Raw genomic sequence first — 55,197 nt, 5'->3', positions numbered from 1 at the left:
GATCATGATGAGCCCGATCATGGCGCAGCTCTCGGCCGCCTGCCGCGCCGCCTCGATCAGCCCCCGCAGCGTGAGCGTGCGCTGCGCAAAGCCGATGATCATCGAGACGACGACGCCCACGGTGGCGGCCTCGGTCGGAGAGGCGATCCCGCCATACATCGAGCCGATGACCCCCGCGATCAGCAGCAGGAGCGGGCCGAGATCCTTCAGCGCCACCATCTTCTCGCGCAGGCTGGTGCGCGCGGGCGTCTCGCCGAGCAGCGCCGGGTTGAGCCACGAGCGGATCGCGAGATAGCCCATGTAGGCGCCCGCCAGCATCAGCCCCGGCACGATGCCGGCGATGAAGAGCCGCAGGATCGACTCCTCGGCCATCACCCCGTAGATGATCATGATGGTCGAGGGCGGGATCAGGAAGCCCAGCGTGCCCGCCCCGGCCAGGCTGCCGGTCACCAGATCGCGGTTGTAGCCGCGGTCGATCAGCTCCTTGGCGGTGATGCGCCCGACGGTGGCCGTCGTGGCCGCCGACGAGCCGCAGACCGAGGCGAACATGGTGCAGCCCAGCACCGTCAGGTGCGTCAGCCGTCCCGGCACCCGGCGCAGCCAGGGCGACAGCCCCGAGAACAGCGCCTCCGAGATCCGGGTGCGGAAAAGGATCTCGGCCATCAGGATGAAGAGCGGCAGGGCGAGCAGCTCGGGCGAGACCACAACGTTGTAGGTCTGCTGGGCGAGCAGCTTCAGGCCCGGCATGTTGGGCCGGAAGAGGGCGAGCAGGCCCGCTCCGGTGCCGATGAGGCCCATCCCGATCCAGAGGCCGCTGCCCAGAAGCAGCGTGATCAGTCCGAGCAGGGTGGCGATGACCTTTCCCATCCGGCGCTCCTAGTCCAGGCCCGGGCCGACCGAGACCGCCTCGCCGCGCAGCAGCCGCAGGATCTGCGCCAGGCATTGCAGGGTGAGGAGGGCCGCGCCGGTGGCGAGGGCCGCCTGCGGATAGACGAGCGGAACGCGAAACGAGGTCGCCGCGGTCGAGCCGCGCTGGCCCGAGAGCCAGGCCATCTCGGCCAGCGCCCAGGTCAGATAGACGCAGATCCCGAGACCCACGAGGCAGGCGGCGAACTCCAGAACCCGCGCCACGGCGCGCGGCAGCGCCTCGAGCATGGCCGTGACGCGGACGTGGCTGCCGCCCTTGAGGGCGCTTCCGCTGGCCAGCAGGAAGCAGGTCCCCATGAAATAGCCCGCAAGGTCCCAGGAGAAGTGGATGGAATGGCTGAAGAGGTTGCGCGACAGGATCTCGGCCGCGATGAGGCCTAGGATGCCCAGCAGGCTGAGAGCGCCGAGATAGCCTCCGACATCGGTCAGCGCGTCGATGGCCGCCAGCGTCCTTCGGAAGCGGTGGGAGGAGGGAGATGTCATGGTGCTGTGCCGTCCGACGAAGGGAGGAGGGCCCGGAAACCGGGGCGTGTGCGGCCGGACCCCTTGGCCCGGCCGGTCGGAGCCACTCAGTCGCGCAGCGTGAGATAGGCGTCGATCACCGGCGCGGCCTCGGGCACGCGGGCCTTGAAGGCCTCCCAGAGCGGCAGGGCCTTTTCCATCAGCGCCGCCGACAGTTCGGGCGAAGGCGCCGTGATCTCGACGCCGTTCTCGCGCAGGGTGGCAAGCTTCTTGTCGTCCTCGGCGCGGCTGTTGAGCCAGAACTGGCCCTCGAGGTTGGCCGCCGTCTCCTCGATCGCGGCCTGAGTCTCGGCGGGCAGCGCGTTCCAGGCATCGAGGTTCACCGACATGATGTTCGACGAGGCCTGCCAGTTGAAGGTGCTCATGTGCTTGGTGAATTCCCAGAAGGCGCCGTCCACCCCCGAGGAGGAGGAGGTCGTCACGCCCTTGATCGTCCCTGCCGCCAGCGAGGGCACGACCTCGCCCCAGGGCATCTGGATCGGGGTGGCCCCGAGCGCGCCGAAGAAGTCGTTGCCGTTCGAATCGACGACACGGATGGTCAGGCCCTTCAGATCCTCGACCGTGTTGATGGGGTTGGGCGCGAAGACGGCCTGTCCCGGCCACGGCACCATGTAGAGGATCTTCTGGTTCATCCCCGCGGCAACCTCGTCCAGCTTGGGCCGGTAGAACTTGTGCAGGAGCGCCAGCTCGGACATCGAAGGGGCGAGGAAGGGCAGGGTCTCGATGCCCAGCACCGGCGCCTCGCCCACCTGCTGGTTGAGCAGGATCTCGGCGATCGGCACCAGACCGTCCCGAACCGCCGCCATGCCCTCCGGTCCCTTGATGCCGAGCGCGCCGCCGGAATGGACCGTGATCTCCACCTCGCCGTCGGTGGCCTCGCGCACCGCATCCGCGAAGGCCATCGCGTTCTGGGTGTGGAAGTTGCCCTCGGGCCAGACGATCGACATGTCCCACTGGGTCTGGGCCGAAGCCGAGGTTGCGGCGACCGATGCGGCAAAGGCCGCGATGACAGTGATACGTCCCTGATTCATGATCTCCCTTTCCGGGGTTTGGTTTGGTCGGATTGTCCTTGAGATTTCGGTATACCAACTGTATCCGTTTTATGAAGCCGCGTCGCCGGATCTGTCAACAGTCGGTACCGGAGCGCCTGAAGAAACATCCGATATGCAGGAAAAAGCGCGGAAATTGCGCAGATCAGGGGTGGGAATGGCCGGAAAGATCGATCTGAACTGCGACATGGGCGAGAGCTTTGGCGCCTATGTGATCGGCGACGACGCCGGGATGCTGGAGCTTGTCACCTCGGCCAACATCGCCTGCGGCTTCCACGCCGGCGATCCGGTGGTGATGCGTCGCACGATCCGCATGGCGAAGGAAAAGGGCGTGTCCGTCGGGGCGCATCCCTCGTTCGCCGACCTCTATGGGTTCGGGCGGCGGCGGATCTCGGGTGAGCGGCCCGAGGATCTCGAGACCCAGCTGATCTTCCAGATCCTCGCGCTTCAGGGCATGGCCGCTCTGGAAGGCCATCCGATGACCCATGTGAAGACCCACGGCGCGCTCGGCAACATGGCGGCGGTCGATCCCGATCTGGCCGCGCTCTGCGTCCGCGCGATCCAGGCGGTGGATCCCGGTCTGATCTTCGTGACGCTTCCCTATTCGGAAACCCATCGGGCGGCCGAGAAGGCGCGCCTGCCGGTCGCCGTCGAGATCTACGCCGACCGCACCTACACCGATCAGGGCGAGCTGACGCCGCGCGGCCAGCCGGGGGCGGTGATCCACGACCCCGAACAGAGCCTCGAGCAGGTGCTCGAGATGGTGGTCAACGGCCATATCCCGACGACGGGCGGCAAGCGCCTGCCGGTTGCCCCCGACACGCTCTGCATCCATGGCGACACCGCCGGCGCGGTCGGGATCGCCCGCCGCCTGCGCGGTGCGCTTGAAGAGAACGGCATCCGGATCGAGCCCTTCGCCCGCCCATGAAAGGCGGACCGCGGGGCCTCTTGCGCCCCCGCGTGCCCTGTCCAGTGACGCACCCCCACCCATGGCGCCGCGGCCGGACACCGCCGCCCGACCACAATCCGAGGAGAGAGACCATGGCCGAACGGATTCACCGCCACACCCGCGGCGTCTATATCATCGCGGCGACGCCCTTCACCGATCAGGGCGCCATCGACCACGAAAGCCTCCGCCGGCTCGTCGATTTCTACATTGGCCACGGGGTCAGCGGCCTCACCATCCTGGGCATGATGGGCGAGGCGAACAAGATGACGGGCGATGAACGCCGGTCCGTCATCGACACGGTGCTCGAGCGCACGGGCGACCTGCCGGTGGTGGTGGGGGTGTCGGACGCGGGTCTCGGCAATCTGGCCGATCTTGCCCATTATGCGATGGACGAGGGCGCGGCGGGCGTGATGGTCGCGCCGGCCGCCGGCCCCGCGCGCGAGGACCGGATCGAGACCTACTTCCACGCCGTCTGCGAGGCGCTGGGGCGCGAGGTGCCCATCTGCTTCCAGGACTTCCCTCTGGCGACGGGGCTGCCGGTCTCGTCGGGCCTTATCCGCCGTCTGTCGCAGGAGCGGGCGCAGATCGTCATGCTCAAGCACGAGGACTGGCCGGGGCTGACCAAGATCACCCAGCTCCGCCGGCACGAGGAGGCGCCGAACGTGGCCCGGCTCTCCATCCTCACCGGCAACGGAGGGCTCTATCTGCCGCAAGAGCTTCAGCGGGGCGCCGACGGGGCCATGACCGGCTTTGCCTATCCCGAGGCGCTCGTGCAGACGGTGGCGCTGCACCACGCGGGCAAGGTCGATGAGGCCGAGGATCTCTTCGATCGCTACATTCCGATCCTGCGGCATGAGCAGCAGCCCGGATTCGGCCTTGCGGTGCGCAAATATGTGCTGATGAAGCGCGGGGCGATCGCGTCGGCCGCAACCCGCGCACCGGGGCCGAAGCTGTCGCCGGTGGACGCGGCCGAGGTCGATCGGCTGATGGCGCGCCTCGAGGTGCGCCTGTCGTAGGCTTGGCCTGCGGCCGCGGGACGTGCCGGCCGGGCGGGGCTTCACCCGGCCGGCGCGCTGGTCAAGGGTTGGGAAAGCGCCAGCCGGCGCGGCGCGGAACCCGCACGGCCAGCATCGGCATCAGCAGCGGCGAGCGGAACCGGCGCAGATCCAGCGCCTCGTGCACGCCCACCGTGGTCTGTCCGAAGACCGTCGTCTCGACCATCGCGCGTGAGTAGAAGGGCGCGTCCAGCATCGACATGACCTGCCTTGGCTGCGTGCCCGGATCGGCGGGCGTGTGGCGCTCGACCAGCCAGCGCGAGCGGGCGAAGCGGGTCTGGGGCGGCGGCTGGAGCAGGCGGGCGCGCCCATCGGCCGTGACGTGAAGGCCCAGATCCAGCCGCGAGCCGTCGCGCCGCGTCGCGTCGTAGAAGCAGGCCGCGCCATCGGCCACCGGATAGCGGCCCCAAGTCCAGAACTGGAAATCAGCCTCCAGCGCCGCGCTGCCGAAGTTCGCGTCGAAATAGCCGTGGCCGTGCCAGCGGTGGCCCTGCGTCAGATCGACCTCGATCCGGGCCGTGGGCGCGAAGGGGCGCCAGATGTGCGAGCCGTCGTCCTTCAGCGTGACCTCGACCTCGGTGACCGCCGAGGGCGTCAGCACGATCCGCCCCTTGACCGGCGAGACCAGCGGCGGCGAGGAGATCTCGTTCACCTCGACGATGAGCTGGGTGCCGGTCCAGTGCATCCGGCTCGGGCCGACCGTCAGCGTGTCCTTCGACTGGCGCAGGGCCGCCCGCCCGCGGTCGGTCATGGTGAAGCGGCCGCCGGGCCCGTAGGTGGCCACGTTGATGCAGCAGTTGTTCTGCGGCTCGCGCCGGCCCGACCAGCGATACCAGGGCGAGAAGACCGAGCCGATGAAGCCGATCACCGACAGCGCGCGGGTGCCGTCGTCGGATACGCCGTCGAGATACCACCAGGCGTAGCCGTCGGGGGCTACCTCGATCGCGAAGCAAGGTCCGTCACGATCGCCTCGGCCGCGTGCCGTCCGGAGAGGGCCGCCATCGGCACGCCCGCCCCCGGATGCGCCCCGCCCCCCGCCAGCCACAGGCCCGGCAGGGCCGTCCGCGCCAGCGGACGCTTGAGCGAGGCCAGCGCCCCGTGCGGGCTCAGCCCGTAGATCGAACCCTGCGACCCCGGGAACAGCTTCGCAAATCCCGCGGGCGGCGTCAGGTTCGCCTCGCCCGGCACCGGGTCGAAGGTCAGTCCGAACTGTCTCAGTCGGTCGAAGGTTCGGCTGCGGCATTGCGCAAAATCCTCGGGTCTGGCGGGTCGGCCGGGCGGCCCGTTCATGATGATCTCGAAACGCTCGGGTCCGTCGGGAACCTGCCCGCCCGCGCGGTCCTCGGCGCAGATGTAGAGTGTCGCATCCTCGGGCATCTGTCCTGCGGCGATCGGTCCGAACTCGCGCCGCGGATCGTCGGCGAAGAAGACGTTGTGGTGGACGAGCGGCTGGCCCTCGGCGCGGGCGGCGTAGGACCAGACCCAGGCCGAGAGGCTGCGGGGGTGGATGCGGTCCTCGGGCACGGCATCCTTGGGCCCATCGCCGAGAAGACCCGCAAGAAGCGCCGCGGGATCGCCGTTGAAGACGACATGATCGGCGTGCAGAGAATGGCCATCGGCCAGCTGGACGCCCGAGGCGCGGCCCTTCTGGCGCAGGATGCGCGCGACCGGGGCATTGTAGCGGATCGTCACGCCCTGATCCTCGGCCAGCCGGGCCAGCGCGAGGGCAAGCCGGTGCATCCCGCCCTCGACCGCCCAGACGCCCTGCGCCTCGGCGGCCCAGATCAGGGCCAGCACGCCGGGCGAGGCGTAGGGCGTGCCGCCGACATAGGTCGCATACCGCCCGAACAGCTGCCGGAGTCGCGGGTCGCGGAAGCACAGCCTCAGCAGCCGGTCGAGGGTCATGCCGGGCAGCAGGGCGGGCCAGATCCCGGGTTCCTTCAAGGCGGCCCGCGCGATGGCCCGCGTGTCCGGTTTGGCCGCCCGCATCATGGGCCGGTCGAAAGCGTCATAAAGCCGCGCCGAAAGCTCATGGAAGCGGCGGAAGCGCTCGCCCTCGGGCGTGCCGGCGAAGGCGGCAACCGCCTCGACATTCGCCTCGAGGTCGGTCGTGAGGTCGAGCGTGCTGCCGTCCAGCCACCAGTGCCGCGCCAGAAGCGGTTGGGGGAGAAGGGTCAGGTGATCATCGAGCTTCTGCCCGCAACTCTCGAATATGTCGTCAAAAACGCTCCGAAGGGTCAGGACGGTCGGGCCCGCGTCCACCGGACCTGCGACGCTGGGAAGGGCGCGCATGCGCCCCCCCGGCGCGTCCCGCGCCTCGACCAGCGTCACCTCGCACCCGGCCCGCGCAAGACGGATGGCGGACGCCAATCCGCCCATCCCGGCACCGACCACCACCACCTTCGGCACAATCTGTCTCATGTCCGGGATTGTTGACACCCCGATGCAGGCTGTCCAGTATCAAAGACAGAGCGGTGTAAGAAAAAGTTTACACCTGTGGAGTCGGCGGCACGGTGGCCGCCCCTGGGCGCACTGACTGCGCCAGAGTTGTCCTTGTGAGGCACAAGATGGCGTTTGAACAGCGGATTGAAGCGGCAATGGCGGCGGCGATCGCGCGTGGGCAGGGCTCCGAGGCGCCCTCGAAGCTCGCCTCGGCGCTCGATTATGCGGTGACACCGGGAGGGGCGCGCATCCGCCCGACGCTCCTGCTGAGCGTGGCGACGGCCTGTGGCGACGACCGCCCGGCGCTGTCGGATGCGGCGGCGGTCGCGCTGGAACTGATCCACTGCGCGAGCCTCGTGCATGACGATCTGCCCTGCTTCGACGACGCCGAGATCCGGCGCGGCAAGCCCACCACCCACCGCGCCTATTCCGAGCCGCTGGCGATCCTGACCGGCGACAGCCTGATCGTGATGGGCTTCGAGGTGCTGGCGCGCGCGGCCGGAGACCAGCCGCAGCGCGCGCTGCAGCTTGTGACGGCGCTTGCGGTGCGGACGGGGATGCCCATGGGCATCTGTGCGGGCCAGGGCTGGGAGAGCGAAAGCCAGATCAACCTCTCGGCCTACCACCGGGCCAAGACGGGGGCGCTTTTCATCGCCGCGACCCAGATGGGCGCCATTGCCGCCGGCTACGAGGCCGAGCCCTGGGAAGAACTCGGCGCGCGCATCGGTGAGGCCTTCCAGGTCGCCGATGACCTGCGCGATGCGCTGTGCGATGCCGATACGCTGGGCAAGCCCGCGGGACAGGACGAGATCCACCACCGGCCGAACGCGGTGCGGGAATATGGCGTCGAGGGCGCGACCAAGCGGCTGAAGGACATCCTCGGCGGCGCGATCGCCTCGATCCCCTCCTGCCCGGGAGAGGCGATGCTGGCCGAGATGGTCCGCCGCTATGCGGTGAAGATCGTGCCCGCGCAGGTCGCAAGCCGCGTCTGACGGAATGGCCGCCCTGTTCGGCGACGCGCCTTGACGGAAAGGAACGACATGAGCGCCCTCAGACCCTCCGCCCGCGGGGGGCTCCGCCTGTCCCGGCTGGGCCTGCGCCTTGCGGGCTCCCGTCGCTTCCAGCTGATCGCCGAGCGTGTGCCGTTCCTGCGCCACATCGGCCGGCGCGAGGGGGATGAGCTGTTCGACATCGTCGCGGGCTTCGTCCATTCGCAGGTCCTGTTCGCGCTGGTCGAGTTGCGGGTGCTGCATATGGTGGCCGACGGCCCGCAGCCGGTGCCGGTGCTGGCCGCGAAGGCCGGCCTGCCGGTCGAGCGGATGCAGTTGCTGCTGCAGGGGGGCGCGGCGCTCAAGCTGCTGCGGCGGCTGCGCGACGGGCGCTTCGATCTCGCGGTGCGGGGCGCGGCCTTCCTGGCGGTGCCGGGGCTCGAGTCGATGGTTGGCCATCATGGCGTGCTCTACCGCGATCTGGCCGATCCGGTGGCCTTCCTGCGCGGCGAGACCGAGCCGGAACTGGCGCGCTTCTGGCCCTATGTCTTCGGCGCGGCCGGAGCGACCGATCCCGAGGTGACGGCGAAATATTCGCGCCTGATGACCGAGAGTCAGGGCCTCGTGGCCGAGGATGCGCTGCGGCTTGTCGATCTGATGGGGGTCCGGCGGCTGATGGATGTGGGAGGCGGCACCGGGGCCTTCCTGGCCGCGGTGGGCCGCGCCTATCCGCTGATGGAGCTGATGCTCTTCGATCTGCCGGTGGTGGTCGAGGCGGCGCCCGCGCGGTTGAATGCGGCGGGGCTGGCGGGCCGCTTCAGCGTGCACGGCGGCAGTTTCCGCGACGACCCTCTGCCGGTGGGGGCGGATGCGATCAGCCTCGTGCGCGTGCTGTTCGATCACTCGGACGAGACGGTGAAACTGCTTCTGGCCAGGGTCCGCGAGGCGCTGCCACCGGAGGGGCGCGTGATCATCGCCGAGGCCATGTCGGGCGGCGCTACGCCGCACCGGGAGACCGACACCTACATGGCCTTCTACACCGCCGCGATGGGGACGGGGCGCACGCGCTCGGCGGCCGAGATCGCCCAACTTCTCACGCAGCAAGGTTTCGCCGGCGTCAAGATCTTCCCCGGCTTCCGGCCCTATGTGACCAGCGCCGTGACCGCGGTGCGGCCTTCGGACGCCTCCTGACCGAGGATCCGTGCAAATCGGACGCAGGGGGGGACTGTCCAATTAAGTTGACACTCACCCATGTCCCATTAAAGTTACACCTGAAGCGTCGATATAGGCCCATGAGTCCCTCTGCACGAGGTCGGGTGGCCGGAAGAGCGCGGGGGAAAACGCTGTGAGAACGACCGCCGTCATCCTGTCGGGTCCCCGGGACCTGGGTCTTCAATCCATCCAGTTGAACATGCCCGCGCCCGGCGACATCGTGGTTGAAATTACCCATTCGGGAATTTCGACCGGCACCGAGAAGCTGTTCTACACCGGGCAGATGCCGCCTTTCCCGGGCATGGGCTATCCGCTGGTTCCGGGCTACGAGGCCGCGGGCGAGGTGGTCGAGGCCGCCCCCGACACCGGCTTCAAGCCGGGCGACCGGGTGTTCGTGCCGGGTTCGAACTGCTTTGCCCCGACCGAGGCCGGCCCGATCCGCGGCCTCTTCGGTGCGGCGACCAAGCGGCTGATCACGCCCGCCCATCGCGCGGTTCGCATCGACCCGGCGCTCGAGGCCGAGGGCGCGCTCCTGGCGCTGGCCGCTACCGCCCGCCATGCGCTCGCCGGGCTGAACAACGTGCTGCCCGACCTGATCGTGGGCCACGGCACGCTGGGGCGGTTGCTCGCGCGGCTGACCATCGCCGCTGGCGGCGAGCCTCCGGTGGTCTGGGAGACCAAGCCCGAGCGCAGGAAGCACGCGCAGGGCTATGAGGTCATCGACCCGGCCACCGATCCCCGGCGCGACTACCAGTCGATCTATGATGCCTCGGGCGATCCGAAGCTCATCGACACGCTGGTGATGCGGCTCGCCAAGGGTGGCGAGATCGTCCTTGCCGGCTTCTACACCGAACCCGTCGCCTTCACCTTCGTGCCCGCCTTCATGAAGGAAGCCCGAATCCGCATCGCTGCCGAGTGGCAGCCCGAGGACATGGTGGCCACCCGCGCGCTGATCGAGAGCGGGGCGCTTTCGCTTGCCAACCTGATCACCCACACCCGCCCCGCGTCGGAGGCGCCCGAGGCCTATGCAACGGCCTTCAACGACCCCGACTGCCTGAAGATGATCCTGGATTGGAGAGCCACCGCATGACGGACGCACCCACCCTCAAAGAGTTCGATCAGCGGCTGCGCGACGAAGCGGCGGAAGAGCCGACGCTGGAAGTGCCGCAAGGCGAGCCGAAGAAGAAGACCCAGGTCATCGCGATCTACGGCAAGGGCGGCATCGGCAAGTCGTTCACGCTCGCGAACCTCAGCTACATGATGGCGCAGCTCGGCAAGCGCGTGCTGCTGATCGGCTGCGACCCGAAGTCCGACACGACCTCGCTGCTCTTCGGCGGCAAGGCCTGCCCCACGATCATCGAGACCTCGGCCAAAAAGAAACTGGCCGGCGAAGAGGTGAAGATCGGCGACGTCTGCTTCAAGCGCGGCGGCGTCTTCGCGATGGAACTGGGCGGGCCGGAAGTGGGCCGCGGCTGCGGCGGGCGCGGCATCATCCACGGCTTCGAGCTGCTGGAAAAGCTCGGGTTCCATGACTGGGACTTTGATTATGTGCTGCTGGACTTCCTCGGCGACGTGGTCTGCGGCGGCTTCGGCCTGCCGATCGCCCGCGACATGGCGCAGAAGGTGATCCTTGTCGGCTCGAACGATCTGCAGTCGCTCTATGTGACGAACAACGTCTGCTCGGCGGTGGAGTATTTCCGCAAGATGGGCGGCAATGTGGGCGTCGCGGGCCTTGTGATCAACAAGGACGACGGCACCGGCGAGGCGCAGGCCTTTGCCAAGGCGGTCGATATCCCGATCCTCGCCACCATCCCGGCCGATGAGGAACTGCGCCGCAAGTCCGCGAACTACCAGATCGTCGCGATCCCGGACACCAAATGGGGTCCGCTGTTCGAGGGGCTGGCCAATGCGGTGGGCGAGGCGCTGCCGATCCGGCCGAAACCGCTGACCCAGGATGGCCTTCTGGATCTCTTTACGCCGGAAGCGGTGGGGGCGGACTTCGTGCTCGACCCCGCGACCGACGCGGACATGCGCGGCAAGAACTTCGCGCCGAAGAAGTCGCTGGAAGTGGTCTACGACGATGCTTGATCTGGCCGGTCTCGCGCGCCTCGACGAGGCGCTCCAGCAATTCGCGAAGCGCGAAAAGCGCGCGACGAGGAAGCAATGACGGACTCCGCACCGACCGGCGCCCCCGAAGGCATGGGCTGCCATTCGGCGGCCGACATGGCCGCCGCCGCCAGTGCCGCGGGCAACGCCGAACTGATGGACCGCTTCAAGGCCGACTATCCGGTCGGCCCCCACGACAAGCCGCAAAGCATGTGCCCGGCCTTCGGGTCACTCCGCACCGGCCTTCGGATGCGGCGGGTGGGCACGATCATCTCGGGCTCGGCCTGCTGCACCTATGGGCTGTCGTTCGTGTCGCACTTCTACGGCGCGCGGCGCTCGATCGGCTATGTGCCGTTCAACTCCGAGTCGCTGGTGACCGGCAAGCTCTTCGAGGACATCCGCGAGGCGGTGCACGAGATGGCCGACCCCGAACGCTATGACGCGATTGTGGTGACGAACCTCTGCGTGCCGACCGCCTCGGGCGTGCCGCTGCGGCTGTTGCCCTCCGAGATCAACGGGGTGCGGATCGTCGGCATCGACGTGCCCGGTTTCGGTGTGCCGACCCATGCGGAAGCCAAGGACGTGCTGGCGGGGGCGATGCTGAAATACGCCCGTGCCGAGGTCGAGGCCGGCCCGGTTCAGGCCCCGGTCTCCGGTCGGTCCGACCGTCCGACCGTGGCGCTGCTGGGCGAGATGTTCCCGGCCGACCCGGTGATGATCGGAGCGCTTCTGGCGCCCCTGGGCCTCGCGGCCGGTCCCGTGGTTCCCTGCCGCGACTGGCGCGAGCTTTACGCCGCGCTCGACTCGGGCGTGGCCGCCGCGATCCACCCGTTCTACACGGCCTCCGTCCGCGAGTTTCAGGCCGCCGGCCGCGCCATCGTCGGCTCGGCCCCGGTGGGGCATGACGGGACGGCCGACTGGCTGGCCAACATCGGCCGGGCCTATGGCATCGCGCCCGAACGGGTGGCTGCCGCGCAGAACGCCTTCCTGCCCGCGATCAAGGGCGCGCTGGCTGGTGCGCCGATCAATGGGCGGATCACGCTCTCGGGCTATGAGGGCTCGGAACTGATCGTGGCTCGCCTTCTGATCGAAAGCGGCGCGGATGTGCCGTATGTCGGCACCGCCGCGGGCAAGACGCCGTGGAGTGCCGCCGACCGCGAGTGGCTGGAATCGAAGGGCGTGGTGGTGAAATACCGCGCCTCGCTCGAGGACGACCTGGCCGCGATGGAGGGCTTCGAGCCCGACCTCGCCATCGGCACGACGCCCGTGGTGCAGAAGGCAAAGGCGATGGGCCTGCCGTCGCTCTACTTCACCAACCTGATCTCGGCGCGGCCGCTGATGGGGCCGGCGGGGGCGGGCAGCCTTGCGCAGGTGATCAACGCCGCCATCGGCAACCGCGAGCGCATGGCGAAGATGAAGGCCTTCTTCAAGGGCGTGGGCGAGGGCGACACCTCCGGCATCTGGGAGGGCGCGCCGAACCTGCGGCCCGACTTCCGCGCCGCCCACCAGAAGAAGCTCGACAAGGCCGCCAAGGCCGCCAAGGCCGAGGAGATGATCTGATGCTCGTGCAGGATCATGACAGGGCAGGGGGCTACTGGGGCGCCGTCTACGCCTTCTGCGCCGTGAAGGGCCTGCAGGTGGTCATCGACGGCCCGGTGGGCTGCGAGAACCTGCCGGTGACCTCGGTGCTGCACTACACCGACGCGCTGCCGCCGCACGAGTTGCCGATCGTGGTGACCGGCCTCGGCGAGGGCGAGATGAGCGAGGGCACCGAGGAATCGATGCGCCGCGCCTGGAAGGTGCTCGACCCGGCGTTGCCCGCGGTCGTGGTCACGGGGTCGATCGCCGAGATGATCGGCGGCGGCGTGACGCCGCAGGGCACGAACATCCAGCGCTTCCTGCCCCGCACCATCGACGAGGATCAGTGGGAATGCGCCGACCGCGCGATGACCTGGATCTTCACCGAGTTCGGGATGACCAAGGGTCGCATGCCGCCTGAGGCGAAGCGGCCCGAAGGCGCGAAGCCGCGGGTGAACATCCTCGGGCCGATGTATGGCACCTTCAACATGGCCTCCGATCTGCATGAGATTCGCAGGCTGGTCGAAGGGATCGGCGCCGAAGTGAACATGGTGATGCCCTTGGGCGCGCATCTCGCCGAGATGCGACACTTGGTCAATGCCGACGCCAACATCGTCATGTACCGCGAATTCGGCCGTGGACTGGCCGAGGTTCTGGGCAAACCCTACCTCCAGGCGCCGATCGGGGTGGAAAGCACCACCGCCTTCCTGCGCTCGCTGGGAGAGATTCTGGGCCTCGATCCCGAGCCCTTCATCGAGCGCGAGAAGCATTCGACGCTGAAACCCGTGTGGGACCTGTGGCGCAGTGTCACGCAGGATTTCTTCGGGACGGCCAATTTCGGCATCGTGGCGACCGAAACCTATGCAAGGGGCATCCGAAACTACCTGGAAGGGGATCTCGGCCTGCCCTGCGCCTTTGCCATCGCCCGAAAGAGGGGCGCCAAGACCGATAACGAGGCGGTCCGCGGGCTGATCCGCCAGCACCGTCCGCTGGTCCTGATGGGGTCGATCAACGAGAAGATTTACCTTGCGGAACTCAAGGCCGGCCACGGCCCGCAACCCTCTTTCATTGCAGCCTCTTTCCCGGGTGCGGCGATCCGGCGCGCTACCGGAACGCCCGTTATGGGATATGCAGGTGCTACGTGGTTACTGCAGGAAGTTTGCAACGCCCTGTTCGACGCCCTGTTCCACATCCTGCCCCTCGGGACGGAGATGGACAGCGCGGCCGCCACACCGACAACACTGCGCCGCGACTTCCCCTGGGATGCCGATGCGCAAGCGGCCCTGGACCGCATCGTAGAGGAGCATCCGGTTCTGACCCGGATCAGCGCCGCGCGGGCTTTGCGCGACGCCGCCGAGAAGGCTGCCCTCGATGCCGGTGCCGAGCGGGTCGTGAGAGAAACGGTCGAAGCCCTGCGTGGGCCGGGCTTCGGCGAGAGGAAGGGAGAGAACCAATGAGCGATCATGCCGTCAACACGCCGGTCCATGCCGCCAGGGCCCACGGGCACCGAGCACCGCGTGCCGAGTTCTATGTCTACTTCGCCGTCATTCTGCTGGGCGCCTTCCCGGTGGCCTTCGTGAGCTGGATCGTCTCGGCGATCCGCCACGGTCGCCTGCCGAAGCGCGGCCCCTTCGCGTCCGCCTGGTTCGATGCCAAGGCGATCACGCCGCTGATTTTCCGCGCCTGACCCCGGTCAGGACGCGACACGCCATTCGTCGTCCCCGCAGGGGCCGGCGGATTAATCGGGAGGGCATGGTGCCTTACCGTAACCCACGCCACCAGCATGTGGCGTCAGTCTTACGATCCGGAGGATAGCATGGCTGATAAATCCGACCTGGGCTACACAGGTCTTACGGACGAGCAGGCGCAGGAATTGCACTCCGTCTACATGAGCGGTCTTTGGCTGTTCAGCGCGGTGGCGATCGTCGCTCACCTCGCTGTGTACATCTGGCGTCCGTGGTTCTGAGGAGAACAAGATCATGGCTAAGTTCTACAAAATTTGGATGATCTTCGACCCCCGCCGCGTGTTCGTGGCTCAGGGCGTGTTCCTGTTCCTGCTCGCGGTGATGATCCACCTCATCCTGCTCAGCACCCCCAGCTACAACTGGCTGGAAATCTCTGCCGCGAAGTACAACCGCGTCGCCGTCGCCGAGTAATCGGGCCGGCCCTCCGTCGCGGGCGGCACCCACCGCCCGCGACGATTCCAAGGTTCAGCCATTGAGACGGCTCCACCATGCGCGCAAGCGCCGGTCGGGCCGACTGCAAGCGGAGAGGGAAGCATGGCACTGCTCAGCTTCGAGCGAAAATATCGCGTGCCGGGGGGCACGCTGGTCGGCGGAAACCTGTTCGACTTCTGGGTCGGCCCTTTCTACGTCGGCTTCTTCGGGGTAGCGACGTTCTTCTTCGCCGCCCTGGGCACACTCCTGATTGCCTGGAGCGCCGTACTTCAGGGTACCTGGAACCCCCAACTCATCTCTGTCTACCCGCCGGCCCTCGAGTACGGTCTGGGAGGTGCACCCCTCGCAGAAGGCGGGCTCTGGCAGATCATCACGATCTGCGCCACTGGTGCCTTCGTCAGCTGGGCGCTGCGCGAAGTCGAAATCTGCCGTAAGCTCGGCATCGGGTATCACATTCCCTTTGCCTTCGCGTTCGCCATCCTGGCCTATCTGACGCTGGTGCTCTTCCGCCCGGTGATGATGGGCGCCTGGGGCTATGCGTTCCCCTACGGGATCTGGACGCACCTCGACTGGGTGTCGAACACGGGCTACACCTACGGCAACTTCCACTACAACCCTGCTCACATGATCGCCATCACGTTCTTCTTCACGAACGCGCTGGCACTGGCGCTGCATGGCGCCCTGGTCCTGTCCGCCGCCAACCCCGAGAAGGGCAAGGAAATGCGGACCCCGGACCATGAGGACACGTTCTTCCGCGATCTGGTCGGCTATTCGATCGGGACGCTCGGGATCCACCGTCTCGGCCTGCTGCTCTCGCTCAGCGCCGTGTTCTTCAGCGCCGTCTGCATGATCATCTCCGGTACGATCTGGTTCGATGAATGGGCGACCTGGTGGCTGTGGTGGGTTGAACTGCCCTGGTGGGCCAACATCCCGGGAGGCGTCAATGGCTGAGTATCAGAACATCTTCACCCAGGTGCAGGTCCGCGGACCGGCTGACCTGGGGATGACGGAGGACGTCAACCTTGCCAACCGTTCGGGCGTGGGTCCCTTCTCGACCCTCATCGGCTGGTTCGGCAACGCCCAGCTCGGCCCGATCTACCTCGGCAGCCTCGGCGTCCTGTCCCTGTTCTCGGGCTTCCTGTGGTTCTTCACCATCGGGATCTGGTTCTGGTATCAAGCGGGGTGGAACCCGGCCGTGTTCATGCGCGACCTGTTCTACTTCTCGCTCGAGCCGCCAGCGCCGGAATACGGCCTCTCCTTCGCGGCTCCGCTGAAGGAAGGCGGGCTCTGGCTGATCGCCTCGTTCTTCATGTTCGTGTCGGTCTGGGCCTGGTGGGGTCGGGTCTATCTGCGGGCGCAAGCCCTCGGCATGGGCAAGCACACCGCCTGGGCGTTCCTCTCGGCCATCTGGCTCTGGATGGTGCTGGGCTTCATCCGTCCGATCATGATGGGCTCCTGGTCCGAGGCGGTTCCCTACGGGATCTTCTCGCACCTCGACTGGACGAACAACTTCTCGCTCGTCCACGGGAACCTGTTCTACAACCCCTTCCACGGTCTCTCGATCGCCTTCCTCTACGGTTCGGCCCTGCTCTTCGCGATGCACGGTGCGACCATCCTCGCGGTCTCCCGCTTCGGCGGCGAGCGCGAGCTGGAGCAGATCGCCGACCGCGGGACGGCGGCGGAGCGGGCGGCCCTCTTCTGGCGCTGGACCATGGGCTTCAACGCCACGATGGAAGGCATCCACCGCTGGGCCATCTGGATGGCGGTCCTCGTGACCCTCACCGGCGGCATCGGCATCCTGCTCTCGGGCACCGTCGTGGACAACTGGTACGTCTGGGGCCAGAACCACGGCATGGCGCCGCTGAACTGAGGAGCGATCACAATGGCTGACAAGACCATCTTCGACGATCACCTCAAAACCAATCCGAAGACCAACCTTCGCCTCTGGGTCGCTTTCCAGATGATGAAGGGTGCGGGTTGGGCCGGGGCCGTCTTCTTCGGGACCCTCCTGATGATCGGCTTCTTCCGGGTGCTCGGCCGGGCGCTCCCCATCGACGAGAACCCCGCTCCGGCGCCGAACCTGACCGGCGCCCTGGAGACCGGGATCGAGCTGATCAAGCATCTCGTCTGAGAACGGTCACGGGGCAGGGCGGCGCCAGGCCGCCCGCCCCTCCAAATCCGGGCCATATCGCCGGCCCGGGTCCGGGGCGACACCACAGCCCGGTTCCCTTCCTGTTGGCGACAGGGACCTGGTGCCGTGTGGAAGACCGCACGGCACCCTTTTGACATTCGGGAGGCTTCAATGACCAATCCCACCCCGCGACCCGAAACGCCGCTTTTGGATCGCGTGTGCTGCCCGGCCGACATGAAGGCGCTGAACGACGCCGAACTGGAGCGGCTGGCCGACGAAGTGCGTTCCGAGGTGATTTCGGTCGTTGCCGAGACGGGAGGACATCTGGGGTCCTCGCTGGGGGTGGTCGAGCTGACCGTGGCGTTGCACGCCGTCTTCAACACGCCCACCGACAAGCTGATCTGGGACGTGGGCCACCAGTGCTATCCCCACAAGATCCTGACCGGCCGGCGCGAGCAGATGCGCACCCTGCGCCAGAAGGGCGGGCTGTCGGGTTTCACCAAGCGGTCCGAGTCCGACTATGACCCGTTTGGCGCCGCCCATTCCTCGACCTCGATCTCGGCCGCGCTCGGCTTCGCCATGGGGCGCGAACTGGGCCAGCCGGTCGGCGACACGATCGCCGTGATCGGCGACGGCTCGATCACCGCGGGCATGGCCTACGAGGCGCTGAACCACGCCGGGCACCTGAACAAGCGGCTGTTCGTGATCCTGAACGACAATGACATGAGCATCGCTCCGCCCGTCGGGGCGCTCGCGCGTTACCTCGTGAACCTCTCGTCCAAGGCGCCCTTCGCGACGCTGCGGGCCGCGGCCGACGGAATCGAATCCGCATTGCCCGGCCCGCTCCGCGACGGGGCACGCCGGGCGCGGCAACTGGTGACGGGCATGCCCGGAGGCGGCACGCTCTTCGAGGAGCTGGGCTTCACCTATGTCGGCCCCATCGACGGGCACGACATGCCCTCGCTCTTGCAGACGCTGCGGGCGGCGCGGGCGCGCACGACGGGGCCGGTGCTGATCCATGTCGTGACGAGGAAGGGCAAGGGCTACGCCCCTGCCGAGAACGCCCCCGACAAGTATCATGGGGTCAACAAGTTCGACCCCGTCACGGGCGAGCAGAAGAAGTCGGTCGCGAACGCGCCCAACTACACCAAGGTCTTCGGCACCACCCTGACCGATGAGGCCGCCCGCGATCCGCGGATCGTGGCGATCACCGCCGCCATGCCCTCGGGCACGGGGGTGGACATCATGCAGAAGCGGTTCCCCAACCGGGTCTTCGACGTGGGCATCGCCGAGCAGCACGCTGTGACCTTCGCCGCCGGCCTCGCCGGTGCGGGGATGAAGCCCTTCTGCGCGATCTATTCCTCGTTCCTGCAGCGGGGCTATGACCAGATCGCGCATGACGTGGCGCTGCAGAACCTGCCCGTCCGCTTCGTGATCGACCGGGCGGGGCTCGTGGGCGCCGATGGCGCGACCCATGCCGGCGCCTTCGACGTGGGCTTCCTGACCACCCTGCCGAACCTGACGGTGATGGCGGCCGCCGACGAGGCGGAACTCGTCCACATGATCGCGACCGCCGTGGCCTTCGACGAGGGGCCGATCGCCTTCCGCTTCCCGCGCGGCGAGGGGGTGGGTGTCGAGATGCCCGAGCGCGGCACCGTACTGGAACCCGGCCGTGGCCGGGTGGTGCGCGAGGGGACGGATGTGGCGATCCTCTCCTTCGGCGCGCATCTGCACGAGGCGTTGCAGGCGGCGAAGCTGCTTGAGGCCGAGGGGGTGAGCGTGACCGTGGCCGACGCCCGCTTCTCGCGGCCGCTCGATACGGGCCTGATCGACCAGCTCGTGCGCCATCACCCGGCGCTGGTGACGGTGGAGCAGGGGGCGATGGGCGGCTTCGGCGCCCATGTCATGCACTACCTCGCCAATTCGGGCGGCTTTGACGGGGGCCTCGCGCTCCGGGTGATGACCTTGCCCGACCGCTTCATCGAGCAGGCGAGCCCCGAGGACATGTACGCCGATGCGGGCCTCCGGGCCGAGGATATCGCGGCCACCGCGCGGAGCGCGCTCGCAAGGGGGCGCGTGATGCCGCTGCGGCAGACGGCGAAGCCGCGGGCGCTCTGACATCGGGGCGCTGGCCGGCGGGTCAGCGCCCCGCCAGCCGGTGGCCGAGGCTCGCCAGCCAGGAGGGCGGGCCGCCGGCCTCTTCCTGCCGGTCCGCGGCCTCGAGCAGGCGATACATCCCCCGCACGCCCAGCCAGCGCAGCGGCTCAGGCTCCCACCGGCGGACGCGGCGGTTGACCCACGGCAGCCGCGTCAGCGCCGTGTCGCGCCCGAGCGCGAGGTCGGCCAGCGTGCGCCCCGCGAGGTTCGAGGTCGAGACGCCCACACCCACATAGCCGCCCGCCCAGCCGATCCCCGTCGCGGGATCGAGGCCCACCGTCGCGCACCAGTCGCGCGGCACACCCAGCACCCCGCCCCAGGCATGGTCGATCCGCGCCCCGGCCGCGGCAGGGAAATGCCGCTTCAGACGCTGGAGGAGGTGGGCCACGGTGACGGCTTCGGCCTCGCCGCGCGCGTCGATGCGCGAGGCCATGCGATAGGCCCGCCCGCGGGCGCCGACCGCGATGCGCCCCTCGCGCGTGCGCTGGCAGTAGCAATAGGCGTTGGCCATGTCGCCGAGGATCTCGGCGCCCTCCCAGCCGATCCGGTCCCAGACCTCGGGCGGCAGCGGCTCGGTCACGATCTGCGCCGAGTTGAGCGGCAGCCACTCGCGCTTCAGGCCGGGCAGGGTGGCGGTGAAGCCTTCGGTCGCGCGCAGGATGACTTGCGCCTGCACCGTGCCCTGCCGCGTCTCGACCCGGCCGGGCGCGATGCCCAGCACCTCGGTGCCCTCGGCGATCCGCACGCCGCGCCGTTCGGCGGCCGCGGCCAGCCCGCGCACGAGTTTGGCCGGCTGCACCCGTGCGACACCGCCCACCACCATCGCCCCTTCCGCATTCGGGATGCGGACACGCCGCGCGAGCGCATCGGCCTCGAGGAAGCTCACCCGCTCCTCGCCCCAAGCCTGGCGGTGGCGCACTTCGGCCTCGGCCCGCGCCCGCTGCGCGGGCGTCACCGCCACCATCAGCTCGTCGGTCCGATGGATGTCGGCGTCGATTCCCTCCGCTTCGGCCATGCGGATCACCTCGTCCACCGTGCCGCTCATGGCGGATACCATGGCGCGCACGCCCTCGGCCGTTCCGGTCGAGAGGTAGCGGTCGTGGTTCCAGGCGAAGCTGCCGGTCAGCCAGCCGCCGTTGCGCCCCGAGGCGCCGAAGCCCGCGAACTCCTTCTCGACCACCAGCACGTCAAGCTCAGGCGCCTGCTCCTTCAGATAGAGCGCGGCCCAGAGCCCGGTGTAGCCCGCGCCCACGATGCAGACATCGGCGCGCGTGTCTCCGGGCAGGGGCGGGCGCCGCGCGGGAAGGCCGCCGAGATCGGCGAACCAGAAGGAAACGTCGCCGTTTCGGACGGGAGAGGAGGTCATGCGGGGGGCTCCGGCGCTGTGGCCCGGGCAGATTGGCGCGGCCCCGCCCCGGAGGCAAGTTCGTGTGATGCGCGCCACTCTGTGGATAAACCGCCGCCGGCCTCTGTTGCCGCGCCCGCGCATCTGTGGCAAGACGAAGAGGAGTATGGCTGACGGAAGAGCTTGGCAGATGACGGATTTTGCGACGCGGCGCATGATGATGGTGGATACGCAGATTCGCCCCTCGGATGTGACGAAGTTCCCGATCATCGATGCGATGCTGACCGTGCCGCGCGAGGTCTATGTGCCGCGGGCCCTGCGGGAAGTCGCCTACATGAGCGAGAATGTGGTGGTGGCGCCGAACCGGGTGCTGCTCGAGCCGCGGACCTTCGCGAAACTTCTCGATACGCTGAATATCCAGCCGGTGGAATCGGTTCTCGATGTGGGCTGCGGGCTGGGCTATTCCTGCGCCGTGATCGCGCGGCTGGCCGAAGCCGTCGTGGGCCTCGAAGAGGATGAGCAACTCGCCGCCGAGGCGCAGCGCACCCTCTCGGCCGAGGGCGTGGACAATGCCGCGGTCATCGTGGGCCCCCTGACCAGCGGGGCCGGACGGCACGGACCCTATGACGTCATCACGGTCGAAGGCGCGGTCGAGACGGTGCCGAAGTCGCTTCTCGACCAGATCAAGGAAGGCGGCCGGATCGGCTGCATCTTCATGGAGGGGCCGCTCGGCGTCGCGCGGATCGGCTACAAGGTGGATGGGGCCATCACCTGGCGCCCGGTCTTCAATGCAAGTGCCCCGGTCCTGCCGGGATTCGAGGTCAAGCGCGATTTTGCGCTCTGAGGCAATTGGTTCAAAACAAGATTTTATAAGACAGTGGAGATGGGAATGCGAAAGATCAGATTGTGGGCAGCGGCGACCTGCTCGGCTCTGGCGGTGATGGCGTCCGCGGCCCAGGCGGAAACGCTGGCCGATGCCCTCATCTCCGCCTACCGCAACAGCAACCTGCTCGAGCAGAACCGGGCGCTCCTGCGGGCCACGGACGAGGATGTGGCCATCGCGGTCGCGGCCCTGCGTCCGGTCGTGCAGTTCGTGGCGGAATCGACCTACAGCTTTCAGCGTGTGAGGGATAACCTCACTGTAGGAGGACCCGCGCAGCGCTTCAATGTCGAGGATCTCAACTCGTCGATCGCGCTGACGGCCTCGATGACGCTCTATGATTTCGGCCGCAACGCACTGGCGGTCGAGGCCGCGAAGGAATCCGTGCTCGCCACGCGCGAGGCGCTGCTGCAGGTCGAGCAGAACGTGCTTCTCGATGCGGTGGATGCCTATGTCCGCGTGCAGCTGGCGCAGTCCATCGTGAACCTCCGCCGCAACAACCTCGGCCTGATCGAACAGGAACTCCAGGCCGCGGAGGATCGGTTCGAGGTGGGCGAGGTGACGCGCACGGACGTGTCGCAGGCGCAGGCGGCCCTTGCCGCCTCGCGCTCGGACCTGACGTCGGCCGAGGGCGATCTCGTCGTTGCGCGCGAAGCCTACAAGGCGGCGGTGGGGCGGTATCCGGGCGATCTCGCCCCGCGTCCGACGCCGCCGCGCACGGCCGCCTCTGTCGAGGCCGCGCGTCAGGTGGCGCTGCGCACCCATCCGCAGGTCCGGCAGGCCCAGCGTCAGGTGGCCGCCGCGGATCTCAACGTGGCGCGTGCCAAGGCTGCGATGAAGCCCACCATCAATGGCGAGGCGCGGGTCGGCCTCAACGACGAAGGCCGCGAGTCGGCGGCCGTCGGTCTCGCCCTTCGCCACACGCTCTATGCCGGGGGCGAGTTGTCGGCGCTCTTCCGTCAGTCTCTTGCCAACCGCGATGCGCAGAAGGCGAATCTCCTGCAGGTCGGTGTGAACATCGCGCAGAACGTGGGCAACGCCTGGTCGACCGTGCAGGTCGCCACTGCCGCCATCGCGGCCGGGGACGAGGAAGTGCGCGCCGCCCGGACCGCCTTCGAGGGCGTGCGCGAAGAGGCGACCCTGGGTGCGCGGACGACGCTCGACGTGCTGAACGCCGAGCAGGACCTGCTGGATGCGCAGGCCGACCGGCTCACGGCCGAGGCGCAGCGCTATGTCGGCATCTACCAGGTGCTCGCCTCGATGGGCCTGCTGACGGTCGAACACCTGAACCTCGGCATCCCGACCTATGACCCGGCGGCCTATTACAACGCCGTCAAGAACGCTCCCGCGACCAGCGCGCAGGGCAAGCGGCTCGACCGCGTGCTTCAGTCGATCGGCCGGAACTGAGGGACCGCAGAGAGGGAAGACGGGCCGGCTTGTCCGGCCCTTTTTCATTGGGATCAATCCCGACGATCGGCGCACGGATAGCGCCGCCTTGCCGGTCTGGAACTTGTGCGCAGCGCGCCGCCGACCTAAGGTGGGGCGTGACCTACCACCGGGGGACAGGATGTCGGAGCGCATGACCAACGTGGATTATGGGGATGTCCTGTCGTCGATCCGCCGCCTCGTGGCGGAGGGGTCAGAGGCAACTCCCGCCGCGGCAACGCCCGATCCTCTTGTGCTGACGCCTGCGCTCCGGGTCGTGCCCGCGGCGGACCCCGTTCCCCCCGCACCCTTCATGGAGGCCGAGGAGGGGTGGCTTCCCGAGGGGCAGGCCGCTTTTGAAACATCCTCGACGGTGGTCAGTTTCGGACCGGCCGCTCTCGCAGCCCCGAGGGACGAGCCCTCCGCCGAGGAGCCTCCGGTCCGGCCCGAAGAGGCCTTGCCCGAGGTGTCGGCAGAGCCCGAGGTCCCGCAGGCGCTGGACGAGGAGCATCTGCGCGAGATCGTCCGCGCGGTGCTTCGTGACGAGCTTCACGGGCCGATGGGCGAGCGCATCACCCGCAACATCCGCAAGCTGGTGCGTGCCGAGATTCACCGCGCCATCCTCACGCGCGATCCCTTCGACGGCTGATCGGGCCGGCACCGTCTTTCGCACCCGCGTGCCAAATGGAAAACGCGCCCCGAGGGGCGCGCCATCCTTGCGTGACGTCTCAGGCGGGGTTCAGGCCGCTTCGGCCTGATCCAGCTCGAGGGCATGACGCCGCTCGCTCTCTTCGCGCGACAGCGCGACCGAGGTGCGGATGCCCTTGCTGACGAATTCCATCAGTCCCTTCACGACCCGCTCGTTGGGGTCGATCCCGGCACAGGACAGCACTTCGCGCCCGTCGCGCGAGCGCGCCCAGCGGGCGATCTGCTCCGGCCCGTTGCCATACTTCTTGTCGTCCGCGATGGCATCATCCAGCGCGGCCAGCACCACGGCAGCGAACAACTTGCGGGCACGTTGTCCCTGTTCGAAGTTGAAAGCGGTGCTGTCAATGAAATCGGCCATGAGTTTGTCCTGTTCTTGCTCTTTTCTCTTGTGGCGTCCGGCGAATATGCATACCGAGGCGCGATTCGGCATCCCCGGTTTGGAATGCCTGCCATGCACTCAGATCAAGTCTCGTCCCGAAAGCCATCCTGTCCAGAGGCATTGCCGCCCGGCCCGGCCGCATATATAGCGTTCGGCCACAGCCGATCAAGCGCGCCGGGATGAGCCATGCCAAAGATTAACGGAAACGAGATCAAGCCGGGATTCATCCTTGAGCATGACGGGGGGCTGTGGGCGGCCGTAAAGGTCAACCACGTCAAGCCCGGCAAGGGCGGCGCCTTCGCGCAGGTCGAGCTGAAGAACCTGCGCGACGGGCGCAAGCTGAACGAACGGTTCCGCTCGGAGGACAAGGTCGAGCGGACCGAGCTGGAGAACAAGGACCAGCAGTTCCTCTATGAAAGCGACGGACGGCTGATCTTCATGGACGCCGAAACCTACGAGCAGGTCGAGATCGACGCCGAGCTTCTGGGCGAGCGGCGCCCCTTCCTGCAGGACGGCATGGTGGCGACGGTCAACTACTACGGCGACGAGGCGCTCAACGTGACGCTGCCCCCCAAGGTCCGGTGCCGCGTCGTCGAGACCGAGCCGGTGGTCAAGGGCCAGACCGCGGCCAACAGCTACAAGCCCGCCATCCTCGACAACGGAATGCGGATCATGGTGCCGCCCTTCATCGGCGCCGACGAGGAGATCCTCGTCCACACCGAACTGATGGAATATTCCGAGCGCGTCTGAGGCAAGGGCCCCGGCCGGCCGGTTCAGGTCTCCGCGCTGTCGAGAGCCAGAACCGCCTCGCCCGCCCGCATCTCGCCTGCGGCGCGGTCATGGCGGACAAAGGCGATGGCGCGGTCGCCCGAGCGGGTGAAGAGCGTGCCGACCGGCTTGCCGTCCGCCGTGATCTCGGCGCCGAAGGGCGCGTCGCCCGAAATCGAGACCCGCACGAGGCCCTTGCGCAACTCGGTCTTGTGCTTCATCCGCGCGGTGACTTCCTGCCCCACATAGCAGCCTTTGCGGAAATCGACGCCGTGCAGGCGCTCGAAGCCGGACTCGAGGATGTAGCTGTCGTCCGGGATCAGCTCGAGCCCGCTCTCGGGGATGACCTGGGCCACACGGATCGCGTCCCAGTCGATCGAGGGGGCATCGCCGGTCAGGCCGTAGCCGCGCCAGCCGAGGTCGGGGTGGCGCGGATCGGGCAGGGCGCCCGTCGGTGGCTCGCCCAGGCCGCGCACGACCGGCAGATCCAGAGGCGCGATCTGCACGTCGGCGCGCAGCTTGTACATGCCGAGCCGGCGGAACGTGGCCTCGGCCAGCCGGTCGGAGATGTCGATGAAGAGCCGCCCGGCCAGGCGGACGATGAAGAAGTCCGCCAGATACTTGCCCTGCGGTGACAGGAGGGCGGCCCAGACGATCCCGTCCGCGCGTTCCAGCGGCCGGACATCGTTCGAGACCAGACCTTGCAGGAAATGCAGCCCGTCCTTGCCCGTCAGTTCCCAGAGCCTGCGGTCTGTCGCGATCTCACCCGGCATCGGTCTCTCCGTTCCTGAACTGCAGCCGGTGCAGCTCGGCATAGAGGCCGCCCCGCGCCAGCAATTCCTCGTGCGTGCCTTCGTCCGCGACGCGGCCCGCCTCCATCACCACGATCCGGTCCGCCTGCCGGACCGTCGAGAGCCGGTGCGCGATCACGAGCGTCGTGCGCCCCTCGCCAAGCCGCGCCAGCGCCTCGGCGACCAGCGCCTCCGAGGCCGCATCGAGCGCCGAGGTCGCCTCGTCGAGCAGCAGCACCGGCGCATCCGAGACGAGCGCGCGCGCAATGGCCACCCGCTGCCTCTGGCCGCCCGACAGGCGCGAGCCGCGGGGGCCGGCCGGGGTCAGGTCGCCCTCGGGCAGCAGGTCCATGAAGTCCGTCACATGGGCCGCCTCCAGCGAGGCGCGCAGCCGGTCTTCGGGCACGTCGCGGCCGAGCGTCACGTTCTCCCGGATGGTCTCGTCAAAGAGCCCCGCCTCCTGCGAGACGACCGCGAACTGGGCACGCAGGTCGGCAAGATCCATGTCGGCCGCATCGACCCCGTTGATCAGCACACGGCCCGCACCGGGCTCGATCAGGCCGGTCAGCAGGTGGAACACGGTGCTCTTGCCCGCGCCCGAGGGGCCGACCAGCGCCGTCATCCGGCCCGGCGCCGCCCGCAGCGTCAGGCCGTTCAGCACCGGGTGCCCGTCGTAGGAAAAATGCACGTTTTCCAGCCGGATGTCGGGAGTTCCGGGCTTCGGCGCAGCGGTGGCGGGCCGGCGGATCACCTCGGGTTCGGTGTCGAACAGCCGGTAGATCCGCTCGAGGCTCGCCGCCGCGATCTGCCAGAAGCCCGACAGGTCGCCCAACCGCCGCAGCGGCTGGAAGGTCAGCGCCATGGCGGTGAAGAAGGACATGAACTCGCCCGTCGTCCGCTCGCCCGCCGCGATCTCGCGTCCGCCGAGCATCAGCACGGCAAAAAAGCCGATGCCGGTGATCACGTCGATCAGCGCGGGCATGGCCGCCCGTCCGACCGCCATCTTGAGTTGCCCGCGCACGATGAGGTCCGAAATCCGGCGGAAGCGGGTGAGCTGGTAGCCCTCCATCCGGTTCAGCTTGATCGGCTGGATCCCGTGGAAGATCTCGTCCAGCCGGGTCGAGCGTTCGCCCGCCTGCACGCGCATCTGCTGGGTCTTGCGGCGGATGTAGCGTTGCACCACGACCGCGGGCAGGATCAGGATCGGCGCGCCCACCAGCGCCGCCAGCGTCCAGACCGGGTCGATCAGCAGCGCCACCGTGAAGAGGCCGATCAACGAGACGACATCGCGCCCCATGCCGAGGATGACGCTCGACCAGACGCCCTGCACCGCCGTCGTGTCGCCCTGAACCCTCTCCATCAGCGCACCGGGCGGGTTCTTCTGGAAGAAGCCCTGATCGAGCGTGAGGATGTGGCGCAGCAGATCCACCTGCATGGCGGTCGAGCTGATCTGGGACACACGGGTGAGCAGCGCCTTCGAGGCGATCGAGGTGGCGCCACGCAGCACGAAGAGCCCGAGGATGGCAAGCCCCACCCAGAGAAGCAGCCGGTTGCCTCCGGGCGCGAAGACCTGATCGAAGAGCGGCTGGATCAGCCAGGAGAGCGCCCCCAGCGTCGAGCCCTCGATCACGTTCAGCAGGAAGGCCAGCGCCATCGTTCCGGTGTGGCGCCGGAGGTAGCCGGTCCAGAGCCTGCCGAACAGGCGGCCGGACGTGTAGCGTGGATCGTCGGGCGTGCGGGGCAAGGGCGGCCTCGATCAAGGGGTTCGCCGGGTCTATCGCGAAAGCGCGGCCGCTGGCAAGGCAGGGCGGCGCGGACACAGGCCCCGGCCCGTGGCCGGCGCGGCCGGGGGCAATGTCCGCGCCGCCGCGGCCCGATTGACCTTCCTGCCGGCCGCGCGTAGCCAAGTGCCACGACCCCCCCGGAGAACATCATGTCGCTTGCACACGGCCGACCCTATCTCGCCATTCCCGGTCCTTCCGCCATGCCGGACCGGGTGCTGAACGCGATGCATCGCGCGGCGCCCAACATCTACGAGGGGGCGCTGCACGAGCTGGTGGCGGGGCTCTGGCCGGATCTGAAGCGGGTGGCGGGAACGGCGCATCACGTCGCGCTCTACATTGCGAACGGGCACGGCGCGTGGGAGGCGGCGAACGCGAACCTCTTCAGCCGCGGGGATCGGGCGCTCGTGCTCGCCACCGGCCGCTTCGGCCATGGCTGGGCCGAGAGCGCGCGCGCCATGGGAGTCGAGGTCGAACTGATCGACTTCGGCCGTTCCTCGCCCGCCGATCCCGCCCGGCTCGAGGAGGCGTTGCGCGCCGACCGGGCTCACCGGATCAAGGCGGTGCTGGTGACGCATGTGGATACGGCCAGCTCGATCCGCAACGATGTGCCCGCGCTCCGCCGGGCGATGGACGCGGCGGGCCATCCGGCGCTGCTGGCCGTCGATTGCATCGCCTCGCTCGCCTGCGACGAATATCGCATGGACGAATGGGGGGCGGACGTGACCGTCTCGGCCAGCCAGAAGGGGCTGATGACGCCGCCCGGCCTCGGCTTCGTCTGGTATTCCGACCGGGCGCACGGGCGGTGCCGGACCTCGGACCTGCGCACGCCCTACTGGGACTGGACCCCGCGCAGCTTCGGCACCGAATTCTGGCAGCATTTCTGCGGCACCGCGCCCACGCACCACCTCTACGGGCTGCGGGCCGCGCTCGACATGATCCTCGAAGAGGGCCTGCCCGCGGTCTGGGCACGGCACGAGGCGCTGGCCCGCGCGGTCTGGACGGCCTTCGAACGCTGGGGCGAGGGCAATCCCGAGATCGCGCTGAACGTGGCCGACCCCGCCCACCGGGGACGTTCGGTCACGGCGGCGCGGATGGGCGCACCCCATGCGACGCGGCTGAGGGAATGGACCGAGACGCGGGCCGGGGTCACGCTGGGCATCGGCCTTGGCATGGCGCTGCCGTCCGAGCCGGCCTATCACGGCTTCCTGCGCGTGGCGCACATGGGCCATGTGAACGCCCACATGACGCTGGGCGCGCTGGCCGTGATGGAGGCGGGCCTTGCCGCGCTCGAGATCCCCCACGGGAAGGGGGCGCTCGCCGCCGCGGCCGCTTCGCTCGGCGCATCGGCCTGAGCCGAGCGCGCCTGTCCGTGGCCCGGGACGCCGGGTGCCCGTGCCGATCGGCCGGGCGCCGCGCCGACTATTCCACCGTCACCGACTTGGCGAGGTTGCGCGGCTGGTCCACGTCGGTGCCCTTGGCGATGGCGGTGTGATAGGCCAGAAGCTGCGCCGGCACCGCATAGAGGATCGGCGCCAGATAGTCCGCGACCCGAGGCAGCGTGAGGGTTTGCCAGCAGCCGGCGCCCGCCTCCTCGATCCCTTGCGCGTCCGAGATCAGCAGAACCTTGCCGTGGCGGGCCATGACCTCCTGCATGTTGGACACGGTCTTGTCGAAGAGCCCGTCGCGCGGGGCCATCACGATCACCGGCACGCGGTTGTCGATCAGCGCGATCGGGCCGTGTTTCAGCTCGCCCGACGCATAGCCTTCGGCGTGGATGTAGCTGATTTCCTTAAGCTTCAGCGCCCCCTCAAGGGCGAGCGGAAACATCGGGCCCCGGCCGAGGAAGAGGATGTCCTGCGCCTCGGCCAGCTCGCCCGCGAGGCTCTGGATGTCGTCGGCCAGCCCGAGCGCGTGGTTCATCAGCCCCGGCAGCGTCGCCAGCGCGTCGAGCTTTCGGCCCAGCTCGGCCGCGTCGATCCGGCCGCGGTCATGCGCCGCCTTCAGCGCAAGAAGTGCCAGCACCGTGAGCTGGCAGGTGAAGGCCTTGGTCGAGGCCACCCCCACTTCGACGCCGGCAAGGATCGGGAGCGCAAGGTTCGCCTCGCGCGCGATCGACGAGGTGGGCACGTTCACCACCGCCAGCGTGCGCGCCACCGCCTCGCCCGCATGGCGCAGCGCGGCCAGCGTGTCGGCCGTCTCGCCCGACTGGCTCACGAAGATGGCCCAGGAGGTGGGCGAGAGCACCGGCTCGCGGTAGCGGAACTCCGAGGCGATATCGACGTCCGCCGGCAGGCCCGCGATCTGCTCGAACCAGTATTTCGCCACATGGCAGGCGTAGGAGGCCGTCCCGCAGGCGACCAGCGTCACCCGGTCCACGCCGGTGAAATCGACCCCCGGCAGGTTGATCCGCCCGTTCTGGACGTAGTGGCGCAACGCATCGGCCAGCACGACCGGCTGCTCGGCGATCTCCTTGGCCATGAAATGCTTGTAGCCGGCCTTTTCGATCCGCGTCGCGTCGATCTGGATCCGGGTGGTGGCGCGGTTCACGCGGCGGCCGTGGCTGTCGAAGATCTCGGCGCCCGCGCGGGTGACGACGGCCCAGTCGCCTTCCTCGAGATAGGTGATCGCATCGGTCATCGGTGCCAGCGCGATCGCGTCCGAGCCGACGAACATCTCGCCGTCGCCATGCCCGATCGCCAGCGGCGAGCCCTTGCGGGCGGCAATCAGCAGATCGTCCTCACCCTCGAAGAGAAAGCAGAGCGCGAAGGCTCCCGTCAGGCGCGAGAGCGTCGCGGCCGCGGCCTCGCGCGGGGTCAGGCCGCGGGCCATGTGCATCTGCGTGAGCAGGGCCACGGTCTCGGTGTCGGTCTGGCTTTCGAACCCGCAGCCGGCTTCGGCCAGTTCGGCGCGCAGCTCGCGGAAGTTCTCGATGATGCCGTTGTGGACGACCGCGACCGGGCCCGCGCGGTGGGGATGGGCGTTGGTGACGGTCGCGGCGCCGTGCGTGGCCCAGCGGGTGTGGCCGATCCCGCTCTTGCCGGCGAGAGGCTCGTGCACCAGAAGGTCCGAGAGATTGACGAGCTTGCCCACCGCGCGGCGGCGGTCGAGCTTGCCGCCGTTCACGGTGGCGATGCCGGCCGAGTCATAGCCGCGATATTCCAGACGCTTCAGCGCCTCGACCAGAAGGGGCGCGACCTCGTGGTTGCCAAGGACGCCGACGATCCCGCACATCAGTTCGTTCCCTTCTTGCTTGCGTCCCTTGCGGCGCGGAACATCTCCATCAGCCGCGTGGCCAGACCGGGTTTCGTCACCTGCCGCGCCCGGCCCACGGCCAGCGCCTCGGCGGGAACATCCTCGGTGATGACCGAGCCCGAAGCCGTCATCGCGCGCGCCCCGACGCTGACCGGTGCCACCAGCATCGTGTCCGAGCCGATGAAGGCATGGGCGCCGATCTCGGTCCGGTGCTTGTTCACCCCGTCGTAGTTGCAGGTCACCGTGCCCGCGCCGATGTTGGTGTGCTCGCCCACATGCGCGTCGCCAAGGTAGGTGAGGTGGCCCACCTTCACCCCCTCGTCGAGCACCGCATTCTTGATCTCGACGAAGTTGCCGACATGCACATCCTCGGCCAGTTCCGCACCCGGACGCAGGCGGGCGAAGGGCCCGACCGTCGCCCCGCGCGAGATGTGGCAGCCTTCCAGATGGCAGAAGGCCCGGATCTCGGCGCCGGACTCGACCGTCACTCCGGGGCCGAAGACCACGTTCGGTCCCACGATCGCGTCGCGGCCCAGGAAGGTGTCGAGCGCGAAGAAGACCGTGTCGGGCGCGGTGAGCGTCACCCCGTCCTCGAGCGCCGCGGCGCGGGCCCGACTCTGGAATTCCGCTTCGGCGGCAGCCAGTTGCGCGCGGGTGTTCACGCCGAGCGTCTCGGCCTCGTCGCAGATGGCCACGCCGGCCGACAGGCCCTTGGCCCGCGCGAGGGCCACCACGTCCGTCAGGTAATATTCGCCCGCGGCATTGGCGTTGCCCACTTCCGAGACGAGCGAGAAGAGAAGATGCGTTTCCGCGCAGATCACGCCGGAATTGCAAATGGTTATCGCGCGCTCTTCATCCGTGGCGTCCTTCCATTCCACGATCCGGTCGAGGTCTTCGCCGCGGGTGACGAGGCGGCCGTAGCGGCCGGGGTCGGCGGCCTCGAAGCCCAGCACGACCACCGCGTGACGCGCCCGCATCTCGATCATCCGCTCGAGCGTCTCGGGCCGGATGAAGGGCGTGTCGCCATAGAGCACCACCACCTCTCCCGGCGCATCGGCCAGAAGCGGGGCTGCCTGGGCGACGGCGTGGGCCGTCCCGAGCTGTTCGGCCTGCACCACGACCTCGACCGTCTCGTCGAAGGCCCGCGCGGCACGGGCGACCTGTTCGGCGCCGTGTCCTGCGACAACCACCACGCGCTCGGGCTCGAGCGACTGGCCGGCCCGCAGCGCATGGTGCAGCATGGGCGCGGCGCCGACGCGGTGCAGCACCTTGGGCAGGTCCGAGTTCATCCGGGTGCCCTGTCCGGCAGCGAGAACGATCAGCGAAACGGTCGGACGGCTCATGGGCACCCTTTCCTTTGCGATGCGCACCTTTTAACGGGGAATGGCCAAGCCGCAAGCTCGCGGCCATCACACTCTTTTACCGGCTGTTTCAGGAGGCACGATGCGCACCGATCCCCAAGACGGCCCGCAGCCCGCGCCCGGCGGCACCCTTCGCACGGTGGTGTTCGATCTCGACGGGACGCTGGCCGACACGAGCGCCGATCTCATCGCCTCGGCCAATGCCTGTTTCCGGGCCCTGGGCCGGGGGGAACCGCTCGATCCGCTGAAGGATGCGCTGACGGCCTTTCACGGCGGCCGCGCGATGCTGAGGCTCGGCTTCGAGAGGCTGGAGGGGCGCTGGTCCGAGGCCGACATCGACCTGCATTACCCGATCCTGCTCGAGAACTACCGCTGTGCGATCGACGTGCATACGACCCTCTATCCGGGTGCGCGGGACGCGGTGGAGCGGCTGAGGGCCGAGGGCTTTGCCACCGCCGTCTGCACCAACAAGCCCGAGGCCCTGGCCGAGACGCTGCTCGGCCTCATGGAGATCCGGCATCTGTTCGACGCGATGATCGGCGCGGACACGCTGCCCGTGCGCAAGCCCGATCCCGCGCCCTATGTCGCCGCGGTCGAAAGGGCGGGCGGCTCGGTCGCGCGTTCGATGCTGGTGGGCGACACGCGCACGGACCGCGAGACGGCGCGGGCGGCGGGGGTGCCGGTCGCGCTGGTGACCTTCGGGCCGAGCGGCCGGGACGTGGCCGCCCTCGGGCCCGAGGCGCTGCTCGATCATTTCGACGATCTGCCCGCGCTGGCAACCCGCCTGCTGGGCTGAGGCCCGCCGGCAATCCTTACTCCTGCCGCGCGCGCCAGAGCGGGACGGTCGAGATCGACATCTTGGCCGAGCCTTCCGCCAATTCCCGCGCATGGACGAGATAGATCAGCGTGTCGTTGGGCTCGTCATAGATCCGCGTGATCCTGAGCGACTTCAGCACGAGCGAGCGGCTCGCCTTGAAGATCTCCTCGCCGTCCCGCGACCGGTCGATGTCGCCCACCGTGACGGGGCCGGTCTGGCGGCAGGCGATCGAGGCGTTGGACGGATCCTCGAACCAGTTGCCCTGCCTTAGCCGGTCGATCACCGATCGGTCGAAATAGGCGATGTGGCAGGTGACGCCCTGCACCTGCGGATCGGGGATCGCCTCGATCAGGATGTCGTTGCCGACCCAGTCCACGCCGACCTCGCCCACCACCTCGGCGCCCGCGGGGCCTGCCAGCATCAGCGCCAGCGCCATCCAGACATGTTTCATTCACACCTCCTGCCTTGGCGTCGAGCATGGCGCAGTTCCGCCCGCCGCGCGAGGCCCTCGCACGCCGCACTTGACCGACTCGCGCCGGTCCGGCAAGAAATGAACACACGTTCAATAAAGGGCTCGCCGCATGTTCCACGCTCCGATGACCTTCGACCTGGGCGACGAGATCGCCGCCCTCCGCGAGACCGTCCACGCCTGGGCGCAGGAGCGGGTGAAGCCCATGGCCGCCCGGATCGACCGCGAGAACGTCTTTCCGGCCGAGCTCTGGCGCGAGATGGGCGAGCTGGGCCTGCTGGGCATCACCGTGCCCGAGGAGTTCGGCGGCTCGGACATGGGCTATCTGGCCCACACGATCGCCGTGGAGGAGGTGGCGCGTGCCTCGGCTTCGGTCTCGCTCAGCTACGGGGCCCATTCCAACCTCTGCGTGAACCAGATCCGCCTGAACGGCAGCCCCGAGCAGCAGGCGCGCTACCTGCCCAGGCTCGTCTCGGGCGAGCATGTGGGGGCGCTCGCCATGTCCGAGGCGGGCGCGGGCTCGGACGTGGTGTCGATGAAGCTGAAGGCGGAAAAGCGGAACGGCTACTACGTCCTGAACGGCACGAAATACTGGATCACCAACGGGCCGGATGCGGATGTGCTGGTGGTCTATGCCAAGACCGACCCCGAGGCGGGGGCGAAGGGGATCACCGCCTTCCTGATCGAGAAGTCGATGAAGGGTTTCTCGACCTCGCCGCATTTCGACAAGGTGGGGATGCGGGGGTCCAACACGGGCGAATTGATCTTCGAGGACTGCGAGGTGCCGTTCGAGAACGTCCTCGGCGCCGAGGGCAAGGGGGTTCGCGTCCTCATGTCGGGCCTCGATTACGAGCGGGTGGTGCTCTCGGGCATCGGCACGGGCATCCTTGCGGCCTGCCTCGACGAGGTGGTGCCCTACTGCCAGAGCCGCCAGCAGTTCGGCCAGCCGATCGGAAGCTTCCAGCTGATGCAGGGCAAGCTGGCCGACATGTATGTCGCGCTGAACACCGCACGGGCCTATGTCTATGAGGTGGCCCGCGCCTGCGACGCGGGGCGCGTGACGCGGGCGGATGCGGCGGGCTGCGTGCTCTATGCCTCGGAGCAGGCGATGGTGCAGGCCCATCAGGCGGTGCAGGCGCTCGGCGGGGCGGGCTTCCTGAACGATTCCGTCGTGAGTCGTCTTTTTCGGGATGCCAAGCTGATGGAGATCGGCGCCGGCACGTCCGAGATCCGCCGGATGCTCATCGGCCGCGAACTGATGGCGGGCTGAGCGGTGGCGCGGCGTGGCTCACCCCCCGCGGGCAGGAGTGTCGTGAACCGCCGGAGGAACCGGCCCGGCCGAACCGGGCCGGCCGCAGGATCAGAATTTCCAGATGTAGGACACGCCCACCACCACGGGATCGATCTCGGCCGTACCGAGGTCCCCGCCGTCGAGCGTCACGTCGCTGTCGATGTCCATCCAGCGGACGTCGGCGCGGATCGCGTTGCGGTCGTTCAGCCAGTAGTCGAAGCCCGCATGGACCGAGAGGCCCCAGCTGTCGTCAAGCTTCAGATCGCCGAGCGGGCTGCTTTCCTCGAAGAAGGTCACATAGGTCACGCCCGCCCCGATGAAGGGCGCGAAGGCGCCGCCAGTCGGGAAGTGATACTGCAGCGTCACCGTCGGCGGCAGGTGCTTGATCGAGCCGATGCCGGAGCCATCCACTTTCAGATCGTGCTTGAAGGGGGTGGCCGCGAGGATCTCGATCCCCAGATTGTCGCGGATGAAGTATTCGAAGGTGATCGTCGGCTGGATCTCGTTGCCCACCTCCAGATCGCCCGCGGTCAGCGTGCCGTTGTCGGACTTCGGCATCACGCTGCCGAGCCCGAGGCCGAAGGTCATCTCGCCGGCCGATTGCGCAGCGGCGGGCGCTGCGGCGAGGAGGGCGAGGCTTGCGGCGACGGCCGCGGGAATCATCGTGTGCATCTGCATACCCTGGAGTTACCGATGCGGGTGACCCTCGCCCCTCCGTGGCCCGATGACCTTGATTTGCGTCAATGCCGTGCGGTGCTCCATGCGCCGCAGCCCGGCGGACACGCCGCCTGTTCCCCTCAGCCTCCGAGCCGCCCATGAAACTCGCCTCCCGCATCCTGCCCTCGTCCGAGGCCTTCCGCGCCAACCGCGCGCATCATCTGGCGCTGATCGCCGAGACGGCCGCGGTTGCGGCCCGCGCGGCTCAGGGGGGCGGTGCGGCCGCCCAGGCGCGGCACGCCGCACGAGGCAAGCTGCCCCCGCGCGAGCGGGTGGCCGGGCTTCTCGATCCAGGCTCGCCGTTTCTTGAGATCGGGGCCTTTGCGGCCAACGGCATGTATGAGGATGCCGCCCCCTGCGCGGGCGTCATCGCCGGCATCGGCCGGGTGCACGGGCAGGAGGTGATGGTCGTGTGCAACGACGCCACCGTGAAGGGCGGCACCTACTATCCGATGACGGTCAAGAAGCACCTCCGCGCGCAGGAGATCGCCGCCGAATGCCGTCTGCCCTGCGTCTATCTGGTGGATTCCGGCGGGGCGAACCTTCCCAACCAGGACGAGGTCTTCCCCGACCGCGACCATTTCGGCCGCATCTTCTACAACCAGGCGCAGATGAGCGCCGCGGGAATTCCCCAGATCGCCGTCGTCATGGGCTCCTGCACCGCGGGCGGCGCCTATGTGCCCGCCATGTCCGACGTCACGATCATCGTCCGAAACCAGGGCACGATCTTCCTCGCCGGCCCCCCTCTCGTGAAGGCCGCCACCGGCGAGGTGGTCTCGGCCGAGGATCTCGGAGGCGGCGATGTCCACACCCGGCTGTCGGGTGTGGCCGACTATCTGGCCGAGGATGACGCCCACGCCCTCGCGCTCGCGCGCCGGGCGCTGCAAAGCCTGAACCGGACCCGTCCGCCTTCGGTTGCCTGGGCCGTCCCCGAAGAGCCCGCCCACGACCCGGAGGAGATCCTGGGCCTCGTTCCGGCCGACCTGCGCACCCCCTGGGACATCCGCGAGCTGATCGCGCGGCTGGTGGACGGCTCGCGCTTCGACGAGTTCAAGCCGCGATTCGGCGAGACGCTGGTCACGGGCTTTGCGCATCTCATGGGTTGCCCGGTGGGGATCGTCGCCAACAACGGCGTCCTCTTCTCCGAGGCCGCCATCAAGGGCGCCCATTTCGTCGAACTCTGCTCGCAACGCTCGATCCCGCTGGTCTTCCTGCAGAACATCACGGGCTTCATGGTGGGCCGCCGCTACGAGAACGAGGGCATCGCCCGCCACGGCGCCAAGATGGTGACGGCCGTGGCCACCACCGCCGTCCCCAAGATCACGATGATCGTGGGCGGCTCCTTCGGGGCCGGAAACTACGGCATGGCGGGGCGCGCCTATTCCCCGCGCTTCCTCTGGACATGGCCCAACGCGCGCATCTCGGTCATGGGGGGCGAGCAGGCGGCGGGCGTCCTCGCCACCGTCCGGCGCGACGCGATCGAGCGGCAGGGCGGGGCGTGGAGCGCCGAAGAGGAGGCCGCCTTCAAACGCCCCACCATCGAGATGTTCGAGCGCCAGAGCCACCCGCTCTACGCCTCGGCCCGGCTCTGGGACGACGGGATCGTGGACCCGCGCAAGAGCCGCGAGACGCTCTTCCTCTCGCTCTCGGCCGCCCTCAACGCCCCCATCGCGCCGACGCGCTTCGGCCTCTTCCGGATGTGATCCGTGGGCAGCGCGCATCCTTTCATTCTGGCAGAAATATCCTCGGGGGGTGCGGGGGGCAGACAGCCCCCCGCGGCCGGCCCGGAAGGCGAGGTCCGATGTTCCGCAAGATCCTGATCGCCAACCGCGGCGAGATCGCCGTCCGCATCATCGCCACCGCCCGCCGCCTCGGCGTCGCGACGGTGGCTGTCCATTCCGACGCCGATGCCGATGCGCTGCATGTGGCACTGGCCGACGAGGCGGTGCCGATCGGCGGCCCGCAGCCCGCCGACAGCTACCTGCGCGGCGACCGTCTGATCGAGGCGGCGCTCGCCACGGGCGCCGAAGCGATCCATCCGGGTTACGGCTTCCTCTCCGAGAACCCAGGCTTCGTCGAGGCGGTCGAGGCGGCGGGCCTCACCTTCATCGGCCCCTCGGCCGCAGCGATCCGCGCCATGGGGCTGAAGGATGCGGCCAAGGCGCTGATGGCGCGCGCCGGCGTTCCCGTCGTGCCCGGCTATCACGGCGAAGATCAGGAGCCCGAACATCTGGCGCTGATGGCCGGGGATGTGGGCTATCCCGTGCTCATCAAGGCGGTCGCGGGCGGCGGCGGCAAGGGCATGCGCCGGGTCGAGCGGGCCGAGGATTTCACGGCCGCTCTCGCCTCGGCCCGGGCCGAGGCCCGCACTGCCTTCGGCAACGAGGACGTCCTGATCGAGAAATGGATCGACTGCCCGCGCCACATCGAGGTGCAGGTCTTCGGCGACGGCAGCGACGCCGTTCATCTCTATGAACGCGACTGTTCGCTCCAGCGCCGCCACCAGAAGGTGATCGAGGAGGCCCCGGCGCCCGGAATGACGCCCGAGATGCGCGCGGCGATGGGCGAGGCCGCTGTCCGCGCCGCCCGCGCCATCGGCTACCGCGGCGCCGGCACGGTCGAATTCATCGTGGACGGGTCCGAGGGCCTCCGCCCGGACCGCTTCTGGTTCATGGAGATGAACACCCGCCTTCAGGTCGAGCATCCGGTAACCGAGGCCGTCACCGGGATCGACCTCGTGGAATGGCAGCTTCGCGTCGCGGCGGGCGAGCCCCTCCCGCTTGCGCAGGACGAGATCCCGCTGATGGGCCATGCCTTCGAGGCGCGCCTTTACGCCGAGGACGTGCCCGCGGGCTTCCTGCCCGCCACCGGGCGGCTCGACCATCTGCGCTTCGCCGATGGCATCCGGGCCGACACGGGCGTTCGCACGGGCGACCGCATCAGCCCCTGGTATGATCCGATGATCGCCAAGATCGTGGCGCACGGCCCCTCGCGAGCGAGCGCGCTCAACCGCCTTGCGCGGGCGCTCGAGGAGACCGAGGTGGCGGGAACGGTCACGAACCTCGCCTTCCTCGGCCGTCTGGCGCGCCATCCGGGATTTGCCGCGGGCGAGGTGGATACCGGCCTCATCGCCCGCGATCTGGCAAGCCTGACCGAGCCCGTGGCGGTCGCGCCCGAAATCACCGCTGCCGCCATCCTGACGGCCGAGCTGGGCGACATGGCACCCCCGCTGCAGGGCTTCAGCCTCTGGGGTCCGCTGCGCCGCCACGCGCGCCTGCGGCGCGACGGCGAGGAGATTGCGGCCATGCTGATCGTCGAGGCGCCGGGTCGCGCGCGCGTCGAACTGGGCGGGGTCACGCTGGCGGCCCGGCTCTGCCCCGAGGGCTGGGAGGTGGCCGGCCGCCATCCCGGGCGCGTGCTGCGGACCGACGCGCAGGTCCATGTCTTCGCCCGGCAGGGCACGGTCAGCTTCGAGATCCCCGACCCGTTCGACCGGGGCGGCGAGGAGGCGGGGCAGGGTGGCCTGACGCTCTCGCCGATGCCGGGGCTGGTCCGCGAGGTGGCGGTGCGCGTGGGCGAGCATGTCGCGAAGGGCGACCGGCTGGCCGTGATCGAGGCGATGAAGATGGAGCATGTGCTGGCCGCCTCGCGCGATGGACGGGTGGCGGAGGTGCTGGTCGAGGCCGGGGCGCAGGTCGAGGCGGGCGCGGCCCTCGTGCGCCTGGAGGACGAGGATGGCTGAGTTCGTCGAGATCTTCGAGGTGGGCCCGCGGGACGGGCTCCAGAACGAGCCGCGGGCGATACCCACCCGCGACAAGATCGCGCTGGTCGACGCGCTCTCGGCCTGCGGCTTCCGCCGGATCGAGGTGGCGAGCTTCGTGAGCCCGAAATGGGTGCCGCAGATGGCCGACGGGGCCGAGGTGCTGGCGGGCATCCGGCGCAGGCCCGGCGTGACCTATTCCGCGCTCGCGCCGAACCTGCGCGGCTACGCGGGGGCGGTGGCCGCGGGGGCGGACGAGATCGCGGTCTTCGTGTCGGCCTCCGAGGGGTTTTCGAAGGCCAACCTCAACTGCAGCGTCGCCGAGAGCCTCGAGCGGCTCGGTCCCATCGCCGAGGCCGCGCGGCGCGACGGCACGCGGTTGCGCGGCTACATCTCGATGGTGGTGGAGTGCCCCTTCGACGGTCCGACGCCGCCCGCGGCGGTGGCTCGGGTGGCGGCGGCGCTGCGCGATCTGGGCTGCGCCGAACTCTCGCTCGGAGACACGGTCGGGCGGGCGACGCCCGACGGGTTCGACGCCATGCTGACCGCGGTCCTTGGGGAACTGCCGCCCGCGCGGCTGGCCGCCCATTGCCACGATACGGCCGGCCGGGCGCTTGAGGTGATCGACGCGGCCCTCGCGCGTGGGCTGCGGGTGGTGGATGCCTCGGTCGGCGGGCTCGGCGGCTGCCCCTATGCGCCGGGGGCTGCGGGCAATGTCGCCACCGAAGCGGTGGCGGCGCATCTTGCGGCCAAGGGATACGAGACCGGGCTCGATCCGGCGAGACTGGCCGAGGCCGCGGCGCTGGCGCGGCGCCTGCGCACCGGCTGACAGGAGGGGACATGTTCGAAACCATCCGTATCGCGGAAGACAGCCGGGGCGTCGCGACCCTCACACTCGACCGGGCGGAAAAGCACAATGCCCTGTCGGCCGCGATGATCGCGGAACTGACCGAGGCGGCGGCGCGGCTCGGGGCTGCGGCCTCGGTCCGGGTGGTGGTGCTGGCCGCGGCGGGCGAGAGTTTCTGCGCCGGGGGGGATCTGGGCTGGATGAAGGCGCAGATGGTGGCGGACGGGCCCACCCGCGCGGACGAGGCGCGCAAGCTGGCCCACATGCTGCGGGCCCTGAACGAGTTGCCGAAGCCGCTGATCGGCCGGGTGCAGGGCCAGGCCTTCGGGGGCGGCATGGGGCTGATCTCGGTCTGCGACACGGCCCTTGCCGCGGACGGCGCGCGCTTTGGCCTCACCGAGACCCGCCTCGGCCTGATCCCGGCCACCATCGGCCCCTATGTCGCCGCGCGCGTGGGCGAGGCCATGGCGCGGCGCGTCTTTTTCTCGTCCCGGCTCTTCGGGACGGACGAGGCGGTGCGGCTGGGCTTCCTGTCGGCGGCCGTCGCGCCCGAGGCGCTCGACACCGCCATCGAGGCCGAAGTGCGGCCCTATCTCTCCTGCGCGCCGGGGGCCGTGGCCGAGGCCAAGGCCCTGCTGCGCCGTTTCGGCTCCCCGATCGACGAGGAGCGGATCGAGGCCAGCATCCGCGCCCTCGTCAACCGATGGGAGAGTGACGAGGCCCGGGAGGGGGTCGAGGCCTTTTTCGGCCGCCGCCCCGCAGCATGGGCGGGACAGGTCTGAGTCGGACCCGGCGTGCGGCAGGGCGTCCGCGCTCGCCATTGCCGCATAAGCAAAATTTCGGTTCACCATTGTATACCAATGACATAAGGCACATTTCCGTCGCGGTGTTTTGTCGCGAGGTTTGGTTGACCCCGGCCGGGGCGCAGAGTAAACGAAGCGTCAGCACGTGACTGCCTGTGCCGCCGGAAACGGTGGCCAGCCGCCAGCCGAGGGAGCCACCATGGACGATCTTCTCCGAGAGTTTCTTCCCATCGTCATCCTGACGGTGCTGGCGGGAGGCCTCGGGCTCCTGCTCATGCTGTCGGCGGTGATCGTGGCGGTGCGAAATCCCGACCCCGAGAAGGTCTCGGCCTACGAATGCGGATTCAACGCCTTCGACGACGCCCGGATGAAGTTCGAGGTGCGCTTCTACCTCGTCTCGATCCTCTTCATCATCTTCGACCTCGAGGTGGCGTTCCTGTTCCCCTGGGCGGTGGCCTTCGGCGACATCTCGATGACGGCCTTCTGGTCGATGATGGTCTTCCTGGCCGTTCTGACCGTCGGCTTTGCCTACGAATGGAAGAAGGGGGCGCTGGAATGGCAATGACCGGCCTCAACACCGCGGGCCATGACCGCGACTACGACACGGCGGGCCTCAACCGCGAGCTTCAGGACAAGGGCTTCCTGCTGACCACGACCGAGGATCTCATCAACTGGGCGCGCACCGGATCGCTCCACTGGATGACCTTCGGTCTGGCCTGCTGCGCGGTCGAGATGATGCACACCTCGATGCCGCGCTATGACGTGGAACGGTTCGGGGTGGCGCCGCGCGCCTCTCCGCGCCAGTCCGACGTCATGATCGTGGCCGGCACCCTGACCAACAAGATGGCGCCTGCGTTGCGCAAGGTCTATGATCAGATGCCGGAACCGCGCTATGTGATCTCGATGGGCTCCTGCGCGAATGGCGGGGGCTACTACCACTACAGCTACTCGGTGGTGCGCGGCTGCGACCGGATCGTGCCGGTGGACATCTATGTGCCGGGCTGCCCGCCCACGGCAGAGGCGCTGCTCTATGGCATCCTCCAGTTGCAGCGGAGAATCCGCCGCACCGGCACCATTACCCGCTGAGGAGACCGACATGGCCGAAGCCCTTCAGGAACTGGCCGCGCATGTCGAGATGCGCCAGCCCGACGCGATCCTCGGTCATCGGATCGAGTTCGGCGAACTGACGCTGGATGTCGCGCCGAACCGTATCGTCGGATTGGTCGAGTTCCTGCGCACCGACGCGCGCTGCCGGTTCTCGTCGCTGGTGGACATCACGGCCGTGGACCATCCCGAGCGGCCGGCCCGCTTCGACATGGTCTATCACTTCCTGTCGATGTATCAGAACCATCGCATCCGCCTGAAGATGCAGGTGCGCGAGGACGAGACGGTGGCCTCGATCCATTCCGTGCACCCCTCGGCCAACTGGTTCGAGCGCGAGGTGTTCGACATGTTCGGCATCCTCTTCACCGGCCACCCCGACCTGCGCCGCATCCTGACCGACTACGGCTTCCGTGGCCATCCGATGCGTAAGGACTTCCCGACGACGGGCTACACCGAGGTCCGCTATGACGAGGTCCAGAAGCGCGTGATCTACGAGCCGGTGAAGCTGGTGCAGGAATACCGCCAGTTCGACTTCCTTTCCCCGTGGGAAGGTGCGGACTACATCCTGCCCGGCGACGACAAGGCACGGACGTAAGGGGATGGCCATGGACACCAAGTTCGACGACGTGCTGACCGGCGAGCAGAAGCTTCGCAACTTCAACATCAACTTCGGCCCGCAACACCCTGCTGCGCATGGTGTTCTTCGCCTCGTGCTGGAACTTGACGGCGAGGTGGTGGAACGCTGCGATCCGCATATCGGCCTTCTGCACCGCGGCACCGAGAAGCTGATGGAGACGCGGACCTACCTGCAGAACCTGCCCTATTTCGACCGGCTCGATTATGTGGCGCCGATGAACCAGGAACATGCCTGGTGCCTCGCCATCGAGAGGCTGACCGGGGTGCAGGTGCCGCGGCGGGCCAGCCTGATCCGCGTGCTCTATTCCGAGATCGGGCGCGTTCTGAACCACCTGCTGAACGTGACCACGCAGGCCATGGACGTGGGCGCGCTGACCCCGCCGCTCTGGGGCTTCGAGGAGCGCGAGAAGCTGATGGTGTTCTACGAGCGCGCCTCGGGGGCGCGGCTCCACGCGGCCTATTTCCGGCCCGGGGGCGTGCACCAGGACCTGACGCCGCGCCTGATCGAGGACATCGAGGAGTGGGCCGAGCATTTCCCGAAGGTGCTCGACGACCTAGACGGGCTGCTGACCGAGAACCGGATCTTCAAGCAGCGCAACGTCGATATCGGCGTCGTGACCGAGAAGGACATCCTCGACTGGGGCTTCTCGGGCGTGATGGTGCGCGGGTCGGGCCTCGCCTGGGACCTGCGCCGCTCGCAGCCCTACGAATGCTACGACGAGTTCGATTTCCAGATCCCGGTGGGCAAGAACGGCGATTGCTACGACCGCTACCTCTGCCGCATGGAAGAGATGCGCCAGTCCACCCGGATCATCCAGCAGTGTCTTGCCAAGCTGAGGGTGGAGAAGGGGGACGTGCTGGCGCGGGGCAAGATCACGCCGCCGCCACGGGCCGAGATGAAGACCTCGATGGAGGCGCTCATCCACCACTTCAAGCTTTACACCGAGGGCTTCCACGTCCCCGCCGGTGAGGTCTATGCCGCCGTCGAGGCGCCCAAGGGCGAGTTCGGCGTCTATCTGGTGGCCGACGGAACCAACCGGCCCTACCGCGCCAAGATCCGCGCGCCGGGCTTCCTGCATCTGCAAGCCATCGACTACATCGCCAAGGGCCACCTGCTGGCCGATGTGTCCGCCATCATCGGCACGCTCGACGTCGTGTTCGGGGAGATCGACCGCTAATGCTTCGCCGCCTGCATCACGCCCAGCCCGACAGCTTCGCCTTCACCCCGGCGAACCTCGAATGGGCGCGTGGCCAGATCTCGAAATATCCCGAAGGCCGTCAGGCCTCGGCCATCATCCCGCTTCTGTGGCGCGCGCAGGAACAGGAGGGCTGGCTCACCAAGCCCGCCATCGAACATGTGGCCGACATGCTGGGCATGGCCCGCATCCGGGCGCTGGAAGTGGCGACCTTCTACTTCATGTTCCAGCTGCAACCCGTTGGCAGCGTGGCCCATATCCAGATCTGCGGCACGACCTCGTGCCTGATCTGCGGCGCCGAGGAGCTGATCCGCGTCTGCCGCGAGAAGATCGCGCCGCAGCCGCACATGCTGTCGGCCGATGGCCGCTTTTCGTGGGAAGAGGTCGAATGCCTCGGGGCCTGCGCCAATGCGCCCATGGCCCAGATCGGCAAGGACTATTACGAGGATCTGAACGCCGAGACGCTGGCCGCGCTGATCGACCGCTTCTCGGCGGGGGATGTGCCGCGGCCCGGCTCGCAGATCGGGCGTTTCTCGTCCGAGCCAGCGGGCGGCGCCACGAGCCTGACCGAGGTCGGCCCGCGGGCCTCCGAGCACAACGCCTCGGTGGCGCTGGCGCTCGGGATCGGTGACACGATCAAGCGGATCGACGGGACCGAGGTTCCGATCCTGACCCCGTGGCTGGGCCGGCGTCCGCCGGTGGCCGAGGCGGCGGGCGAGCCGCAGAGGCCTACACCCGGCGCGGGCCGTCCGGTGGACAAGACCGGCGTCACCATCGAGGAGGCCCCGGCCGATCGGGCGGCGCGGCCCGAGAAGCCGGGCGTGGCCACCGGCGGAACGGCCACGGCCGAGCCGGGGGCGCAGACCGCCGATCCGAAGAAGCCCGAGGGCTGATGGCGGGCGGGCCCGACGACACGCGGCAGGCGCGGCAGGTCGCGCTTCTCATCGCGGCGACGGGTCTCATGTGGATCGGGGCGCAGATCCTGGGAGGATGGCTGGGCTTGGAGGCCCGGATCTTCCTCCTCTTCGACCTGGCGGCGCTCGCCGGGTTCAGTTGGGCGCTGGTGACAACCTGGCGGATCTGGCGACGGCGCCAGGGGAAATGAGGACGATGCGATGCTGAAGGACCAGGACCGGATCTTCACCAACCTCTACGGGATGGGCGACCGCAGCCTGAAGGGCGCGATGGCGCGCGGCCAGTGGGACGGGACGGCCGACCTGCTCGCGCTCGGCCGCGACAGGATCATCGACATCGTGAAAACCTCCGGCCTGCGCGGCCGGGGCGGCGCGGGCTTCCCGACGGGCCTCAAATGGTCGTTCATGCCCAAGCAGTCGGACGGCCGCCCGTCCTACCTTGTGATCAACGCCGACGAATCCGAGCCCGCGACCTGCAAGGACCGCGAGATCATGCGCCACGACCCCCACACGCTGATCGAGGGCGCGCTGCTCTCGGGCTTCGCGATGGGGGCGGTCGCGGCCTACATCTACATCCGCGGCGAATATATCCGCGAGAAGGAGGCCCTGCAGGCCGCCATCGACGAGGCCTATGACGCGGGCCTGATCGGCCGCAACGCCGCGAAGTCGGGCTACGATTTCGACATCTACCTGCATCACGGCGCGGGCGCCTACATCTGCGGCGAGGAGACCGCGCTGCTGGAAAGCCTGGAAGGCAAGAAGGGGATGCCGCGGATGAAGCCGCCGTTCCCGGCAGGCTCGGGCCTTTACGGCTGCCCGACCACGGTGAACAACGTGGAGTCCATTGCCGTCATTCCCGCGATCCTGCGCCGGGGCGGCGAGTGGTTCGCGGGCTTTGGCCGGCCGAACAACGCGGGCGTGAAGCTCTTTGCCATGTCGGGGCATGTGAACACGCCCTGCGTGATCGAGGAGAGCATGTCGATCTCGATGAAGGAGCTGATCGAGAAGCATGGCGGCGGCGTGCGCGGCGGCTGGAAGAACCTCAAGGCGGTGATCCCCGGCGGCGCCTCCTGCCCGATCATCCCGGCCGAGCAATGCGAAGACGCGGTGATGGACTATGACGGGATGCGCGAGCTGAAGTCGAGCTTCGGCACCGCCTGCATGATCGTGATGGACCAGCAGACCGACGTCATCAAGGCGGTCTGGCGGCTGGCCAAGTTCTTCAAGCACGAGAGCTGCGGCCAGTGCACCCCCTGCCGCGAGGGCACGGGCTGGATGATGCGCGTGATGGACCGGCTGGTGCGCGGTGAGGCCGAGGTCGAGGAGATCGACATGCTGCTCTCGGTCACGAAGCAGGTCGAGGGCCACACGATCTGCGCGCTCGGCGATGCGGCGGCCTGGCCGATCCAGGGCCTGATCCGGCATTACCGCGAAGAGATCGAGGACCGGATCAAGGCGAAGAAGACCGGGCGCATGGGCGCCATGGCGGCGGAATGACCGATCCGCGGGCCCGGCGGGCCTGCGCGTGACGGAACGGAACTTGGGCGGCGGGGGCCGCACGGCGGAGTAGGCGGATGAGCAACCTCAAGAAGATCATCATCGACGGTATCGAGGTCGAGGTGGACGGCGCCATGACGCTTCTGCAGGCGGCCGAGGAGATCGGGATCGAGATCCCGCGCTTCTGCTACCACGAGCGGCTGTCGATCGCCGGCAACTGCCGCATGTGCCTCGTCGAAGTGGTGGGCGGGCCGCCGAAGCCCACCGCCTCCTGCGCCATGCAGGTCCGCGACCTGCGCCCCGGCCCGAACGGCGAGCCGCCCGTGGTCAAGACCAACTCGCCGATGGTCAAGAAGGCCCGCGAGGGGGTGATGGAGTTCCTGCTCATCAACCACCCGCTCGACTGCCCGATCTGCGACCAGGGCGGCGAATGCGACCTGCAGGACCAGGCGATGGCCTATGGCGTCGATTTCAGCCGCTACCGCGAGCCGAAGCGCGCCTCCGAGAACCTGAACCTCGGGCCGCTGGTGGCGACGCAGATGACGCGCTGCATCTCCTGCACCCGCTGCGTGCGCTTCACGACCGAGGTCGCGGGCATCAGCCAGATGGGCCAGACCGGGCGCGGCGAAGACAGCGAGATCACCAGCTACCTCAACCAGACGCTCGACACCAACCTTCAGGGCAATATCATCGACCTCTGCCCGGTGGGCGCGCTGACCTCGAAGCCCTATGCCTTCACGGCGCGGCCTTGGGAACTGAGCAAGACCGAGTCGATCGACGTGATGGACGCGCTGGGGTCGAACATTCGCGTGGACACCAAGGGGCGCGAGGTCATGCGCATCCTTCCGCGCAGCCACGACGGCGTGAACGAGGAATGGATCAGCGACAAGACCCGCTTCGTCTGGGACGGGCTGCGCCGCCAGCGTCTGGATGTTCCCTACGTCCGCGAGAACGGCAAGCTGCGGAAAGCCTCCTGGGCCGAGGCGCTGCAGACCGCCGCCGCCGCGATGAAGGGCCGGAAGGTCGCGGGCCTCGTGGGCGATCTGGTGCCGGTCGAGGCCGCCTTCTCGCTGAAGACGCTGGTCGAGGGGCTGGGGGGCCGCGTGGAATGCCGGACGGACGGCGCGCGGCTGCCCGCAGGCAACCGTTCGGCCTATGTCGGCAATGCCGCGATCGAGGAGATCGACACCGCGAAGCGCATCCTGCTGATCGGCACCGACCCGCGCAACGAGGCGCCGGTGCTGAACGCGCGCATCCGCAAGGCGTGGCTTCTGGGGGCCGAGGTCGGGCTGATCGGCCGCGCGGTGGACCTGACCTATGACTATGCGCACCTCGGCACCGACCGGGCGGCGCTGGTGAAGCTCGCGGACGAGCCTGTGGCGGACGAGAAGCGCGGCGGCCTCGTGATCGTGGGGCAGGGCGCGCTGACCGAGGCCGATGGCGAGGCGGTTCTGGCGCAGGCGATGAAGCTGGCCGAGGCGATGGGCGCGAAGCTTATGGTGCTGCACACCGCCGCCGCGCGTGTGGGCGCGATGGATGTGGGCTGCGTGACCGAGGGCGGGTTGCCGGCGGCCATCGGGGGGGCCGAGGTGATCTTCAACCTCGGCGCCGACGAGGTCGAGATCGGCGCAGGCCCCGTCGTGATCTATCAGGGCAGCCACGGCGACCGCGGCGCGCACCGCGCCGACGTGATCCTGCCCGCCGCGACCTACACCGAGGAGAACGGCCTCTTCGTGAACACCGAAGGCCGGCCGCAGCTGGCCTTCCGCGCGGGCTTCCCGCCGGGCGAGGCCAAGGAGAACTGGGCGATCCTGCGCGCGCTTTCGGCCGAGGTGGGCCAGACGCTGCCCTGGGACACGATGGCCGCCCTGCGCCGCAAGCTGGTCCAGGCCGTGCCGCATCTGGGCCGCGTCGATCAGGTGGCCGCGAACGAGTGGCAGCCGCTGCCGCTGCGCGAACCGGGCAAGGCGGACTTCCGTCTTGCGGTGTGGGACTTCTACCTGACCAACCCGATCGCGCGCGCCTCGGCGCTGATGGGTGAGCTTTCGGCTCTGGCCGCGCGGCGCGGCCAGCCGTCGCTCGCGGCGGAGTAGGGCGTGCGGCCGGCTGTCCTCTTTCCGGTCGGGCTCGCTCTGGCGGGCCTTGCCTCGTGCGCTCCGCCGGCCGCACCCGAGGCTGCGCTGCCGGACGAGGCGTTCACGCCCGTCTACAAGGGCATCGAGACGCGGCTGCTCGATGATGATCTCGTCGAGTTCCTCGTCGAGATGGAGGGGGCGCGGGGCATCCCCGATGTCGAGGATTACGCCCGGTGCGCCGCTGCCCAATACACGCTCATCCGCGGTTACGGCTTTGCCCGGCATCTGCGAACAAATGTCGCAGAGAGGGGTGGCGTTTGGCGGGGTGATGCGATTTACACCATTTCGGCCGCGCTGCCCCGCGGCGTGCAGACGATCGACGCCGAGGTGACGGTGCGCGATTGCCGGGAACAGGGAATACCGACGATATGACGATCGGCATGAGGGATGCGAGGCGCCATGGATGAGTTCATGAATTCGGGGATGGGCATCATCCTCACGATCGCGGCGCAGGGGCTTCTGGTCATAGCCTTCGTGATGATCTCGCTTCTGTTCCTCGTCTATGGCGACCGCAAGATCTGGGCGGCGGTGCAGATGCGGCGCGGCCCGAACGTGGTGGGCGCCTTCGGCCTGCTGCAGACGGTGGCCGATGCCGCGAAATACGTCTTCAAGGAGGTCGTGGTTCCCGCGGGCGTGGACCGGCCGGTGTTCTTCCTTGCGCCGCTGCTGTCCTTCGTGCTGGCGGTGCTGGCCTGGGCCGTGATCCCCTTCAGCCCCGGCTGGGTGCTGTCGGACATCAACGTGGCGATCCTGTTCGTCTTTGCCGTCTCCTCGCTCGAGGTCTATGGCGTGATCATGGGCGGCTGGGCCTCGAACTCGAAATATCCGTTCCTCGGCTCGCTGCGTTCGGCGGCGCAGATGATCTCGTACGAGGTGTCGCTGGGGCTGATCATCATCGGGATCATCATCTCGACAGGCTCGATGAACCTGACCCACATCGTCGAGGCGCAGGCGGGCCCGTTCGGGATCTTCAACTGGTACTGGCTGCCGCACCTGCCGATGGTGGCGCTGTTCTTCATCTCGGCGCTGGCCGAGACCAACCGCCCGCCCTTCGACCTGCCGGAAGCGGAATCCGAACTCGTGGCCGGCTTCCAGGTCGAATACAGCTCGACCCCGTTCCTGCTGTTCATGGCGGGCGAGTATATCGCCATCTTCCTGATGTGCGCGCTGATGAGCCTTCTGTTCTTCGGCGGCTGGCTCTCGCCCATTCCGGGGCTGCCCGACGGCGCGCTCTGGATGGTGCTGAAGATGGGCTTCTTCTTCTTCCTGTTCGCGATGGTGAAGGCCATCGTGCCGCGCTACCGCTACGACCAGCTCATGCGGATCGGCTGGAAGGTGTTCCTGCCCTTCAGCCTCGCCTGGGTGGTTCTGGTGGCGTTCCTTGCGAAATTCGAAGTGTTCGGCGGCTTCTGGGCCCGCTGGGCGATGGGGGGCTGACATGGCCAGGACAGGCGCAATCGACTACGGCCGGGCAGTCAAGTACTTTCTGCTGCTCGATTTCATCAAGGGCTTCGGCCTTGGCATGAAGTATTTCTTCGCGCCCAAGCACACGCTGAACTACCCGCACGAGAAGGGGCCGCTGTCGCCCCGCTTCCGGGGCGAGCACGCGCTGCGCCGCTATCCCAACGGCGAGGAACGCTGCATCGCCTGCAAGCTCTGCGAGGCGGTCTGCCCGGCGCAGGCCATCACGATCGACGCCGAACCGCGCGAGGACGGCAGCCGCCGCACCACGCGCTACGACATCGACATGACGAAATGCATCTACTGCGGCTTCTGTCAGGAGGCCTGCCCGGTGGATGCGATCGTGGAAGGCCCCAACTTCGAATTCTCGGTCGAGACGCGCGAGGAGCTGTTCTACACCAAGGAGAAGCTCCTGCAGAACGGCGACCGCTGGGAGGCCGAGATCGCCCGCAACCTCGAGCTGGATGCGCCCTACCGATGAACGACGAGCTGGCGAAGATGTTCAAGTCGATGATCGAGCAGGGCCACGAGATGGCCCGCTCGTTCAATCCCGCCCTTGAGCATTTCCAGGTGAAGGAGTTCGAGAAGCTCATCCCCACCATGTCCAAGGACGTGATGGAGATGTGGTTCGGCCGAACCTTCAACCGCGAGGGGCTGGACGCCAAGACCCGCCTCCTCGTGACGCTCGCCGCCCTGACCGTTCTCGGCGCCCACGCCGAGCCCCAGATCCGGCTCACGATCCGCCACGCGCTGGCGGCCGGGGCCACCAAGCGCGAGATCGCCGAGGTGATCTGGCAGATGAGCCTATTCGGCGGGGTGCCCGCCATGCAGAAGGCGCTGGACGTGGCCCAGAGCGTCTTTGCCGAGTTCGAGGAGACAGACGAATGAGTGTCGCCGATCTGGCCTTCTACTGTTTTGCCGTGCCCGCGGTCTTTGCCGCGCTCATGGTCGTGACGCAGCGCAACATGGTCCATGCGGTGCTGTGGCTGATCCTCGTCTTCCTCAGCTCGGCCGGGATGTTCGTGCTGCTCGGCGCCGAGTTCGTGGCCATGCTGCTGATCATCGTCTATGTCGGCGCGGTGGCGGTGCTGTTCCTGTTCGTCGTCATGATGCTCGACGTCGACTTCGAGGCGCTCAAGTCCGAGATGGCGCGCTACATGCCGGTGGCGGCGCTGATCGGGATCGTGATCCTGCTTCAGCTCTCGATGGGGATCGGCGCCTGGGTGACGGCCGAGGGCGCGCCGGCTCTGCGCCAGGCGCCGACGCCCGACCCGAACCAGATCGAGAACAGCCGCGCGCTCGGGCTGCTGATCTATGACAAGTATCTCTACCTCTTCCAGACAGCGGGTCTGATCCTGCTGGTGGCCATGGTCGGGGCGATCCTGCTCACGCTGCGCGAGCGGCGCGATGTCAAGCGCCAGAACGTGCTGGCGCAGATGTGGCGCGATCCCGCCGAGGCGATGGAACTGAAGGACGTGAAGCCGGGGCAGGGCCTCTGAGGCCGGACCGGGGTAGGCTCTGCGGAGCCTGACGGACAGACCGTGGTGCGGACCCCTCGTCGGGTCCGCGTGCGGAAGATCCGGGGGCCGGGGTCTGCGCTCGCGCGCGGACCGGCCGCCGGCACAAGGGAAAGACGGGCGGTGAGCCGGAGGGACGAGAATGGTGGGACTTGAGCATTATCTGACGGTATCGGCCGCGCTGCTGGTGATCGGGATCTTCGGCATCTTCCTCAACCGGAAGAACGTGATCGTGATCCTGATGTCCATCGAGCTCATGCTGCTCGCGGTGAACATCAACCTCGTGGCCTTCTCGAGCTTCCTCGGGGATCTCACGGGGCAGGTGTTCACGCTCTTCGTGCTGACCGTGGCCGCGGCCGAGGCCGCGATTGGGCTTGCGATCCTCGTCACCTTCTTCCGGAACCGCGGCACCATCGACGTCGAAGACGTCAACGTGATGAAGGGCTGAGGCACATGGCAACGATCATCCTTCTGGCGCCGCTCCTCGGCGCGCTGATCTGCGGCTTCGGCTGGCGTCTCATCGGTGAGCGGGCGGGGCAGATCATCGCCACCGCGCTCGTCTTCCTCGCGGCGCTGCTGTCCTGGATCATCTTCCTCGGCTTCGACGGCGAGATGTATCAGGTCGTCCTGCTGCGCTGGATCGAGAGCGGCTCGCTTTCGACCGAATGGGCGATCCGCATCGACCGGCTGACCGCGATCATGCTGGTGGTTGTGAACACCGTCTCGGCGCTCGTGCACCTGTATTCCTTCGGCTACATGGCGCATGACGACAACTGGAACCACCACGAGCATTACAAGGCGCGCTTCTTCGCCTATCTGTCCTTCTTCACCTTCGCGATGCTGACGCTGGTGACCTCGGACAACCTCGTGCAGCTCTTCTTCGGCTGGGAGGGTGTCGGTGTCGCCTCCTACCTGCTGATCGGCTTCTACTACCGGAAACCCTCCGCCAACGCGGCCGCGATCAAGGCCTTCGTGGTGAACCGCGTGGGTGACTTCGGCCTCGCCCTCGGCATCATGGCCCTGTTCTTCCTGGTGGATTCGATCCGTTTCGACGATGTCTTCGACGCGGTGCCTCAGCTTGCGCAGACCAACGTCACCTTCCTGTGGACCGAATGGAATGCCGCGAACCTGATTGGCGTGCTGCTTTTCATCGGCGCGATGGGGAAATCGGCCCAGCTCGGCCTGCACACCTGGCTTCCCGATGCGATGGAGGGCCCGACGCCCGTGTCGGCGCTGATCCACGCGGCGACCATGGTGACCGCGGGTGTGTTCCTCGTCTGCCGCATGTCGCCGCTCTATGAGTTCGCGCCCGACGCCCAGACCATGATCGTCGTGGTCGGCGCCACCACCGCCTTCTTCGCGGCGACCGTTGGCCTCGTGCAGAACGACATCAAGCGCGTGATCGCCTATTCGACCTGCTCGCAGCTTGGCTACATGTTCGTCGCGGCCGGCGTGGGGGTCTATTCGGCGGCCATGTTCCACCTCTTCACCCACGCCTTCTTCAAGGCGATGCTGTTCCTTGGGGCGGGCTCGGTCATCCATGCCATGCACCACGAGCAGGACATGCGGAACTACGGCGGGCTGCGCCACAAGATCCCGCTGACCTTCTGGGCGATGATGATCGGCACCTTCGCCATCACCGGCGTCGGCATCCCGCTGACTCACATCGGTTTCGCCGGGTTCCTCAGCAAGGACGCAATCATCGAGAGCGCCTTCGTGGGCTCCTCCTATGCCTTCTGGCTGCTGGTCGTGGCCGCCTGCTTCACCAGTTTCTATTCCTGGCGGCTGATCTTCCTGACCTTCTTCGGCACACCGCGCGGCGATCACCACGCCTATGATCATGCGCACGAAAGCCCGAAGACCATGCTGATCCCGCTGGGCGTCCTGGCGCTCGGGGCGGTGTTCTCGGGGATGATCTGGTACAATTCCTTCTTCGGCGACCACAACCGCGTGGCCACATGGTTCGGCATCCCGCATCACGCGGCCTCCTCGGAAGAGGGCGCAACCCACGCCGAGGCCGCGGCCGAGGACGGAGCCGAGACCCAGGCCGCCGACGAGGCGCTGCCCGAGGCCGGCAACCTGGCCGGTGCCGGCGAGGCGCCGAGCGCGGCCGAGACCGAGGCCCATGCCGAGGTGGCCGGGCTTGGTCCGATCGGCGCGATCTACATGGGCCCCGAGAACCATGTCATGGACGAGGCGCACCATGCGCCGGTCTGGGTCAAGGTCTCGCCCTTCGTGGCCATGCTGATCGGCTTTGCCTTTGCCTGGCTCTTCTACATCGCCAAGCCGTCGCTGCCGGGGGCGCTCGCGCGGAACCAGCGTCCGCTCTACCTCTTCCTGCTGAACAAGTGGTATTTCGACGAGCTGTATGACGTGATCTTCGTCCGTCCGGCCCGGTTCATCGGCCGCTTCCTGTGGAAGCGGGGCGACGGGGCGGTGATCGACGGCGCGATCAACGGGCTTGCGCTGGGGATCATCCCGGCGCTGACCCGGCTCGCCGGTCGCGTGCAGTCCGGCTACATCTTCCACTATGCCTTCGCCATGTTCCTCGGCATCGCGATCCTCATTACCTGGATGACGCTCACGGGGGGCGCGCACTGATGGAAAACCTGCTGTCGATCATCACCTTCATCCCGCTGGTGGCGGCGCTGATCATGGCGCTGTTCCTGCGGGGCGAGGACGCGGCCGCGCAGCGGAACGCGAAGTGGCTGGCGCTGCTGGCCACCTCGGCGACCTTCCTCGTGTCGCTCTTCCTGCTGGCGGGCTTCGACCCCGACAACACCGGCTTCCAGTTCGTCGAGACCTACGACTGGATCGCGGGCCTGAAATACAAGATGGGCGTGGACGGCATCTCGATCCTCTTCGTGATGCTGACCACCTTCCTGATGCCGCTGACCATCGCCTCGGCCTGGGAGGTCGAGAACCGGGTCAAGGAATACATGATCGCCTTCCTGGTGCTCGAGACGCTGATGATCGGCGTCTTCTGCGCCCTCGACCTTGTGCTCTTCTACCTGTTCTTCGAGGCGGGCCTCATTCCGATGTTCCTCATCATCGGGATCTGGGGCGGCAAGGAGCGGATCTACGCGGCCTTCAAGTTCTTCCTCTACACGTTCCTCGGCTCGGTCCTGATGCTGATCGCGATGATCGCGATGTACTTCGACGCGGGCACGACCGACATTCCGACGCTGATGGCGCATGAATTCTCGTCGGGGACGCTGTCGATCGCGGGCTTCCAGATCGTCGGCGGGTTGCAGACGCTGCTGTTCCTGGCCTTCTTCGCGAGCTTCGCCGTGAAGATGCCGATGTGGCCGGTGCACACCTGGTTGCCGGATGCGCACGTGCAGGCGCCGACGGCGGGCTCGGTGGTGCTGGCGGCGATCCTGCTGAAGATGGGCGGCTACGGCTTCCTGCGCTTCTCGCTGCCGATGTTCCCGGTGGGGTCGGACCTGCTGTCGCCGCTGGTGCTGTGGCTGTCGGCGATTGCCATCGTCTACACCTCGCTGGTGGCGCTGGCGCAATCGGACATGAAGAAGCTGATCGCCTATTCGTCGGTCGCGCACATGGGTTATGTGACCATGGGGATCTTCGCCGCGAACCAGCAGGGCGTGGACGGGGCGATCTTCCAGATGCTGTCGCACGGCTTCATCTCGGGCGCGCTGTTCCTGTGCGTGGGCGTGATCTATGACCGGATGCACACGCGCGAGATCGACGCCTACGGCGGCCTCGTGAACCGGATGCCGGCCTATGCGCTGATCTTCATGTTCTTCACCATGGCCAACGTGGGGCTTCCCGGCACCAGCGGGTTCGTGGGTGAGTTCCTGACCCTCGTCGGCATCTTCCAGGTCAACACCTGGGTGGCGATGGTGGCCACGACCGGCGTGATCCTCTCGGCGGCCTACGGCCTCTGGCTCTACCGCCGCGTGGTCTTCGGCGAGCTGGTGAAGGAGGCCCTGCGCACGATCCGCGACATGGACCGGCGCGAGAAGGCGATCTTTGCCCCGCTCGTGGCCATGACGCTGCTGCTCGGCGTCTATCCGAGCCTTGTA

General features: G+C 68.2%; 55 protein-coding genes (2 of these 55 cut by a window edge). 42 read left to right on the top strand and 13 right to left on the bottom strand.

All coding sequences use genetic code 11. The features are described from left to right. The 3 genes from LV780_RS09125 to LV780_RS09115 all read right to left on the bottom strand — a co-directional run. Positions 1–867, bottom strand: partial view of a TRAP transporter large permease gene (locus LV780_RS09125; RefSeq protein ID WP_011909057.1) — the 5' portion only. The gene continues 435 nt to the left of window position 1, outside the view; only the first 867 of its 1,302 coding nucleotides appear in the window; its start codon is at positions 865–867; its stop codon lies off the left edge, out of view. A 9-nt stretch (positions 868–876) separates the two neighbouring features. After that, positions 877–1,410 (bottom strand): TRAP transporter small permease subunit, encoded by a 534-nt coding sequence (locus LV780_RS09120; RefSeq protein WP_101340275.1) that lies wholly within the window; start codon positions 1,408–1,410, stop codon positions 877–879. An 86-nt stretch (positions 1,411–1,496) separates the two neighbouring features. Continuing rightward, a complete protein-coding gene (locus LV780_RS09115; RefSeq protein ID WP_108220477.1) occupies positions 1,497–2,480 on the bottom strand; it encodes a TRAP transporter substrate-binding protein in 984 nt (327 codons plus the stop codon). A gap of 175 nt (positions 2,481–2,655) precedes the next feature. Here LV780_RS09115 and LV780_RS09110 point away from each other — a divergent pair, with 175 nt between their 5' ends. Both LV780_RS09110 and LV780_RS09105 read left to right on the top strand, forming a co-directional pair. Beyond that, positions 2,656–3,426, top strand: coding sequence for a LamB/YcsF family protein (locus tag LV780_RS09110; protein WP_108220478.1), 771 nt, complete (start codon positions 2,656–2,658; stop codon positions 3,424–3,426). Positions 3,427–3,539: 113 nt separating this feature from the next. Then, on the top strand, positions 3,540–4,463 hold the full coding sequence (locus tag LV780_RS09105) for a dihydrodipicolinate synthase family protein (protein ID WP_117344995.1): 924 nt from the start codon (positions 3,540–3,542) through the stop codon (positions 4,461–4,463). Positions 4,464–4,524: 61 nt separating this feature from the next. Here LV780_RS09105 and crtC read toward each other — a convergent pair whose 3' ends face one another. Together crtC and crtD are read right to left on the bottom strand one after the other, a co-directional pair. After that, positions 4,525–5,370, bottom strand: a complete 846-nt coding sequence (crtC, locus tag LV780_RS09100) for a carotenoid 1,2-hydratase (protein ID WP_011909052.1) — start codon at positions 5,368–5,370, stop codon at positions 4,525–4,527. A 65-nt stretch (positions 5,371–5,435) separates the two neighbouring features. After that, positions 5,436–6,923, bottom strand: coding sequence for a 1-hydroxycarotenoid 3,4-desaturase CrtD (crtD, locus tag LV780_RS09095; protein ID WP_108220479.1), 1,488 nt, complete (start codon positions 6,921–6,923; stop codon positions 5,436–5,438). Between the two features lie 146 nt (positions 6,924–7,069). Between crtD and LV780_RS09090 the strand changes: the two genes are divergently transcribed. The 13 genes from LV780_RS09090 to dxs all read left to right on the top strand — a co-directional run bounded on the left by LV780_RS09090 (position 7,070) and on the right by dxs (position 19,255). Then, on the top strand, positions 7,070–7,936 hold the full coding sequence (locus LV780_RS09090) for a polyprenyl synthetase family protein (protein WP_011909050.1): 867 nt from the start codon (positions 7,070–7,072) through the stop codon (positions 7,934–7,936). Positions 7,937–7,984: 48 nt separating this feature from the next. After that, positions 7,985–9,124 carry a methyltransferase gene (locus LV780_RS09085; protein WP_011909049.1) on the top strand — a complete coding sequence of 380 codons (1,140 nt, stop codon included), beginning with the start codon at positions 7,985–7,987 and terminating at the stop codon, positions 9,122–9,124. Positions 9,125–9,278: 154 nt separating this feature from the next. Next, entirely contained in the window at positions 9,279–10,235 is a 957-nt protein-coding gene (gene bchC, locus LV780_RS09080; protein ID WP_101340269.1) for a chlorophyll synthesis pathway protein BchC, read from the top strand. Continuing rightward, positions 10,232–11,233 (top strand): chlorophyllide a reductase iron protein subunit X, encoded by a 1,002-nt coding sequence (locus tag LV780_RS09075; protein WP_101340268.1) that lies wholly within the window; start codon positions 10,232–10,234, stop codon positions 11,231–11,233. The genes bchC and LV780_RS09075 overlap by 4 nt, the downstream gene beginning before the upstream one ends. A 75-nt stretch (positions 11,234–11,308) precedes the next feature. Then, positions 11,309–12,811, top strand: a complete 1,503-nt coding sequence (gene bchY, locus LV780_RS09070) for a chlorophyllide a reductase subunit Y (protein WP_108220480.1) — start codon at positions 11,309–11,311, stop codon at positions 12,809–12,811. Then, positions 12,811–14,286 (top strand): chlorophyllide a reductase subunit Z, encoded by a 1,476-nt coding sequence (gene bchZ, locus LV780_RS09065; RefSeq protein WP_011909045.1) that lies wholly within the window; start codon positions 12,811–12,813, stop codon positions 14,284–14,286. The genes bchY and bchZ overlap by 1 nt, the downstream gene beginning before the upstream one ends. Continuing rightward, complete coding sequence (gene pufQ, locus LV780_RS09060; protein WP_011909044.1) at positions 14,283–14,516, top strand: photosystem biosynthesis protein PufQ; 234 nt, start codon at positions 14,283–14,285, stop codon at positions 14,514–14,516. The genes bchZ and pufQ overlap by 4 nt, the downstream gene beginning before the upstream one ends. A 129-nt stretch (positions 14,517–14,645) precedes the next feature. Beyond that, a complete protein-coding gene (gene pufB, locus LV780_RS09055) occupies positions 14,646–14,795 on the top strand; it encodes a light-harvesting antenna LH1, beta subunit (protein ID WP_002720423.1) in 150 nt (49 codons plus the stop codon). Between the two features lie 13 nt (positions 14,796–14,808). Next, positions 14,809–14,985 carry a light-harvesting antenna LH1, alpha subunit gene (gene pufA, locus LV780_RS09050; RefSeq protein ID WP_011909042.1) on the top strand — a complete coding sequence of 59 codons (177 nt, stop codon included), beginning with the start codon at positions 14,809–14,811 and terminating at the stop codon, positions 14,983–14,985. A gap of 123 nt (positions 14,986–15,108) precedes the next feature. Then, complete coding sequence (gene pufL, locus LV780_RS09045) at positions 15,109–15,957, top strand: photosynthetic reaction center subunit L (protein WP_011909041.1); 849 nt, start codon at positions 15,109–15,111, stop codon at positions 15,955–15,957. Further along, entirely contained in the window at positions 15,950–16,876 is a 927-nt protein-coding gene (gene pufM, locus LV780_RS09040; RefSeq protein WP_011909040.1) for a photosynthetic reaction center subunit M, read from the top strand. Before pufL ends, pufM begins: the two co-directional genes overlap by 8 nt. 12 nt (positions 16,877–16,888) lie before the next feature. Continuing rightward, entirely contained in the window at positions 16,889–17,137 is a 249-nt protein-coding gene (gene pufX / locus LV780_RS09035) for an RC-LH1 core complex protein PufX (protein ID WP_011909039.1), read from the top strand. Positions 17,138–17,308: 171 nt separating this feature from the next. Then, positions 17,309–19,255: a 1-deoxy-D-xylulose-5-phosphate synthase gene (dxs, locus tag LV780_RS09030; protein WP_011909038.1), complete on the top strand. Its 1,947-nt coding sequence runs from the start codon at positions 17,309–17,311 to the stop codon at positions 19,253–19,255. A gap of 22 nt (positions 19,256–19,277) precedes the next feature. Here the strand turns inward: dxs and LV780_RS09025 are convergent, their stop codons facing one another. After that, positions 19,278–20,660: an NAD(P)/FAD-dependent oxidoreductase gene (locus tag LV780_RS09025; protein ID WP_108220481.1), complete on the bottom strand. Its 1,383-nt coding sequence runs from the start codon at positions 20,658–20,660 to the stop codon at positions 19,278–19,280. Positions 20,661–20,829: 169 nt separating this feature from the next. On the opposite strand from LV780_RS09025, the gene LV780_RS09020 reads away from it, so the two are divergent. The 3 genes from LV780_RS09020 to LV780_RS09010 all read left to right on the top strand — a co-directional run bounded on the left by LV780_RS09020 (position 20,830) and on the right by LV780_RS09010 (position 23,593). Continuing rightward, complete coding sequence (locus tag LV780_RS09020; RefSeq protein WP_108220482.1) at positions 20,830–21,483, top strand: protein-L-isoaspartate O-methyltransferase family protein; 654 nt, start codon at positions 20,830–20,832, stop codon at positions 21,481–21,483. 45 nt (positions 21,484–21,528) lie between these two features. Beyond that, positions 21,529–22,926 (top strand): TolC family outer membrane protein, encoded by a 1,398-nt coding sequence (locus tag LV780_RS09015; RefSeq protein ID WP_108220483.1) that lies wholly within the window; start codon positions 21,529–21,531, stop codon positions 22,924–22,926. A gap of 172 nt (positions 22,927–23,098) precedes the next feature. Next, positions 23,099–23,593: a glycerol-3-phosphate dehydrogenase gene (locus LV780_RS09010; RefSeq protein ID WP_233863766.1), complete on the top strand. Its 495-nt coding sequence runs from the start codon at positions 23,099–23,101 to the stop codon at positions 23,591–23,593. A 90-nt stretch (positions 23,594–23,683) separates the two neighbouring features. On the opposite strand, the gene LV780_RS09005 is transcribed toward LV780_RS09010, so the two are convergent. Next, positions 23,684–24,010 (bottom strand): DUF6280 family protein, encoded by a 327-nt coding sequence (locus LV780_RS09005; protein WP_011909033.1) that lies wholly within the window; start codon positions 24,008–24,010, stop codon positions 23,684–23,686. Positions 24,011–24,217: 207 nt separating this feature from the next. On the opposite strand from LV780_RS09005, the gene efp reads away from it, so the two are divergent. Continuing rightward, positions 24,218–24,781, top strand: a complete 564-nt coding sequence (gene efp / locus LV780_RS09000; protein WP_011909032.1) for an elongation factor P — start codon at positions 24,218–24,220, stop codon at positions 24,779–24,781. 23 nt (positions 24,782–24,804) lie between these two features. Here efp and ygfZ read toward each other — a convergent pair whose 3' ends face one another. Beyond that, complete coding sequence (gene ygfZ / locus LV780_RS08995) at positions 24,805–25,572, bottom strand: CAF17-like 4Fe-4S cluster assembly/insertion protein YgfZ (RefSeq protein ID WP_108220485.1); 768 nt, start codon at positions 25,570–25,572, stop codon at positions 24,805–24,807. Then, positions 25,562–27,334 carry an ABC transporter ATP-binding protein gene (locus LV780_RS08990; RefSeq protein ID WP_011909030.1) on the bottom strand — a complete coding sequence of 591 codons (1,773 nt, stop codon included), beginning with the start codon at positions 27,332–27,334 and terminating at the stop codon, positions 25,562–25,564. The genes ygfZ and LV780_RS08990 overlap by 11 nt, the downstream gene beginning before the upstream one ends. A 189-nt stretch (positions 27,335–27,523) precedes the next feature. On the opposite strand from LV780_RS08990, the gene LV780_RS08985 reads away from it, so the two are divergent. After that, positions 27,524–28,726, top strand: coding sequence for a pyridoxal-phosphate-dependent aminotransferase family protein (locus tag LV780_RS08985; RefSeq protein WP_108220486.1), 1,203 nt, complete (start codon positions 27,524–27,526; stop codon positions 28,724–28,726). A gap of 67 nt (positions 28,727–28,793) precedes the next feature. On the opposite strand, the gene glmS is transcribed toward LV780_RS08985, so the two are convergent. Further along, on the bottom strand, positions 28,794–30,605 hold the full coding sequence (gene glmS / locus LV780_RS08980) for a glutamine--fructose-6-phosphate transaminase (isomerizing) (protein WP_108220487.1): 1,812 nt from the start codon (positions 30,603–30,605) through the stop codon (positions 28,794–28,796). Further along, positions 30,605–31,969, bottom strand: coding sequence for a bifunctional UDP-N-acetylglucosamine diphosphorylase/glucosamine-1-phosphate N-acetyltransferase GlmU (glmU, locus tag LV780_RS08975; protein ID WP_101340261.1), 1,365 nt, complete (start codon positions 31,967–31,969; stop codon positions 30,605–30,607). The genes glmS and glmU overlap by 1 nt, the downstream gene beginning before the upstream one ends. A gap of 100 nt (positions 31,970–32,069) precedes the next feature. Here glmU and LV780_RS08970 point away from each other — a divergent pair, with 100 nt between their 5' ends. Next, a complete protein-coding gene (locus tag LV780_RS08970) occupies positions 32,070–32,783 on the top strand; it encodes a phosphoglycolate phosphatase (protein WP_108220488.1) in 714 nt (237 codons plus the stop codon). A gap of 16 nt (positions 32,784–32,799) precedes the next feature. On the opposite strand, the gene LV780_RS08965 is transcribed toward LV780_RS08970, so the two are convergent. Further along, a complete protein-coding gene (locus LV780_RS08965) occupies positions 32,800–33,255 on the bottom strand; it encodes a CreA family protein (RefSeq protein ID WP_108220489.1) in 456 nt (151 codons plus the stop codon). A gap of 130 nt (positions 33,256–33,385) precedes the next feature. On the opposite strand from LV780_RS08965, the gene LV780_RS08960 reads away from it, so the two are divergent. Next, positions 33,386–34,543 carry an isovaleryl-CoA dehydrogenase gene (locus LV780_RS08960; protein WP_101340259.1) on the top strand — a complete coding sequence of 386 codons (1,158 nt, stop codon included), beginning with the start codon at positions 33,386–33,388 and terminating at the stop codon, positions 34,541–34,543. Positions 34,544–34,633: 90 nt separating this feature from the next. On the opposite strand, the gene LV780_RS08955 is transcribed toward LV780_RS08960, so the two are convergent. Beyond that, positions 34,634–35,236 (bottom strand): OmpW/AlkL family protein, encoded by a 603-nt coding sequence (locus tag LV780_RS08955; protein WP_108220580.1) that lies wholly within the window; start codon positions 35,234–35,236, stop codon positions 34,634–34,636. A gap of 143 nt (positions 35,237–35,379) precedes the next feature. On the opposite strand from LV780_RS08955, the gene LV780_RS08950 reads away from it, so the two are divergent. From LV780_RS08950 to LV780_RS08855, 20 genes are all read left to right on the top strand, one after another. Continuing rightward, a complete protein-coding gene (locus tag LV780_RS08950; RefSeq protein ID WP_108220490.1) occupies positions 35,380–36,984 on the top strand; it encodes a carboxyl transferase domain-containing protein in 1,605 nt (534 codons plus the stop codon). Positions 36,985–37,082: 98 nt separating this feature from the next. Beyond that, positions 37,083–39,023 (top strand): ATP-binding protein, encoded by a 1,941-nt coding sequence (locus LV780_RS08945; RefSeq protein WP_108220491.1) that lies wholly within the window; start codon positions 37,083–37,085, stop codon positions 39,021–39,023. Further along, on the top strand, positions 39,016–39,870 hold the full coding sequence (locus LV780_RS08940; RefSeq protein ID WP_011909020.1) for a hydroxymethylglutaryl-CoA lyase: 855 nt from the start codon (positions 39,016–39,018) through the stop codon (positions 39,868–39,870). The genes LV780_RS08945 and LV780_RS08940 overlap by 8 nt, the downstream gene beginning before the upstream one ends. An 11-nt stretch (positions 39,871–39,881) precedes the next feature. Beyond that, the gene (locus tag LV780_RS08935) at positions 39,882–40,670 is read left to right on the top strand and encodes a crotonase/enoyl-CoA hydratase family protein (protein WP_117344994.1); all 789 of its coding nucleotides are present in this window, start codon (positions 39,882–39,884) and stop codon (positions 40,668–40,670) included. Positions 40,671–40,890: 220 nt separating this feature from the next. Next, positions 40,891–41,256, top strand: a complete 366-nt coding sequence (locus LV780_RS08930) for an NADH-quinone oxidoreductase subunit A (RefSeq protein WP_044248187.1) — start codon at positions 40,891–40,893, stop codon at positions 41,254–41,256. Beyond that, positions 41,253–41,777 (top strand): NuoB/complex I 20 kDa subunit family protein, encoded by a 525-nt coding sequence (locus LV780_RS08925; RefSeq protein ID WP_011909017.1) that lies wholly within the window; start codon positions 41,253–41,255, stop codon positions 41,775–41,777. Before LV780_RS08930 ends, LV780_RS08925 begins: the two co-directional genes overlap by 4 nt. A 10-nt stretch (positions 41,778–41,787) precedes the next feature. Further along, positions 41,788–42,390, top strand: a complete 603-nt coding sequence (locus tag LV780_RS08920; RefSeq protein WP_011909016.1) for an NADH-quinone oxidoreductase subunit C — start codon at positions 41,788–41,790, stop codon at positions 42,388–42,390. A gap of 10 nt (positions 42,391–42,400) precedes the next feature. After that, positions 42,401–43,609 (top strand): NADH-quinone oxidoreductase subunit D, encoded by a 1,209-nt coding sequence (locus LV780_RS08915; protein ID WP_011909015.1) that lies wholly within the window; start codon positions 42,401–42,403, stop codon positions 43,607–43,609. Continuing rightward, positions 43,609–44,520: an NADH-quinone oxidoreductase subunit NuoE gene (gene nuoE / locus LV780_RS08910; RefSeq protein WP_108220493.1), complete on the top strand. Its 912-nt coding sequence runs from the start codon at positions 43,609–43,611 to the stop codon at positions 44,518–44,520. Before LV780_RS08915 ends, nuoE begins: the two co-directional genes overlap by 1 nt. Then, complete coding sequence (locus LV780_RS08905) at positions 44,520–44,732, top strand: DUF5337 domain-containing protein (RefSeq protein WP_011909013.1); 213 nt, start codon at positions 44,520–44,522, stop codon at positions 44,730–44,732. The genes nuoE and LV780_RS08905 overlap by 1 nt, the downstream gene beginning before the upstream one ends. A gap of 10 nt (positions 44,733–44,742) precedes the next feature. Further along, the gene (gene nuoF, locus LV780_RS08900) at positions 44,743–46,038 is read left to right on the top strand and encodes an NADH-quinone oxidoreductase subunit NuoF (protein ID WP_011909012.1); all 1,296 of its coding nucleotides are present in this window, start codon (positions 44,743–44,745) and stop codon (positions 46,036–46,038) included. A 77-nt stretch (positions 46,039–46,115) separates the two neighbouring features. After that, positions 46,116–48,131, top strand: a complete 2,016-nt coding sequence (nuoG, locus tag LV780_RS08895; RefSeq protein ID WP_108220494.1) for an NADH-quinone oxidoreductase subunit NuoG — start codon at positions 46,116–46,118, stop codon at positions 48,129–48,131. A 3-nt stretch (positions 48,132–48,134) separates the two neighbouring features. Then, the gene (locus LV780_RS08890) at positions 48,135–48,545 is read left to right on the top strand and encodes a hypothetical protein (RefSeq protein ID WP_108220495.1); all 411 of its coding nucleotides are present in this window, start codon (positions 48,135–48,137) and stop codon (positions 48,543–48,545) included. A gap of 27 nt (positions 48,546–48,572) precedes the next feature. Then, positions 48,573–49,610, top strand: coding sequence for an NADH-quinone oxidoreductase subunit NuoH (gene nuoH / locus LV780_RS08885; protein ID WP_101340326.1), 1,038 nt, complete (start codon positions 48,573–48,575; stop codon positions 49,608–49,610). A gap of 1 nt (position 49,611) precedes the next feature. Then, positions 49,612–50,115, top strand: coding sequence for an NADH-quinone oxidoreductase subunit NuoI (gene nuoI / locus LV780_RS08880; protein WP_011909008.1), 504 nt, complete (start codon positions 49,612–49,614; stop codon positions 50,113–50,115). Then, positions 50,112–50,522, top strand: coding sequence for a carboxymuconolactone decarboxylase family protein (locus LV780_RS08875; protein ID WP_011909007.1), 411 nt, complete (start codon positions 50,112–50,114; stop codon positions 50,520–50,522). The genes nuoI and LV780_RS08875 overlap by 4 nt, the downstream gene beginning before the upstream one ends. Continuing rightward, positions 50,519–51,133 carry an NADH-quinone oxidoreductase subunit J gene (locus LV780_RS08870; protein ID WP_108220496.1) on the top strand — a complete coding sequence of 205 codons (615 nt, stop codon included), beginning with the start codon at positions 50,519–50,521 and terminating at the stop codon, positions 51,131–51,133. Before LV780_RS08875 ends, LV780_RS08870 begins: the two co-directional genes overlap by 4 nt. A 160-nt stretch (positions 51,134–51,293) precedes the next feature. Then, entirely contained in the window at positions 51,294–51,599 is a 306-nt protein-coding gene (nuoK, locus tag LV780_RS08865; RefSeq protein WP_002719678.1) for an NADH-quinone oxidoreductase subunit NuoK, read from the top strand. 5 nt (positions 51,600–51,604) lie between these two features. Next, positions 51,605–53,752, top strand: coding sequence for an NADH-quinone oxidoreductase subunit L (nuoL, locus tag LV780_RS08860; protein WP_108220497.1), 2,148 nt, complete (start codon positions 51,605–51,607; stop codon positions 53,750–53,752). Then, positions 53,752–55,197, top strand: partial view of an NADH-quinone oxidoreductase subunit M gene (locus tag LV780_RS08855; RefSeq protein WP_108220498.1) — the 5' portion only. Its footprint extends 96 nt past the window's final position; 1,446 of the gene's 1,542 nt are visible here — the first part of the coding sequence; the start codon lies at positions 53,752–53,754; the stop codon falls past the right edge of the window. Before nuoL ends, LV780_RS08855 begins: the two co-directional genes overlap by 1 nt.

Source organism: Cereibacter azotoformans, from assembly GCF_021391315.1.
Classification (GTDB): Bacteria; Pseudomonadota; Alphaproteobacteria; order Rhodobacterales; family Rhodobacteraceae; genus Cereibacter_A; species Cereibacter_A azotoformans.
The sequence above is the reverse complement of the archived record's forward strand: the minus strand, read 5'-3'. Positions and strand labels throughout refer to the sequence as shown.

What these genes read in the sequence shown, in the direction of transcription:
- pufB (WP_002720423.1), top strand. Translation starts at nt 14,646, where the DNA reads ATGGCTGATAAATCCGACCTGGGCTACACAGGTCTTACGGACGAGCAG.
- LV780_RS09010 (WP_233863766.1), top strand. Translation starts at nt 23,099, where the DNA reads ATGACCAACGTGGATTATGGGGATGTCCTGTCGTCGATCCGCCGCCTC.
- LV780_RS08920 (WP_011909016.1), top strand. Translation starts at nt 41,788, where the DNA reads ATGGCCGAAGCCCTTCAGGAACTGGCCGCGCATGTCGAGATGCGCCAG.
- LV780_RS08925 (WP_011909017.1), top strand. Translation starts at nt 41,253, where the DNA reads ATGACCGGCCTCAACACCGCGGGCCATGACCGCGACTACGACACGGCG.
- bchY (WP_108220480.1), top strand. Translation starts at nt 11,309, where the DNA reads ATGACGGACTCCGCACCGACCGGCGCCCCCGAAGGCATGGGCTGCCAT.
- crtD (WP_108220479.1), bottom strand. Translation starts at nt 6,923, where the DNA reads ATGAGACAGATTGTGCCGAAGGTGGTGGTGGTCGGTGCCGGGATGGGC.
- pufQ (WP_011909044.1), top strand. Translation starts at nt 14,283, where the DNA reads ATGAGCGATCATGCCGTCAACACGCCGGTCCATGCCGCCAGGGCCCAC.
- LV780_RS09085 (WP_011909049.1), top strand. Translation starts at nt 7,985, where the DNA reads ATGAGCGCCCTCAGACCCTCCGCCCGCGGGGGGCTCCGCCTGTCCCGG.
- LV780_RS08945 (WP_108220491.1), top strand. Translation starts at nt 37,083, where the DNA reads ATGTTCCGCAAGATCCTGATCGCCAACCGCGGCGAGATCGCCGTCCGC.
- pufX (WP_011909039.1), top strand. Translation starts at nt 16,889, where the DNA reads ATGGCTGACAAGACCATCTTCGACGATCACCTCAAAACCAATCCGAAG.
- LV780_RS08985 (WP_108220486.1), top strand. Translation starts at nt 27,524, where the DNA reads ATGTCGCTTGCACACGGCCGACCCTATCTCGCCATTCCCGGTCCTTCC.
- LV780_RS08965 (WP_108220489.1), bottom strand. Translation starts at nt 33,255, where the DNA reads ATGAAACATGTCTGGATGGCGCTGGCGCTGATGCTGGCAGGCCCCGCG.
- LV780_RS09120 (WP_101340275.1), bottom strand. Translation starts at nt 1,410, where the DNA reads ATGACATCTCCCTCCTCCCACCGCTTCCGAAGGACGCTGGCGGCCATC.
- LV780_RS08905 (WP_011909013.1), top strand. Translation starts at nt 44,520, where the DNA reads ATGGCGGGCGGGCCCGACGACACGCGGCAGGCGCGGCAGGTCGCGCTT.
- LV780_RS09015 (WP_108220483.1), top strand. Translation starts at nt 21,529, where the DNA reads ATGCGAAAGATCAGATTGTGGGCAGCGGCGACCTGCTCGGCTCTGGCG.
- nuoF (WP_011909012.1), top strand. Translation starts at nt 44,743, where the DNA reads ATGCTGAAGGACCAGGACCGGATCTTCACCAACCTCTACGGGATGGGC.
- LV780_RS08930 (WP_044248187.1), top strand. Translation starts at nt 40,891, where the DNA reads ATGGACGATCTTCTCCGAGAGTTTCTTCCCATCGTCATCCTGACGGTG.
- LV780_RS08935 (WP_117344994.1), top strand. Translation starts at nt 39,882, where the DNA reads ATGTTCGAAACCATCCGTATCGCGGAAGACAGCCGGGGCGTCGCGACC.
- LV780_RS09025 (WP_108220481.1), bottom strand. Translation starts at nt 20,660, where the DNA reads ATGACCTCCTCTCCCGTCCGAAACGGCGACGTTTCCTTCTGGTTCGCC.
- LV780_RS09105 (WP_117344995.1), top strand. Translation starts at nt 3,540, where the DNA reads ATGGCCGAACGGATTCACCGCCACACCCGCGGCGTCTATATCATCGCG.
- nuoG (WP_108220494.1), top strand. Translation starts at nt 46,116, where the DNA reads ATGAGCAACCTCAAGAAGATCATCATCGACGGTATCGAGGTCGAGGTG.
- LV780_RS08955 (WP_108220580.1), bottom strand. Translation starts at nt 35,236, where the DNA reads ATGCACACGATGATTCCCGCGGCCGTCGCCGCAAGCCTCGCCCTCCTC.
- LV780_RS08940 (WP_011909020.1), top strand. Translation starts at nt 39,016, where the DNA reads ATGGCTGAGTTCGTCGAGATCTTCGAGGTGGGCCCGCGGGACGGGCTC.
- nuoE (WP_108220493.1), top strand. Translation starts at nt 43,609, where the DNA reads ATGCTTCGCCGCCTGCATCACGCCCAGCCCGACAGCTTCGCCTTCACC.
- pufL (WP_011909041.1), top strand. Translation starts at nt 15,109, where the DNA reads ATGGCACTGCTCAGCTTCGAGCGAAAATATCGCGTGCCGGGGGGCACG.
- efp (WP_011909032.1), top strand. Translation starts at nt 24,218, where the DNA reads ATGCCAAAGATTAACGGAAACGAGATCAAGCCGGGATTCATCCTTGAG.
- LV780_RS08875 (WP_011909007.1), top strand. Translation starts at nt 50,112, where the DNA reads ATGAACGACGAGCTGGCGAAGATGTTCAAGTCGATGATCGAGCAGGGC.
- nuoI (WP_011909008.1), top strand. Translation starts at nt 49,612, where the DNA reads ATGGCCAGGACAGGCGCAATCGACTACGGCCGGGCAGTCAAGTACTTT.
- dxs (WP_011909038.1), top strand. Translation starts at nt 17,309, where the DNA reads ATGACCAATCCCACCCCGCGACCCGAAACGCCGCTTTTGGATCGCGTG.
- nuoK (WP_002719678.1), top strand. Translation starts at nt 51,294, where the DNA reads ATGGTGGGACTTGAGCATTATCTGACGGTATCGGCCGCGCTGCTGGTG.
- bchZ (WP_011909045.1), top strand. Translation starts at nt 12,811, where the DNA reads ATGCTCGTGCAGGATCATGACAGGGCAGGGGGCTACTGGGGCGCCGTC.
- ygfZ (WP_108220485.1), bottom strand. Translation starts at nt 25,572, where the DNA reads ATGCCGGGTGAGATCGCGACAGACCGCAGGCTCTGGGAACTGACGGGC.
- LV780_RS08870 (WP_108220496.1), top strand. Translation starts at nt 50,519, where the DNA reads ATGAGTGTCGCCGATCTGGCCTTCTACTGTTTTGCCGTGCCCGCGGTC.
- LV780_RS08915 (WP_011909015.1), top strand. Translation starts at nt 42,401, where the DNA reads ATGGACACCAAGTTCGACGACGTGCTGACCGGCGAGCAGAAGCTTCGC.
- glmS (WP_108220487.1), bottom strand. Translation starts at nt 30,605, where the DNA reads ATGTGCGGGATCGTCGGCGTCCTTGGCAACCACGAGGTCGCGCCCCTT.
- nuoL (WP_108220497.1), top strand. Translation starts at nt 51,605, where the DNA reads ATGGCAACGATCATCCTTCTGGCGCCGCTCCTCGGCGCGCTGATCTGC.
- LV780_RS08950 (WP_108220490.1), top strand. Translation starts at nt 35,380, where the DNA reads ATGAAACTCGCCTCCCGCATCCTGCCCTCGTCCGAGGCCTTCCGCGCC.
- pufM (WP_011909040.1), top strand. Translation starts at nt 15,950, where the DNA reads ATGGCTGAGTATCAGAACATCTTCACCCAGGTGCAGGTCCGCGGACCG.
- glmU (WP_101340261.1), bottom strand. Translation starts at nt 31,969, where the DNA reads ATGAGCCGTCCGACCGTTTCGCTGATCGTTCTCGCTGCCGGACAGGGC.
- LV780_RS09090 (WP_011909050.1), top strand. Translation starts at nt 7,070, where the DNA reads ATGGCGTTTGAACAGCGGATTGAAGCGGCAATGGCGGCGGCGATCGCG.
- nuoH (WP_101340326.1), top strand. Translation starts at nt 48,573, where the DNA reads ATGGATGAGTTCATGAATTCGGGGATGGGCATCATCCTCACGATCGCG.
- LV780_RS09005 (WP_011909033.1), bottom strand. Translation starts at nt 24,010, where the DNA reads ATGGCCGATTTCATTGACAGCACCGCTTTCAACTTCGAACAGGGACAA.
- LV780_RS09075 (WP_101340268.1), top strand. Translation starts at nt 10,232, where the DNA reads ATGACGGACGCACCCACCCTCAAAGAGTTCGATCAGCGGCTGCGCGAC.
- LV780_RS09020 (WP_108220482.1), top strand. Translation starts at nt 20,830, where the DNA reads ATGACGGATTTTGCGACGCGGCGCATGATGATGGTGGATACGCAGATT.
- pufA (WP_011909042.1), top strand. Translation starts at nt 14,809, where the DNA reads ATGGCTAAGTTCTACAAAATTTGGATGATCTTCGACCCCCGCCGCGTG.
- LV780_RS08970 (WP_108220488.1), top strand. Translation starts at nt 32,070, where the DNA reads ATGCGCACCGATCCCCAAGACGGCCCGCAGCCCGCGCCCGGCGGCACC.
- LV780_RS09110 (WP_108220478.1), top strand. Translation starts at nt 2,656, where the DNA reads ATGGCCGGAAAGATCGATCTGAACTGCGACATGGGCGAGAGCTTTGGC.
- LV780_RS09115 (WP_108220477.1), bottom strand. Translation starts at nt 2,480, where the DNA reads ATGAATCAGGGACGTATCACTGTCATCGCGGCCTTTGCCGCATCGGTC.
- LV780_RS08960 (WP_101340259.1), top strand. Translation starts at nt 33,386, where the DNA reads ATGTTCCACGCTCCGATGACCTTCGACCTGGGCGACGAGATCGCCGCC.